The organism is Bradyrhizobium sp. NAS80.1 (genome assembly GCF_001908205.1).
Classification (GTDB): domain Bacteria; phylum Pseudomonadota; class Alphaproteobacteria; order Rhizobiales; family Xanthobacteraceae; genus Bradyrhizobium.
The window spans coordinates 1-45991 of sequence record NZ_LGHL01000113.1 but is presented as its reverse complement, the minus strand read 5'-3'; the positions used below and the strand labels follow the sequence as shown (position 1 = coordinate 45991).

General features: G+C 64.5%; 44 protein-coding genes and 1 pseudogene. 27 read left to right on the top strand and 18 right to left on the bottom strand.

From position 1 onward, the window contains the following. Positions 1-609, bottom strand: a 609-nt coding sequence (locus AC629_RS24530) for a hypothetical protein (RefSeq protein ID WP_143199406.1), incomplete at its 3' end; no start/stop codon positions are given. Between the two features lie 86 nt (positions 610-695). Between AC629_RS24530 and AC629_RS24525 the strand changes: the two genes are divergently transcribed. Further along, on the top strand, positions 696-914 hold the full coding sequence (locus tag AC629_RS24525) for a hypothetical protein (RefSeq protein ID WP_084807516.1): 219 nt from the start codon (positions 696-698) through the stop codon (positions 912-914). A 60-nt stretch (positions 915-974) separates the two neighbouring features. Next, entirely contained in the window at positions 975-1484 is a 510-nt protein-coding gene (locus tag AC629_RS24520) for a hypothetical protein (RefSeq protein ID WP_084807515.1), read from the top strand. 172 nt (positions 1485-1656) lie between these two features. On the opposite strand, the gene AC629_RS24515 is transcribed toward AC629_RS24520, so the two are convergent. Together AC629_RS24515 and mutY are read right to left on the bottom strand one after the other, a co-directional pair. Further along, a complete protein-coding gene (locus AC629_RS24515) occupies positions 1657-2076 on the bottom strand; it encodes a PaaI family thioesterase (protein ID WP_084807514.1) in 420 nt (139 codons plus the stop codon). Positions 2077-2205: 129 nt separating this feature from the next. Next, positions 2206-3303 carry an A/G-specific adenine glycosylase gene (gene mutY / locus AC629_RS24510; protein WP_084807513.1) on the bottom strand — a complete coding sequence of 366 codons (1098 nt, stop codon included), beginning with the start codon at positions 3301-3303 and terminating at the stop codon, positions 2206-2208. Between the two features lie 128 nt (positions 3304-3431). Here mutY and AC629_RS24505 point away from each other — a divergent pair, with 128 nt between their 5' ends. From AC629_RS24505 to AC629_RS24465, 9 genes are all read left to right on the top strand, one after another. Continuing rightward, positions 3432-3911, top strand: a complete 480-nt coding sequence (locus tag AC629_RS24505) for a DUF721 domain-containing protein (RefSeq protein ID WP_084807512.1) — start codon at positions 3432-3434, stop codon at positions 3909-3911. Between the two features lie 140 nt (positions 3912-4051). Further along, on the top strand, positions 4052-4708 hold the full coding sequence (locus AC629_RS24500) for a DsbA family protein (RefSeq protein ID WP_084807511.1): 657 nt from the start codon (positions 4052-4054) through the stop codon (positions 4706-4708). Between the two features lie 219 nt (positions 4709-4927). Beyond that, positions 4928-8395 carry a chromosome segregation protein SMC gene (gene smc, locus AC629_RS24495; RefSeq protein WP_084807510.1) on the top strand — a complete coding sequence of 1156 codons (3468 nt, stop codon included), beginning with the start codon at positions 4928-4930 and terminating at the stop codon, positions 8393-8395. Positions 8396-8547: 152 nt separating this feature from the next. Beyond that, positions 8548-9525: a small ribosomal subunit Rsm22 family protein gene (locus tag AC629_RS24490; protein ID WP_084807509.1), complete on the top strand. Its 978-nt coding sequence runs from the start codon at positions 8548-8550 to the stop codon at positions 9523-9525. A 137-nt stretch (positions 9526-9662) separates the two neighbouring features. After that, positions 9663-10223 carry a LemA family protein gene (locus tag AC629_RS24485; RefSeq protein ID WP_084807508.1) on the top strand — a complete coding sequence of 187 codons (561 nt, stop codon included), beginning with the start codon at positions 9663-9665 and terminating at the stop codon, positions 10221-10223. 32 nt (positions 10224-10255) lie between these two features. Further along, positions 10256-11482: a M48 family metallopeptidase gene (locus AC629_RS24480; RefSeq protein ID WP_084807507.1), complete on the top strand. Its 1227-nt coding sequence runs from the start codon at positions 10256-10258 to the stop codon at positions 11480-11482. Positions 11483-11675: 193 nt separating this feature from the next. Further along, positions 11676-12428, top strand: a complete 753-nt coding sequence (locus AC629_RS24475; RefSeq protein ID WP_084807506.1) for a P-loop NTPase family protein — start codon at positions 11676-11678, stop codon at positions 12426-12428. 59 nt (positions 12429-12487) lie between these two features. Then, positions 12488-13156: a hypothetical protein gene (locus AC629_RS24470; RefSeq protein ID WP_084807505.1), complete on the top strand. Its 669-nt coding sequence runs from the start codon at positions 12488-12490 to the stop codon at positions 13154-13156. Positions 13157-13242: 86 nt separating this feature from the next. Next, the gene (locus tag AC629_RS24465) at positions 13243-13575 is read left to right on the top strand and encodes a GIY-YIG nuclease family protein (protein WP_084807504.1); all 333 of its coding nucleotides are present in this window, start codon (positions 13243-13245) and stop codon (positions 13573-13575) included. 15 nt (positions 13576-13590) lie between these two features. On the opposite strand, the gene AC629_RS24460 is transcribed toward AC629_RS24465, so the two are convergent. The 5 genes from AC629_RS24460 to petA all read right to left on the bottom strand — a co-directional run bounded on the left by AC629_RS24460 (position 13591) and on the right by petA (position 20439). Further along, positions 13591-14130 (bottom strand): adenine phosphoribosyltransferase, encoded by a 540-nt coding sequence (locus AC629_RS24460; RefSeq protein WP_074116509.1) that lies wholly within the window; start codon positions 14128-14130, stop codon positions 13591-13593. A gap of 152 nt (positions 14131-14282) precedes the next feature. Beyond that, on the bottom strand, positions 14283-16448 hold the full coding sequence (locus tag AC629_RS24455) for an anthranilate synthase component I (protein ID WP_084807503.1): 2166 nt from the start codon (positions 16446-16448) through the stop codon (positions 14283-14285). A 324-nt stretch (positions 16449-16772) separates the two neighbouring features. Continuing rightward, complete coding sequence (locus AC629_RS24450; RefSeq protein WP_084807502.1) at positions 16773-17447, bottom strand: dienelactone hydrolase family protein; 675 nt, start codon at positions 17445-17447, stop codon at positions 16773-16775. A 335-nt stretch (positions 17448-17782) separates the two neighbouring features. Next, positions 17783-19846 carry a cytochrome b/c1 gene (fbcH, locus tag AC629_RS24445; RefSeq protein WP_084807501.1) on the bottom strand — a complete coding sequence of 688 codons (2064 nt, stop codon included), beginning with the start codon at positions 19844-19846 and terminating at the stop codon, positions 17783-17785. 62 nt (positions 19847-19908) lie between these two features. After that, the gene (gene petA, locus AC629_RS24440) at positions 19909-20439 is read right to left on the bottom strand and encodes a ubiquinol-cytochrome c reductase iron-sulfur subunit (RefSeq protein WP_084807500.1); all 531 of its coding nucleotides are present in this window, start codon (positions 20437-20439) and stop codon (positions 19909-19911) included. Between the two features lie 277 nt (positions 20440-20716). Between petA and AC629_RS24435 the strand changes: the two genes are divergently transcribed. The 12 genes from AC629_RS24435 (at position 20717) to AC629_RS24385 (ending at position 30664) form a co-directional block, all read left to right on the top strand. After that, positions 20717-21175, top strand: a complete 459-nt coding sequence (locus tag AC629_RS24435; protein ID WP_084807499.1) for a tRNA (cytidine(34)-2'-O)-methyltransferase — start codon at positions 20717-20719, stop codon at positions 21173-21175. A gap of 18 nt (positions 21176-21193) precedes the next feature. After that, on the top strand, positions 21194-21826 hold the full coding sequence (queE, locus tag AC629_RS24430; protein ID WP_074120208.1) for a 7-carboxy-7-deazaguanine synthase: 633 nt from the start codon (positions 21194-21196) through the stop codon (positions 21824-21826). A 17-nt stretch (positions 21827-21843) separates the two neighbouring features. Continuing rightward, the gene (locus AC629_RS24425) at positions 21844-22209 is read left to right on the top strand and encodes a 6-pyruvoyl trahydropterin synthase family protein (RefSeq protein WP_074120215.1); all 366 of its coding nucleotides are present in this window, start codon (positions 21844-21846) and stop codon (positions 22207-22209) included. Between the two features lie 16 nt (positions 22210-22225). Next, a complete protein-coding gene (gene hemF / locus AC629_RS24420; protein WP_210419103.1) occupies positions 22226-23113 on the top strand; it encodes an oxygen-dependent coproporphyrinogen oxidase in 888 nt (295 codons plus the stop codon). After that, a complete protein-coding gene (locus tag AC629_RS24415; protein WP_084807518.1) occupies positions 23110-23862 on the top strand; it encodes an HAD family hydrolase in 753 nt (250 codons plus the stop codon). Before hemF ends, AC629_RS24415 begins: the two co-directional genes overlap by 4 nt. Positions 23863-24153: 291 nt before the next feature. Further along, positions 24154-24372, top strand: a complete 219-nt coding sequence (locus tag AC629_RS24410; RefSeq protein ID WP_084807498.1) for a YodC family protein — start codon at positions 24154-24156, stop codon at positions 24370-24372. A 355-nt stretch (positions 24373-24727) separates the two neighbouring features. Continuing rightward, a complete protein-coding gene (locus AC629_RS24405) occupies positions 24728-26230 on the top strand; it encodes a tetratricopeptide repeat protein (RefSeq protein ID WP_168195578.1) in 1503 nt (500 codons plus the stop codon). A gap of 378 nt (positions 26231-26608) precedes the next feature. Continuing rightward, positions 26609-27913: an ABC transporter substrate-binding protein gene (locus AC629_RS24400; protein WP_168195577.1), complete on the top strand. Its 1305-nt coding sequence runs from the start codon at positions 26609-26611 to the stop codon at positions 27911-27913. 15 nt (positions 27914-27928) lie between these two features. After that, positions 27929-28858, top strand: a complete 930-nt coding sequence (locus tag AC629_RS24395; RefSeq protein WP_084807495.1) for a carbohydrate ABC transporter permease — start codon at positions 27929-27931, stop codon at positions 28856-28858. Then, complete coding sequence (locus AC629_RS24390; RefSeq protein ID WP_084807494.1) at positions 28855-29718, top strand: carbohydrate ABC transporter permease; 864 nt, start codon at positions 28855-28857, stop codon at positions 29716-29718. Before AC629_RS24395 ends, AC629_RS24390 begins: the two co-directional genes overlap by 4 nt. Before the next feature lie 371 nt (positions 29719-30089). Next, positions 30090-30263 carry a hypothetical protein gene (locus tag AC629_RS47070; RefSeq protein WP_168195576.1) on the top strand — a complete coding sequence of 58 codons (174 nt, stop codon included), beginning with the start codon at positions 30090-30092 and terminating at the stop codon, positions 30261-30263. Positions 30264-30271: 8 nt separating this feature from the next. Next, positions 30272-30664: a hypothetical protein gene (locus AC629_RS24385; RefSeq protein ID WP_245331986.1), complete on the top strand. Its 393-nt coding sequence runs from the start codon at positions 30272-30274 to the stop codon at positions 30662-30664. Between the two features lie 65 nt (positions 30665-30729). Here AC629_RS24385 and AC629_RS24380 read toward each other — a convergent pair whose 3' ends face one another. The 10 genes and pseudogenes from AC629_RS24380 to AC629_RS24340 all read right to left on the bottom strand — a co-directional run bounded on the left by AC629_RS24380 (position 30730) and on the right by AC629_RS24340 (position 38809). Beyond that, on the bottom strand, positions 30730-30945 hold the full coding sequence (locus AC629_RS24380; RefSeq protein WP_084807493.1) for a hypothetical protein: 216 nt from the start codon (positions 30943-30945) through the stop codon (positions 30730-30732). 22 nt (positions 30946-30967) lie between these two features. Then, the gene (locus AC629_RS49910; RefSeq protein WP_283847577.1) at positions 30968-31102 is read right to left on the bottom strand and encodes a hypothetical protein; all 135 of its coding nucleotides are present in this window, start codon (positions 31100-31102) and stop codon (positions 30968-30970) included. A 379-nt stretch (positions 31103-31481) separates the two neighbouring features. Continuing rightward, entirely contained in the window at positions 31482-33101 is a 1620-nt protein-coding gene (locus AC629_RS24375; protein ID WP_143199403.1) for an outer membrane protein, read from the bottom strand. 33 nt (positions 33102-33134) lie between these two features. Then, entirely contained in the window at positions 33135-33710 is a 576-nt protein-coding gene (locus AC629_RS24370; RefSeq protein ID WP_084807491.1) for an outer membrane protein, read from the bottom strand. A 314-nt stretch (positions 33711-34024) separates the two neighbouring features. Then, a complete protein-coding gene (locus AC629_RS24365; RefSeq protein ID WP_084807490.1) occupies positions 34025-35008 on the bottom strand; it encodes an ABC transporter substrate-binding protein in 984 nt (327 codons plus the stop codon). A 226-nt stretch (positions 35009-35234) separates the two neighbouring features. Beyond that, positions 35235-36005 (bottom strand): sulfite exporter TauE/SafE family protein, encoded by a 771-nt coding sequence (locus AC629_RS24360; protein ID WP_084807489.1) that lies wholly within the window; start codon positions 36003-36005, stop codon positions 35235-35237. After that, positions 36002-37258, bottom strand: coding sequence for a CCA tRNA nucleotidyltransferase (locus AC629_RS24355; RefSeq protein ID WP_084807488.1), 1257 nt, complete (start codon positions 37256-37258; stop codon positions 36002-36004). The genes AC629_RS24360 and AC629_RS24355 overlap by 4 nt, the downstream gene beginning before the upstream one ends. A 10-nt stretch (positions 37259-37268) precedes the next feature. Next, on the bottom strand, positions 37269-37532 hold the full coding sequence (locus AC629_RS24350) for a DUF6111 family protein (RefSeq protein ID WP_084807487.1): 264 nt from the start codon (positions 37530-37532) through the stop codon (positions 37269-37271). Then, positions 37529-38201, bottom strand: a pseudogene (locus AC629_RS24345) (CoA pyrophosphatase). The gene AC629_RS24350 and the pseudogene AC629_RS24345 overlap by 4 nt, the downstream one beginning before the upstream one ends. After that, complete coding sequence (locus AC629_RS24340; RefSeq protein ID WP_084807486.1) at positions 38198-38809, bottom strand: DUF1285 domain-containing protein; 612 nt, start codon at positions 38807-38809, stop codon at positions 38198-38200. The pseudogene AC629_RS24345 and the gene AC629_RS24340 overlap by 4 nt, the downstream one beginning before the upstream one ends. Positions 38810-39072: 263 nt before the next feature. Here AC629_RS24340 and AC629_RS24335 point away from each other — a divergent pair, with 263 nt between their 5' ends. From AC629_RS24335 to AC629_RS24320, 4 genes are read left to right on the top strand one after another with little or no spacing between them, the layout of a single operon-like run. Continuing rightward, the gene (locus AC629_RS24335; RefSeq protein WP_084807485.1) at positions 39073-40071 is read left to right on the top strand and encodes an AAA family ATPase; all 999 of its coding nucleotides are present in this window, start codon (positions 39073-39075) and stop codon (positions 40069-40071) included. Beyond that, complete coding sequence (locus tag AC629_RS24330) at positions 40071-41015, top strand: DUF58 domain-containing protein (RefSeq protein ID WP_084807484.1); 945 nt, start codon at positions 40071-40073, stop codon at positions 41013-41015. The genes AC629_RS24335 and AC629_RS24330 overlap by 1 nt, the downstream gene beginning before the upstream one ends. Continuing rightward, positions 41012-43825: a DUF4159 domain-containing protein gene (locus AC629_RS24325; protein WP_084807483.1), complete on the top strand. Its 2814-nt coding sequence runs from the start codon at positions 41012-41014 to the stop codon at positions 43823-43825. The genes AC629_RS24330 and AC629_RS24325 overlap by 4 nt, the downstream gene beginning before the upstream one ends. Before the next feature lie 7 nt (positions 43826-43832). Further along, a complete protein-coding gene (locus tag AC629_RS24320) occupies positions 43833-45896 on the top strand; it encodes a hypothetical protein (protein WP_084807482.1) in 2064 nt (687 codons plus the stop codon). Positions 45897-45991: the final 95 nt, after the last annotated feature.

The window sequence follows — 45991 nt, the reverse complement described above, 5'->3', positions numbered from 1 at the left end:
GACCTCCACATCGAACCGAATGTCGGTTGCGTGAATGATCTTGTTGCAGGCCTCGCGCAGGCTGAGCACCTCGACCTTGTCCGGATCGGTCGCCCAGTTTGGAAACAGCTTTCCGCAATCTGATCTCGGCTCGTCTGCTGGTCCCGGCGATTGATCGAACTGGATTCGCACGCCAGCCGCACAAGAGATCAAAATCCGCGTCACCTCGGACTTGAAATAACCTGCCTGCATCATTGCAATGGCGGGCGAGGTGAGGCCATGCCTCGCCACGTCGCGAGATGCCGAGACCATGCAAACGAGCCGGTAGAGGTCGAGCATGAACGCCCCCGGCTCAATCGCGTGGACCTGCTTTTCGGCAAGGTACGGTCGTTCTTCAGCCATCAGGTCACCATAGGCGATTCGTCCGACGGCTCGCTGATTGATCACCGCCAACCTGCTCCCGACGCGACGCGAGCCCGTCAGCGCGCGTCGAAATTTGCCGGTAAAGCGTGGGGAACTATCCCCCAATCCCTTGAAACGGATGACTTTCAGCGCCACCTTGCGCGACCTCGGCGGCTTTGGCCTATTGAGTGAAGTGATCGCCGAATCACACATGGAAAAGCCGAGCACACTTTGCAGGGCGGGCTCGGCTTTCCGTGGCGTCTGTCACAACAGGAGATGCTTACGCATGTCCGTAACCACGAGGAGACCCTAGCGTGACTAGTCCAGTCGTTCAAGACAACCAGCCCCGTAAGACCAAGTTCACATTCGATGAAGCTGTTGACGTCTGGTTGCGCCGCTGGTGCGGGCAGTTTCAGCACGAGATCGCGGCGGCCTACGTGATCAACCCGCGCGCGGTGAACCAAGTTCTCAAGGAAATCGCCCACATCGGCAGCAAAGAGGAAGCCGCTCGGCGCACCGGCCGCACGGCGTAAACCACCGAGCGTCATCGCGAGCGGCTCCGGCCGCTCGCTTTCTCAGAACAAGGAGGGCCGATGATCTCGCTTGAGGAAGGGCAACAAGTGCTGCACTGGCGCGACGGTGCGTGGCACCCCATCGCTTGGCAAAACTGGATGAATTTCCGCGAGCTCAACGGCCCCTTCGCGCCGCCTCCTTGTGTCAAAGCTGGTGAGCATCACTTCGTGGTGTGCATCGTCGAGGACGGTCGCTTCTACAACATCCTTCCGCACCGCTACCTGATCGATCCGGACGGGCGCATCGCCGATGATCGCTACTTCGGTGTACTCTCAGACGGTGAGATCGCACGCTATGAGGCGCTTAATCGGCGGCACTACGAATATCCGCAAGCTCATCCGCTGAGCCGTGAAGAGGAGGGCGAGTTCGAATCGATCAGAGATCGCTTGTGGCGCTCATGGTTGCCGCCAGTCGAGGCTGTCCGCGATTTGACGCGCGCGGCAGTCGCATTGCCTGATGAGAACGACGCCGCTTGGGACGTGCTGGAGGCTTGCGGAATCTCTCGCGGGGTATCGGCGGTGCGGCCCTGATTTGGCGATTGCCGGTCCCGGATTCGGCGCATTCCACAGCCTTTCCGTTCGCCCGGCTGACGGGGACAGAACGGAGGACAGTGGTCCGTCACCCCGTTTATTTCACAACACTATTTAGAGCCGCGCGTCTCCACAAAGGGGACAAGGGAAGTGCAGCGCTTGGCTAGCTCATTCACCGCACCACCCTCGCCGCTTCGAGCAGCCGCTCGCTTGCGCTTGCCGTCGCCAGCACCGTCCCGTCTTCTGCCGTCAGCTTTGCCTCGACGAAGGCGATGGTTTTGCCGAGCTGAGTGACCTTTGCCTCGCCGATGATTGGGCCGGGCTTTGCGGGCGCCAAAAAATTCACGGTCATACTGATGGTGGTGGTGTAGAGTCGGCCCTCGCTCATCACCAGCACCGCCGGTCCCATCGTGTCGTCGAGCATCGCCGAGAGCATGCCGCCCTGGATGAAGCCGGCCGGATTGCAGAACTCCGGCTTGCCCTCGAAGGCAAGCTTGATCCAGCCTTCGTCCGGACGGGCATCGAGCAGCCGCCATCCCAGCAGCTCGGCGCAGGGCGGCTTGGAAAAGTTGTCGAGCGCGGTCTTGACCATACGAATCTCCGTTGCTGCCCGCCAATAGCGTAGGGCTGCTGCCAGCTTGGTGTCAGCAGGCGATACGCCGCAGCGCAGCCCCAGGGGACATCGATCGAGAGCGCGAGACCTGCGCGCCGCCTGAGATTTTCAGTCCAGCGCGTGCGCGATCACCTTGCGCATGACGTTCGGCAACGCTTCATCGGCAAGGGTCGCGATCCGCACCCAGCGCGTGCCTGCGGGTGCGCGGGTGCGCACCTCTGCCTTCGCGGTGTAGACCACCAGCTCCAGCGGAAAATGCGTGAAGACGTGGGTGACCACGCCCAGCTTGCGCTGCCAGCGCGATAGCCCCTTCAGTTCCGGCGCCTGCTTCCTCGCCGTCGCGTCGTCTTGCCCGGCGAGCCAGTCCGAACCGGGCACCTCGGTCATGCCGCCGAGCAGGCCCTTTTCGGGACGGGTGCGGACGAGCAGCTCATCGCCGCGCGTGACGACGAAGGCGGCGCCGCGGCGCAACGTCCCGCTCTTCTTCGCCGCCTTGCGCGGAAAGGTTTCCTGCGTTCCCTGCGCGCGCGCCGTGCAATCCTCGTTCAGCGGACACAGCGAGCAGGCCGGTTTCTTCGGCGTGCAGATCGAGGCGCCCAGGTCCATCAGCGCCTGAGCACTATCACCAGCGCGAGTGTCCGCGAGCAGCGTCGCCGCCAGTTGCTGGATCAGGGGCTTGGCCTGCGGCAATTCCTCCTCGACGGCGAACAGGCGCGACACCACCCGCTCGATATTGCCGTCGACCGGCATGGTGCGGCGATCGAAGGCGATCGCCGCGATCGCCGCCGCCGTATACGGCCCGATGCCCGGCAACGCACGCAGCCCTTCCTGGGTGTCGGGAAAGACGCCGCCATGGTCGCGCGTCACAGCGACCGCGCAAGCGTAGAGGTTGCGCGCACGCGAGTAATAGCCGAGCCCGGCCCACATCCGCAGCACGTCATCGAGCGAAGCCCGTCCGAGCGCCGTCACCTCCGGCCAGCGCGCGACGAACTTTTCGAAATAGGGGCCGACCGCCTTCACGGTGGTCTGCTGGAGCATGATCTCGGACAGCCAGACGCGGTAAGGGTCCGATGCCGCTCCGGGTGCCGCGCGCCAGGGTAGCCGGCGGCGGTGGCGGTCGTACCATTGGAGGAGCGCCAACGGGCGCTCCATGCTCTCCGGCGGACCAGGTTCCGATGTCGCCTTCCGGGCAGATCTGGGGCTCATGCGCGTACTGTAACGAGGTCACGCCAATCTCTCCACGTCATGCCCGCGCTTGTCGCGGGCATCCACGTCTTTCTTCGCCGAGCGCTCGCAAATGGTGAGGCTGGCGGATGGCAGTGCTATAAGGCCCTATGTCCAAACCCGGTCCCATCAGCGCCAAGCCGCTCTCGCTCCTGCTCAACGACGTCTTTGCCGAGGCCTATGCCAAGCAGGGCTTTGCCGCGCGCGAGCTGGTGACGCGCTGGGCGCAGATTGCCGGGCCGGAGATCGCGGCCCATGCCGAGCCGCTCAAGATGCAGTGGCCGCGGCCGGTGGAGGGCCAGCCGCAGGAGTCGGCGACGCTGGTGCTCCGGGTCGAGGGGCCGATGGCGCTGGAGATCCAGCACTCCGCCGACGTGATCCTGGAGCGGGTCAACCGCTTCTTCGGCTGGAGCGCGGTCGGCAAGCTGGCGTTCCGCCAGGCCCCCCTGTCGCGCGCACGCCGGCCGGTCCGACCCGGCCCGCCGGACGCCAAATCGGTGGCCAAGGTGGCGGAGAGCCTGGGCGACATCGAAGATGAACAGTTGAAGACAGCGCTGGCGCGGCTTGGGGCGGCTATCAAGCGAAATTGAGCCTCATTCCGACGCTAATCTGGACCCATCCTTGCCGCTCGCCATTGCCTCAAACGACGTTTCAAGCTAGCGACAGGCCGCCCGGGCGGGAACTCGATAAACCCCTTGGGGCGAAGCCACGCCAATTCCGGGAGCCGACCTTGATCATCACCCGCCGCGCCTTCACCACGATGCTGTCGCTGACCGGGCTTGCCGCGCTCGCCGGACTGTCGCCGCTGCGGTTCATCTCCGAGGCCATGGCACAGGCCGCTGCCGATGTGGCCAAGCCAGTGTCGCTGCCTGACATGGCGCTCGGCCCGAAGGACGCCCCCGTCACCATCACAGAATATGCTTCGATGACCTGCCCGCACTGCGCGGCGTTCAGCGAACAGGTCTTCCCCAAGATCAAGTCCGAATACATCGACACCGGCAAGATCCGTTACGTCTTCCGCGAGTTCCCGCTCGACATCAAGGCCGCCGCCGGCTCGATGTTATCGCGCTGCATCGCCAATGGCGACGCGGCGAAATACTTCGCCGTCACCGACATGCTGTTCCGCCAGCAGAACGACTGGGTGTTGAAGAACACCACCGAGACCTTGACGCGAATCGGCAAGCAGGCCGGCCTCACCCAGCAGCAGGTGGAGGCCTGCCTGAAGGATCAGGCGCTGCTCGACAAGATCGCCGCCGACCAGAAATATGCGAGCGACGTGTTGAAGGTTGATTCGACGCCGACGTTCTTCATCAACGGCGAGAAGATCAAGGGCGAAGCCTCGTTCGAGGAATTCGCCAAGAAGATCAACCCGCTGCTGAAGAGCTGATTCGCAGCGCACCAACGCCTGATTCGCATCTCAAAAGCCGTATCCTTCCCGTCAGAAATCCCTTGGGAAAAGCGGTTTTCGCCGGTTGCCCTCGCGGCGCACGGCGGCCATTGTCCAGCCGCACGAGCCGCCTCGCGCGACTCGCCCGGACAGCGACATTGCCTTTCATGGTAGTGTCCCGGCAGGGGGATTCGCGCCTGCCAACAGAGATGCGTGTTTATGAAGATCACCCGCCTGCGCCTTCACGGCTTCAAGTCCTTCGTTGAGCCCACGGACTTCGTCATCGACCCCGGCCTGACCGGCGTGGTCGGACCCAATGGCTGCGGCAAGTCGAATCTCGTCGAAGCGCTGCGCTGGGCGATGGGTGAGACCTCGTACAAGTCGCTGCGCGCCGCCGACATGGACGCGGTGATCTTCGCCGGCTCCGGCAACCGTCCGGCGCGCAACCACGCCGAAGTGACGATGACGATCGACAACGCCGATCGCACCGCGCCCGCGGCGATGAACGACAGCCAGCTTCTCGAAGTCTCCCGCCGCATCGAACGCGAGGCGGGCTCGGTCTATCGCATCAACGGCCGCGACGTGCGCGCCCGCGACGTGCAGATCCTGTTCGCCGACGCCGCCACCGGCGCGCGTTCGCCGGCCCTCGTTCACCAGGGCAAGATCGGCGAGATCATTCAGGCCAAGCCCGAGCAACGCCGCCGCGTGCTGGAAGACGCCGCCGGCGTCGCCGGTCTGCACGCCCGCCGTCACGAGGCCGAGCTGCGCCTGAAGGCGGCCGAAACCAACCTCCTCCGCGTCGAGGACGTGATCGGCCAGCTCTCCGGCCAGATGGAAGGCCTGAAAAAGCAGGCCCGCCAGGCCGTGCGCTATCGCGAGGTTGCGGCCAAGGTCCGCAAGGCCGAAGCGACTCTGTTCCATCTGCGCTGGATCGGCGCTCACGCCGACGTCAACGAGTCCGGCCAGACCCACGATCTCGCGGTCCGCGAGATGGCCGAGCGCACCCAGCACCAGGCTGAAGCCGCCCGTATCCAGGCCATCCGCGCCGCCGAAATGCCGGCGCTGCGCGATACCGAAGCGCGCGCCGCGGCCGGGCTGCAGCGTCTGACCAATGCCCGCGAGCTGCTCGACCGCGAGGAAGAGCGCGCCAAGGAGCGCGTCGCCGAGCTCGAGCGTCGCCTCGCCCAGTTCGAAGGCGACATCTCGCGCGCCCAGCAACAGACCATGGATGCCGACGTCGCGCTGCAGCGGCTCGACACCGAAGACGCCGAGCTGAAGGAAGAGATCAAGTCGCGCGTCGAGAAGCGCTCCGGCGTCGACGAGCGTGTTGCGGAAGCTGAGGCAACGCTCACCGAAACCGAAAGCCAGTTCGCCGAGCTCACCACCGAGCTCGCCGACCTCACCGCCAAGCGCAACCAGCTCGAAGCCAACGTCCGCACTCACCGCGACAAGCTCGCCCGTCTCGACCAGGAGATCGCGAATGTCGCGGCGGAAGAGCAGAAGCTGGCCAACGAGATCGGCGGCTTCGGCGATCTCGACGAGCTGACCGCGACAGTCGAGACCGCGGAGCAGACGCTGGCGGCCTCGGAAGCCGCAGCACAGGCGAGCGAAGCGGCCCATGTCGCCGCGCGGCAAACGCTGGAATCCTCGCGCTCGCCGCTGAACGAAGCCGACAAGCGCGTGCAGCGGCTCGAGACCGAGGCGCGCACCATCTCCAAGATCGTCAACGGCGAGACCAAGAATCTGTGGCCGCCGATCATCGACGGCATCACCGTCGACAAGGGTTTTGAGAAGGCGATCGGCGCCGCGCTCGGCGACGATCTCGACGCCCCGGTCGATCCGTCCGCGCCGATGCGCTGGACCAATGCCGGCGCCGTCACCGACGGTGATCCGGAGCTGCCCGAGGGCGCCGTCCCGCTCGCCAACCACGTCCAGGCGCCGGCCGAGCTGGCCCGCCGCCTGGCGCAGATCGGCGTGGTGCCGCGCGAGCGCGGTGCCGAGCTCGTCTCGCAGCTCAAGACCGGCCAGCGGCTGGTCTCGCCCGAGGGCGACGTCTGGCGCTGGGACGGTTTTGTCGCGGCAGCTCACGCTCCGACCGGAGCGGCACGGCGCCTTGCCGAGCGCGCCCGCCTCGTCGACATCGAGAACGAGCTCGAGCAGGCCCGCATCGACGCGCAGATCAAGCGTCAGGCGCTTGAGAACGCCGAGTCCGAGCTGCAGATGGCCGCCAGCACGGAAGGCGCCTCTCGCGAAGCCTGGCGCGCCGCGCAGCGCGAGCTCAACACGGCGCGTGAGCGCCATGCCACGGCGGAGCGCGAGATCAGCCGCCACGCCGCGCGCAAGGCGACGCTGTCGGAAGCGCACAGCCGCATCGCCGCCGACCGCGCCGAGGCCGAGGCCGCGTACGAATACGCCGCCGCCGGGATCACCGAGCTGCCGTCGAGCGAAGAGACCGAAACGCGTCTCGCCGCCGTCCGCAGTGACATCGAAGGCCATCGCCGCATGGCCGCCCAGGTCCGCGCCGAGGCGCAGGCGCTGGCGCGCGAAGCCGAGCTTGCCGATCGCCGCGTGCAGGCGATCCTCGCCGAACGCACCGAGTGGCAGAACCGCAAGGAGAGCGCGGCCTCCCATATCGACACCATCCAGACCCGCATCACCGAGGTCTCGATCGAGCGCAGCGATCTCGAAAACGCGCCCGCCGTGTTCGCCGAGAAGCGCAGCGCGCTGATCACCGAGATCGAGTACGCGGAGAACGACCGCCGCTTGGCCGCCGACGCGCTCGCCACCGCGGAAAGCGCGATGGCGGAGACCGATCGCGTCGCGAAATTGACCCTCGAGGCGCTCTCCAGCTCCCGCGAAGCCACCGCCCGCGCCGAGGAGCGCATGGAAGGCGCACGGCGCCGGCTCGAGGACATCGAGCGCGAAATCCGCGACATGCTGGAAGTCGAGCCGCAGGCCGTTGCAGGCCTTGCCGAGATCGAGCCCGGCGCCGAGCTGCCGCCGCTGCACGACATCGAGGAAGACCTCGAAAAGATGCGCCGCGACCGCGAGCGCCTGGGCGCGGTGAACCTGCGCGCCGAGGAAGAGCTGCGCGAGGTCGAGACCCAGCACACCGGTCTCGTCACCGAACGCGACGACCTCGTCGAAGCCATCAAGCGGCTGCGCCAGGGCATCCAGAGCCTCAACAAGGAAGCGCGCGAGCGGCTCCTGACCTCGTTCGAGGTGGTCAACAACCACTTCAAACGCCTGTTCGTCGAGCTGTTCGGCGGCGGCGAAGCGGCGCTGCACCTGATCGAGAGCGACGACCCGCTGGAAGCCGGTCTCGAGATCATCGCCAAGCCGCCGGGCAAGAAGCCGCAGACGCTGTCGCTGCTCTCGGGCGGCGAGCAGGCGCTGACCGCGATGGCGCTGATCTTCGCGGTGTTCCTCACCAACCCCTCGCCGATCTGCGTGCTGGACGAAGTCGACGCGCCGCTCGACGACCACAACGTCGAACGCTACTGCAACCTCCTGCACGAGATGACCGGCTCGACCGACACCCGCTTCATCATCATCACGCACAATCCGATCACGATGGCGCGGATGAACCGGCTGTTCGGCGTCACCATGGCCGAACGCGGCGTCTCGCAGCTGGTGTCGGTGAGCCTGTCAGAGGCGGTGGACATCCTCGACCAGAACGTGGCTTGAGACTGCGGTCGTTCCACAACCATTGACGTCATCATCCGCCTTGTGCGCAATTGCGCACTGGGGCGGATGATCCCGTACGCAGCGGCGTCTCGATCGACCGCACTGTCTCGGAGTACTGGATGCCCCGCCTGCGCGGGGCATGACGATGGAAGATGATCTCACCCACCCTTCCTCCCGAACTGAAAGCGGCCCTCGACGCCAAGCTCCAGGGCTTTTCGCGCACCGACGCCGCCCGGCGGTCGTCGCAGATCTCGAACACCTATCGCGCAGGCGGCGGCTCCGGCTCGATCAAATCCGAGGCCGATGCGCTCGCCTATGCGCTCGCGCGCATGCCGGCGACCTACGCGGCGGTCGCCGCGAGCCTGAATGCACTGACCGGGATTGCACCGGACTTCGCCCCTGAAACGCTGCTCGACGTCGGCGCAGGCCCGGGCACCGCGAGTTGGGCGGCCGCGGAAGCCTTTTCGTCGCTGCAAGACTTCACCCTGCTCGACGCCAACGCCACGTTGAGCCGGCTCGCGCTCGAACTGGCACGCACCAGCTCGCGCTTGGCGGACTGCCGCTACCTGCCCGGTGACGCCAGCGGTAACCTTGCCGAGGTCCCGCAAGCCGATCTCGTCATTGCGAGCTACATCATCGGCGAGCTCGGCGAGAGCGACCAGCGCGCGCTCACCGAAGCGATGTGGGCGAAAGCGCGCCACGGGCTGGTCGTGATCGAGCCCGGCACGCCCGCCGGCTACGCACGCATTCTCGCGCTGCGCCAGCAGCTCATCGCGGCGGGCGCCCATGTCGCCGCGCCCTGCCCGCACGAAAAGACCTGCCCGCTCACAGCGCCCGACTGGTGCCATTTCAGCCAACGCCTGCCACGCTCACAGGCGCACCGCCAGATCAAGGGCGCCGAGGTGCCGTTCGAGGACGAGCGCTTCATCTACGTCGCCCTGACCCGCACGCCGCCCGCAACGCGCGCCTCGCGCGTGCTGGCGCCGCCCGATGTCGGCAAGGCCGAGATCACGGCAAAGCTTTGCACTGAGGACGATGTCGAACTCGCGAAGGTCCCTCGCCGCGACAAGGCCGCCTATGCCAGCGCCCGGCGCTGGCGCTGGGGTGACGCCGTCATATCCGAAAGTTAACCTCGTTCTGCGCTTTGCCTTGAACTTGGATGGTTCCTGATCCGACCAAGTCTTACCTCCCCCCTGCGCCGGGGCTCTTGCCCTGCGTCAATTTGGTTTAGGCTGCGCCCGCCTTCTTCCCCCATCAGGAGTTCTCCATGTCGACCGGCTGGATCGTTCTCGGCGTTATCGTCGTCCTCGTGCTGTTCGCCTTCAGCGCCTACAACCGCCTGGTGGCGCTGAGCCAGCGCGTCGGCCAGGCCTTTGCCGACATCGACGTGCAGCTCAAGCAGCGCCATGACCTGATTCCGAACCTGGTCGAGACGGTGAAGGGCTATGCCTCGCATGAGCGCGGCACGCTCGACGACGTCATCAAGGCGCGCAATTCGGCGATGTCAGCGCAGGGGCCGGCGCAGGTGTCCGCCGCCGAGAACCAGCTCTCCGGCGCCCTTGGCCGGCTGATCGCGCTGTCGGAGGCCTATCCCGACCTCAAGGCCAACGCCAACTTCCAGCAGCTTGCCGGCGAGCTCTCGGACATCGAGAACAAGATCGCGGCCAGCCGTCGCTTCTTCAACAATGCGGTCCAGGAATACAACACCGGTATCCAGCAGATGCCCGCCGCGCTGTTCGCCGGCATGTTCGGCTTCACCAGGAAGGACTTCTTCGATCTCGGCGCCAGCCGCACCGAGGTCGAGGCGACGCCGCAGGTGAAGTTCTGATTTGAGCCGATAGGCCGGCAGGGCATCGCGTCATGGCCGCGTATGGTCTCTACACGCATATCGCCTCGAACAAGTTTCGTTCGATGCTGCTGCTCGCCGGCCTGTTCGTGCTGGTCTATGTGCTGGTCTATGCCGGCGCGCTGGTCGCCGAAGTCGTCATCGACAGCAACCGAACCGTCGCCTTCTACCTGAGCCACGCCTTCCACGATTTGATCGTCGCCGCGCCCGTCGCGACAATCGCGGTGGCCCTCTGGATCGTGATCGCCTATTTCTTCCACCAGTCGATGATCGACGCGGTGACCGGCGGCCACGACGTCACCCGGCAGGAGGAGCCGCGGCTCTACAATCTGCTCGAAAACCTCTGCATCTCGCGCGGCATCACGATGCCGAAGCTGAAGATCATGGAGAGCCCGGCGCTGAACGCGTTCGCGACCGGCCTCAATCCCAGGCAATATTCGATCACTGTCACCACCGGTCTCCTCAATGCGCTGAACGACAAGGAGATCGAGGCGGTGCTGGGCCACGAGCTGACCCACATCAAGAACGGCGACGTGCAGCTCATGGTGGTCGCCGTCATCATCGCCGGCGTGGTCGGCTTCTTCGGCGAGCTGTTCTTCCGCCTGTTCACGAGTTTCAACTGGAGCTCCGGCTCCGGCGGCTCGTGGTCCTCGGGCTCCTCCTCGTCGTCGCGATCGTCATCATCGTCAAGCGACAGCAAGAGTTCCGGCGGCGGTGCGGTGATCGTCATCATCATCGCGGTCGTGCTGATCGTGGTGGCCTGGCTGATGTCGCAGGTGGTGAAGCTCGCGCTGTCGCGGTCGCGCGAATATCTCGCTGACGCAGGCTCGGTCGAGCTGACGAAAGACCCGGACGCGATGATCTCGGCGCTGCGCAAGATCGAGGGCCGCGGCGAGCTGCCGGGCGCGACCTCGGCAGTGATGGAGCTCTGCGTCGACAATCCGCGCGAGGGCTTTGCCGACCTGTTTGCCACCCACCCTTCGGTACAGTCCCGGGTCGACGCGCTGGTCAAATTCGCCGGCGGCCATGATCCCGGCCCGCTGCCATCGCCCACCGAGGACACGGAAGAGCCGGACGCGCAGGCCGACCAGCAGGACACTCTGCCGTTGCCGCCGGGCCCATGGAACGACGCCGGGAAGCCGGCAATTCCGGCCCCCGAACCAAGTCCTGCCCGAACCTCGGCCGGCGACCCGCTGGGCAATCCCATCGGTAATCCTACGGGGCCTTGGGGCCGCCATTGAGGCCTGATTTGCCGCCACGTGCGGCAGGCTTCGCGGCGATTGGGAAAAACTCCGGGAATTGCCGCACGCGGGGGCTGAGGATTTGAATTCTCCCTTGTTTCTGCCATGTTCGCGCCCAACAGCAGACTTGGGACATCGATTTGGGGCCCGGCCGATTGCAACCTGCAGTCGGAGGGCGCGTTAGGGGACAGAAATGGCAAAGCCGGCAGTGGTTGTGGTGGGCGCGGACAAGGGTGGGGTTGGCAAGACCACGGTGTCGCGTACCTTGCTCGATTATTTTTCCGCCAACAACGTGCCGACGCGCGCCTTCGACACGGAGTCGCCGCGCGGAACTCTGAAGCGCTTCCACCCTGACATCACCGAGATCGTCGACATGACGACGACGGCCGATCAGATGAAGATCTTCGACACGCTCAACACGGTGAGCCCGTCGGTGACCGTCATCGACGTTCGCGCCGGCCTGCTCTCGCCTGCGCTCGCCTCGCTCCGCGACATCGGCTTCCTCGACGCCGCCAAGGCCGGCCAGATCACCTTCGCGGTGTTCCACATCCTCGGACCCTCGATCGCCTCGCTGGAGGAGATCGCCGAGACCGCGGGCTTCATGACCGGCGCGAAATATTTCCTGGTGAAGAACTTCATCAACGACACCCAGTTCTTCCAGTGGGACCAGGCGACCTACAATTCCTACTTCCACCGCATCAAGGACGCGACCGAGCTCACCATCCCGAAGCTCAACGAAATGGCCTATGAGCAGGTCGAGGTGTCCTCCGTCCCGTTCCTGAAGTTCGTCGCCAACAAGGGCATCAACGACGACGCCGCGAACTACTCGTTCGTGCTGCGCGGCTATGTCCGGCACTGGCTGGCGAACGTCTGGAGCGAATATGACCGCATCCGCCTGACCGACATCGTCGGCTCCAAGCCTGCGGCCCGTAGCGCCGAAAAATAGTTGCGAGCGACATGCGATACGGCTGGATTGGGCGGCAAGTTCGCCTGATATAGCTGTCGATGCCCGCGACGCCCGTCTACATCATCTGCTCGCCCCGCCCGCAGGTCGGCAAGACCCTGCTGGCGCGGCTTTTGAGCGAGTTCCTGCTGCTCAAGAACGGCAACGTCACGGCCTTCGACGTCAACCTGAAGGAGCCGTCGCTGCTCGATTATCTGCCGAAGATCACGGAGACCGCCGACGTGATCGACACCTACGGCAAGATGCAGCTGATGGACCGCGTCATCGTCGATGATGGGCTTGCGAAGGTCATCGACCTCGGCTTCCACGCCTTCGACGAATTCTTCAAGATGACCGACGAGATCGGCCTGTTGAAGGAGGCCGCGCGCCGCCACGTCGCGCCGATGATCCTGTTCGTTGCCGACACCGACCGTGTCTCGGCCCGCGCCCACGAGATGCTGCGCGGCCAGATCCCGCGAATGAGCCTGATCACCGTGGACAACGAATACGTCGTGCGCGGCGAGCTGCCGCCGGCGATGGAAGGCGGACGGGTGTTCCGCCTGCCGGCGCTGCCCGGCTTCCTCAAGACCTATATCGACCGGCTGAGCTTCTCCTTCACCGGCTATCTGCGCCAGGAGAAGGATTCCTCCACCGAGCTGCACCAGTGGACCCGGCGCAATTACCTCGCGTTCCGCGAGATCGAGCTCAGCCTGATCTTGCAGCAGTCCTGAATATTTTATCCGGGTAATATTGACGCAATGCGTCCCTGCCGCTACTGAGCTTGCGCAACAGCATCCCTCAGCAAGGCCCTTCACCCGTGACCATCGACCGGAAAGCAGCAATCGCCGCCTACAAGGAGCGGAAGACCATTGCGGGCATCTTCGTCGTCCGCTGTGCGGCGTCGGGCGAGGCCTGGGTCGGTCAGGCCGCGAACCTGGAGACGATCCAGAACCGCATCTGGTTCTCGCTGCGCCAGGGCAGCCACACCTGCCGCAGCCTCCAGGCCGCCTGGAACGCGTATGGCGAGGCGGGCCTGACGTTTGGCGAATGCGAGCGTCTGGAGGATGAAGAGACCGCCTATGTCAGAAACGCGCTCCTGAAGGAACGCGTGCTGCATTGGCGGGCTGAGCTGAAGGCTGAGGCGATCTGACGGTCGCTGCGGCCCTTAATGCCCTTCGAACGTCATCAGCGTGCGCACCGGCACGTCCATCGCGCGCAGCTTGGCGGCTCCGCCGAGATCAGGGAGGTCGATGATGAAACAGGCTGCGACCACATTGGCGCCGATCTGCCGTAGCAGCTTCACCGCGCCTTCGGCGGTGCCGCCGGTGGCGATGAGGTCGTCGACCAGGATAACGCGCTCGCCGGGCTGGATCGCATCGACGTGCATCTCCATCTCGTCGATGCCGTATTCCAGCGAATAGGCAATGCGCACGGTGGTGTGCGGCAGCTTGCCCTTCTTGCGGATGGGCACGAAGCCGGCCGAGAGCTGATGCGCCACCGCGCCGCCGATGATGAAGCCGCGCGCCTCCATGCCGGCGACCTTGTCGATCTTGTTGCCGGCCCAGGGATTGACGAGCTCGTCCACCGCGCGGCGGAAGGCGCGCGCATCCGCGAGCAAGGTGGTGATGTCGCGGAACATGATCCCCGGCTTGGGATAGTCGGGGATGGAGCGGACGCTCGCCTTCAGATCGTGGTCAAAGGTCATTTGTGTCTCACTTTGGTTTTATCCGCCGTCATTGCGAGCCACCGGGTCCGCGCAAAGCGCGGCCCGATGACAGGCTCCGCGACGCAATCCAGACCTTCTACGAGGAGACAGCCTGGATTGCTTCGTCGCTTCGCTCCTCGCAATGACGGCACTCAATTCGCTCCAGCATCCAGCCGGAAGGCGTTTTCGACAATCTTCAAGCCTACTTCGTTGCCGAGCGACATCAGCGATTCCGGGTGGAATTGCACGCCGGCGACCGGCAGCGTCTTGTGCTCCAGCGCCATGGCGACGCCGTCCTCGGTGCTCGCGGTGACGGACAGGACCTCCGGCATGCTGTCACGCTCGACATAGAGCGAATGATAGCGGCCGATGACGATCTCGTTCGGCAGGTTGCGCATCAGGCGCCCGCCGCGCACCTGCACCCGCGAGGGCCGGCCATGGGCGGGATGCGTGAGCTGACCGAGCTCGCCGCCAAAATATTCGCCGATCGCCTGCACGCCGAGGCAGACGCCGAACACCGGCAACTTCTTCTCCAGCGCCGCATCGATGGTCTTCTTGATCCCGAAATCCTCAGGCCTTCCGGGACCGGGCGACAGCACCAGCAAATCCCACCTCTTCTGCCTGAGCATGTCGAGCGCATGCACATGGCGGACCACGGTGACGTCGGCGCCGACCTGGCGGAAATAATCGGCGAGCATGTGCACGAAGCTGTCGTCGTGGTCGATCAGCAGCACCTGCTTGCCCGAGCCGGTCGCGTCAGGCGCGAAGGTCGACAGCGGCTTCGGCGGATCGCCGCGCAGCGCCTGGAACAGCGCCGCGGCCTTGACCTGGCATTCGCGGTCCTCCGCGGCCGGATCCGAGTCAAACAGGCAGGTTGCGCCGACGCGCACTTCGGCAAGACCGTCCTTCATGCGGATGGTGCGAATGGTAAGGCCGGTGTTGATGCTGCCGTCGAAATTCACGGCTCCGATCGCGCCGGCGTACCAGCGCCGCGGCGAGCGCTCGTGATCCTCCACGAACTGCATCGCCCAGAGCTTTGGCGCGCCGGTCACCGTTACTGCCCAGGCATGGGTGAGGAACGCGTCGAGCGCGTCGAAGCCGGGGCGAAGCATGCCCTCGACATGGTCGACGGTGTGGAACAGTTTTGAGTAGGTCTCGATCTGTCGTCTGGCCAGCACCTTGATCGTGCCGGGCACGCAGACCCGCGCCTTGTCGTTGCGATCGACGTCGGTGCACATGTTGAGCTCGAACTCGTCCTTCTCCGAGTTGAGGAGCTGGCGGATCTGCTCGGCATCGTCGATCGCATCCGTGCCGCGCGCGATCGTGCCGGAGATCGGGCAGGTCTCGACGCGGCGTCCGTCCGAGCGCACGAACATTTCGGGTGAAGCCGACACCAGGAATTCGCCCTCGCCGAGATTCATCAGCGCGCCGTAGGGCGACGGATTGATGACGCAAAGCCGCTGGAAGACTTCGGCCGGCGAGCGGTCGCAGGGCTCGGCGAAGAGCTGACCCGGCACGGCCTCGAACAAATCGCCACGCGCGAAAGCGGCGCGCGCGGTCTCCACCGTCGCCTGATATTCGCCGGGCGCGTGATCGGCAAAACCCTGGCGCGGCGTCTTCAGATACGGGCTCTCGGCGGTTTCGCGCGGCAGCCCCTCGGTGGATTTTCCCTTCCAGGTGAAATCGTAGCTCAGCACCACGCCGCGGCCGGTGGCGCGGTCATAGGCCAGCAGGCGATCGGGAACATAGAGCACGATGTCGCGCTGGTCGGTTTCGCGCGGACGCTTCTGCACGAGATCCTCGATCTGGAACACGAGATCGTAAGCGAACGCGCCGAACAGGCCGAGCAGCCCGTCGTCATTGGCGGAGAAGGCGGCGACGAGATCGCGGACCAGCGACATCACGCTGGCGCGCCGCGTCCGCTGGTCTTCCTCGACCGGCGCATCGCCGCGGACGATATGGCCGGAAAGGCGCGAAGCGGTCTTCTCGGAGATCACGACGCAGGGCTCGCGCAGCACATCCGTGAGGAAGGCAATCAGCACCTGCCCGCGCTCGTTTAGCGCTTCCAGCTTGAAATTGACGCCAGCGGTCTCGAGCTTGAGCGGCGGATCGGAGAAGCCGAGGTCGAAGCTCTCGTAGCGGCCGGGCACAGTCGTGCCAGAGGACAGCACCACGCCGCGGCGGCGGTCAAGCAGGTTGACGAGATCGTCGAGCCGGTTGGCCCCGCCGGTAAACTGCTCCGCCACGCGCGTGATCGCGAGACCTCCGCGGGTCACGTAATCGCTTCTGGCCGGAAGGGCAAAGACTGTCCTGTTCATGTGATCCTCTTGGTGTTCTCTTACGAGACTTGCCGAGGGAACGCCACACAGGACAAACGATCAGGCCGCCGCACTGCGCTGGCGACCTCAGACGATTTGGGAAAGGAAAATCGCACCGGCCACCTCTTTAGGAGGTGCGCCACCAAAGACGGGCTGGGCGGACGGCGGTGCTCATGGGCGGATACTCACCATGGCGCGGGGGCGGCGTCAAGATGCGGGCCGGCTGAGGTAGCCAGGATGGAGCCAAGCGAAATCCGGGATTGGTCCCATGACGAGACAGTCTCGGATAAACTGCACCCCTTCCCGGCTACGGGCTTCGGGCAATTACCCCAGATGCTTCCGGAAAAACTCCGTCGCGCGGCCCCAGGCGAGCTCGGCGGCTTCGCGGTCGTGCACGGCCTGGCGCTGCTCGTTGACGAAGGCGTGCTCGGCGTCATAGCGGAACAGCTCGAGCGACTTGCCGGCAGCCTTCATGCCGTTTTCGAAGGCAGAGACCAGTTCCGGCGTGCACCAATCGTCCTTGTTGGCGAAGTGGGCCTGGAGCGGGATCTTGACGTCGGCGGGCTTGGCCGCCTGCTCCGGCGGGATGCCGTAGAACACGACGCCGGCCGCGAGCTCGGGGATCTTGGTCGCGCCGATGATGGTCACGGCGCCGCCGAGGCAGAAGCCGGTCAGGCCGACCTTGGCGCCGTTGCGCGACAGATATTGCGTGGCGCCGCGCACCGTCTGCGTGGTGGCATCCATGAAGTCGAGCGAGTTCATCTCTTTGGCGGCCGCGTCCGTGTCGTGATACGGCACCACCTTGCCCTTGTAGAGATCGGGCGCCAGCGCATCGAAACCGGCGAGCGCAAAGCGGTCGCACAGGCCCCTGATCTGATCCGACAGGCCCCACCATTCCTGGATCACGACCACGCCCGGCGCGTTGCCGCGCGCGGCGTTGGCGAGATAGCCCGATGCGTCCTTGCCATCCGGGCGCTTGAAGGTAATGGCGGTTCCCATGGTGTCCTCCGACGAGTTTCTGGGGAGCGGTTGGAGGCATTGTGGCGATTGAGCGAGCGATAGGCAATCGCGCCAAACGACAAACTCTCGTGCCCCGGATGCAATGCAGCCCGCCCCTGGCGATGCGAAGCATCGTCCAGTGCGGCGTGATGCATTGCTGATCCGGGGCCCATTGTGACCGCACGCTGGGTCCCGGCTCAGCGCAGCAGCCATAGCGCGTTGAAGACGCGCGTGAACGCGCTTATGGCACGCTGCAACGCGTCCGGGACACCGACGCGGCCAACAAAAAAAGCCCCCTTGCGGGGGCTTCTTCATCTCGTCTCGCCTCAAGCCGCTCAGTGGGAGTCGGCCCAGACCTTCTTCTTGGTGAAGTACATCAGGAAAGCGAAGATGATCAGGAACACGAACACCTGGAAGCCGAGACGCTTGCGCGCCTCCATGTGCGGTTCGGCGGTCCACATCAGGAACGTGGTGACGTCCTTGGAATACTGCGCGACCGTGGTCGGCGAGCCGTCATCATAGGTCACCTGACCGTCGCTGAGCGGCTTCGGCATCTTGATGGCGTGGCCGGGGAAGTACTTGTTGAAGTAGGAGCCCTCCGGGATGGTCACGCCTTCCGGCACCTTGTCTTCAAACCCTTGGAGCACCGCCGAGACGTAGTCCGGGCCCTGCTCCTGATACTGGGTGAAGAAGTCGAAGATGAACCAGGGGAAGCCGCGGCCGTAGGAGCGAGCCTTGGTGATCAGCGACAGGTCGGGCGGCGCCGCACCGCCGTTCGCCGCACGCGCTGCCTGCTCGTTCGGGAATGGCGAGGGGAAGTAGTCGGCCGGCCGGCCCGGGCGCTCGAACATGTCACCCGCGTCGTTCGGACCGTCCTTGATCTTGTACTCGGAGGCGAACGCTGCCGCCTGCGCCACGGAATAGCCGGGGCCGCCGGCTTCCGCGAGGTTGCGGAAGGCAATGTAGGACAGACCGTGGCAGTTGGCGCAGACTTCCTTGTAGACCTTCAGGCCACGCTGGAGCGCGCCGCGGTCGAACTTGCCGAAGGGACCGGCGAACGACCAGTTGTTGGCCGGCGGCCTGTCGCTGCCTTCGGACGCGCGTGCATCCTGAAGGCTGCCGAGGAACAGCGCACCTGCGGCAACGAGCGCGACCATGACGGAGGCTACCGCCTTGCCGCCCCTGGTCAGGATCGCCTCCGAGATCGAGTTCGGCACCGGCCGCGGCGTCTCGATGCGCGAGAGCAGCGGCAGCACGATCAGGAAGTAGGCGAAGTAGCAGACCGTCAGGACACGGCCGGCGATCACATAGATGCCCTCCGGCGGCTGCGCGCCGAGATAGCCGAGCAGGATGCAGACCACGACGAAGATCCAGAAGAACTGCTTGGCCAGCGGCCGGTACTTCGACGACCTCGTCTTTGCGCTGTCGAGCCAGGGCAGGAAGCACAGGATGAGGATCGCCGAGAACATCGCGATGACGCCCGCGAGCTTGTTCGGGATCGAGCGCAGGATCGCGTAGAACGGCAGGTAATACCACTCGGGCACGATGTGCGGCGGCGTCACGCCCGGGTTCGCCGGGATGTAGTTGTCGGCATCGCCGAGATAGTTCGGCATGTAGAAGATGAACCAGGCGTAGAGCAGCAGGAAGCAAGCGACGCCGAACATGTCCTTGATGGTTGCGTGCGGCGTGAACGGCACCGTGTCCTTTTCCGCCTTCGGCTCGACGCCGTCAGGATTGTTCTGACCGGCAACGTGCAGCGCCCAGACGTGGAGTACCACAACACCTGCGATCAGGAACGGCAGCAGGTAGTGCAGCGAGAAGAAGCGGTTTAGCGTCGGGTTGCCGACCGAGTAGCCGCCCCAAAGCAGCGTCACGATGCTCTCGCCGACATAGGGAATAGCGGAGAACAGGTTGGTGATGACGGTGGCGCCCCAGAAGCTCATCTGGCCCCACGGCAACACGTAGCCCATGAAGCCCGTCGCCATCATCAAGAGATAGATGATGACGCCGAGGATCCACAGCACCTCGCGCGGCTCCTTATAGGAGCCGTAGTAGAGGCCGCGCAGCATGTGGACGTAGACGGCGAAGAAGAACATCGACGCGCCGACCGCATGCATGTTGCGCAAGAGCCAGCCGTAGTTGACGTCGCGTACGATCAGCTCGACCGACTTGAAGGCGAGATCGGCGTGCGGGGTATAGTGCATCGCCAGGATCACGCCGGTCAGGATCTGCATCCCCAGCATGAAGGAGAGGATGGCGCCGAAGGTCCACCAGTAGTTCAGGTTGCGCGGGGTGGGATAGGCGACGAAGGAGGAGTGCATGAGACCAAAGATCGGCAGTCGCCGCTCGATCCACTGCAGTGCCGGATTGCTCGGCTGGTAGTCGGATGGTCCGCTCATGATGCGATCCTGAGGAAATAAAACGACGAGACGGCGCGAAGCTTCGGACGAAGGTCCGAGGCTCAGCCGATCTGGATTTTGGTGTCGGAAACGAACTGGTACGGCGGCACCGCCAGATTCGCGGGCGCCGGCCCCTGGCGGATGCGGCCAGACGTATCGTACTGCGAACCATGGCAGGGGCAGAAGAACCCGTCGTAGTTGCCCTCATGAGCGATCGGGATGCAGCCGAGATGGGTGCAGATGCCGATCACGACCAGCCACTGGTCGTGGCCGGACTTGACCCGGGCCTCGTCGCTCTGCGGATCGGGCAGGCTCGCCACGTTGACGGCGCGCGCTTCGTCGATCTGCTTCTTGGTGCGGTGGCTGATGTAGATCGGCTTGCCGCGCCAGAACACCTTGATGTCCTGCCCCTCGGCGACCGGGCTGAGATCGACCTCGATCGGCGCACCGGCGGCGATGGTCGAAGCATCCGGATTCATTTGGGAGATAAAGGGCCAGAGCGCAGCTGCGCCCCCTACTGCTGCAGCTGCCCCGGTTGCAACGAATAAGAAATCACGGCGTGTCGGATGGTCCGCCGAAGACGCTGTCGTCACGATTCCAACCCTTTCTTCTTGTGCTACCGGTGGAACCGCTCCGAGGGGCGCCCAAACGTCCCCGGAAAGGCTGCCGGCGCCCGCGGCCCCCCGCGGCGGCAGAACTTTGCTCATTCACGCCGAAACGGGTGAAACAGCAGTCCAGAATCGTTCTATTGGCACCCTTGCCGGGCGAGCGCAAGCCCGCTATCGGCGCGGGAGCTTGCAATGCACGAATTCCCGGGCGAGCGATGTTTTATTGAGACATTTTCGGCCCGCAACCAACCCGCGACCGCCCATGCAGATAGCGCTTTTCCAGCCCGACATCGCTCAGAACACCGGCACGATTCTCAGGCTTTGCGCCTGTCTGGGCATGGCCGCCCATATCATCGAACCAGCGGGCTTTCCCGTCTCCGACCGCTTGTTCCGCCGGGCGGGAATGGATTACCTCGACCATGTCAGCCTCACCCGCCACGACTCCTGGTCGAAATTCGAGGAATGGCGCGCAGCACAAGGCTACCGCCTGCTCCTGTTCACCACCAAGGCTGCCACCGACTATCGCGATTTCCGTTACCAGACGGCGGACATCCTGCTATTCGGACGCGAGAGCGCTGGAGTCACCGACGCGGTGGTCGAGGCCGCGGATGCGCGGCTGGTCATCCCGATCATACCGGGCCTGCGGTCGCTCAATGTGGCGATGACCGCGGCGATGGCCGCCGGCGAAGCGCTGCGGCAGCTCCGGGACCCGCAAGTTTGATATGTTGAGGAGAGAAGCTTGAGTTACGCGGTCAAGGAAATCTTCCTGACCCTGCAAGGCGAAGGCGCCCATGCCGGGCGCGCGTCCGTGTTCTGCCGTTTTGCCGGCTGCAACCTCTGGAGCGGCCGGGAGGCCGATCGCGCGGACGCGACGTGCAAATTCTGCGACACCGATTTCGTTGGAACCGACGGCACGCTCGGCGGCCGTTATGCCTCGGCCGCGGAACTCGCCGACACCATCGCCGCTCAATGGACTGCAACGGCCTCCAACCGCTACGTTGTCCTCACCGGCGGCGAGCCGCTGCTCCAGGTTGACGCGGCGCTGATCGACGCGCTCCATGCCCGCGGCTTCGAGATCGGTGTCGAGACCAACGGCACGATCGCCGCACCGGAGGGGCTCGACTGGATCTGCGTCAGCCCCAAGGGTGGCAGCGAGCTGGTCCTGCGCCGCGGGCACGAGCTGAAGCTGGTCTATCCGCAGGCGCTCGCCGCGCCCGAAGCTTTCGAGGATCTCGCCTTCGAGCGCTTCTCGCTCCAACCGATGGACGGCCCCGAAATCGTCCAGAACACCGCGCGCGCGATCGATTATTGCCTGCGCCATCCGCAATGGCGGCTGAGCGTGCAGACGCATAAATCGCTTGGCATCAGATAGGATTGGTTTTCGAACAGATGTGGGAATTGACGAAATCGTTCCGCTTCGAGGCGGCGCATTCACTGTCGGGAACGACGTTCGGTGCGGCGAGCGAAGAGATCCACGGGCACTCCTTCCGCGCCGAGGTGACGTTGCGGGGCACGCCCGATCCCAAGACCGGCATGGTGGTCGATCTCGGCCTCGTCCAGCGCGCGATCGAGGACGTGCGGCTCACGCTGGATCACAAGTTCCTCAACAAGATCGAGGCGCTGGGCACACCGACGCTGGAAAACCTGTCGCGCTTCGTCTGGGAGCGGCTGCAGCACATCGGCAACCTCACCCGCGTCAGCATCCACCGCGACAGCTGCAACGAGAGCTGCACCTATTACGGTCCGCAGGGTTGACGGCATGACTTCCACGATGGACCCGAGCTTGCTCGAAGATCGCAAGACCCGCGCCCGAACTTGGTTCGAGCGCTTGCGCGACGATATCTGCGCGAGCTTCGAGCAGCTCGAAGATGACGCACCCCGAAGCCTCTATCCAGGCGAGGCCGGCCGCTTCAAGCGCACGCCCTGGCAGCGCACTGACCACAGCGGCGCGCCCGGCGGCGGCGGCGTGATGTCGATCATGCACGGACGCCTGTTCGAGAAGGTCGGAGTGCATTGCTCGACCGTGCACGGCGAATTCGCTCCCGAGTTTCGCGCGCAGATTCCCGGCGCGGCAGAAGACCCGAACTTCTGGGCCTCCGGCATCTCGCTGATCGCGCATATGCGCAATCCGCACGTGCCTGCCGTGCACATGAACACGCGTTTCGTGGTCACCACCAAGGCCTGGTTCGGAGGCGGCGCCGATCTCACGCCGGTCCTCGATCGCCGGCGGACGCAGGACGATGCCGATACAATCGCCTTCCACGCCGCAATGAAGGACGCCTGCACGGGGGCGAACGGAGTTGCCGATTACGACAAGTACAAGAAGTGGTGCGACGAGTATTTCTACCTGCCGCACCGGAAAGAGGCGCGCGGCGTCGGCGGCATCTTCTACGACTGGCACGACAGCGGCGACTGGGACGCCGACCTCGACTTCACCCAGGACGTCGGCCGCGCCTTCCTCAAGATTTACCCCGAACTCGTCAGGCGCAATTTCGCGACAAGCTGGACCCCCGCCGACCGCGAGGAGCAACTGGTCCGGCGCGGCCGCTATGTCGAGTTCAACCTGCTCTACGATCGCGGAACCATCTTCGGGCTCAAGACCGGCGGCAATGTGGACTCGATCCTGTCGTCGCTGCCGCCGGAGGTGAAATGGCCATGACAATGATCAAGCCCGCTTCGAGGCCCCTGCCGCGCGCCATGCTGATCGACATGGACGACACCATCCTGTCGGCCTATGGCCGGCCCGAGATCGCCTGGAACACGATCGCGAACGAGTTTGCCGAGGAGTTTGCACCGCTGCCGCCACAGCAGGTCGCGACCGCGGTGCTGGCTTTCGCGCGAAACTTCTGGGCCAACGCGGAGGCCTCGTGGCGCCTCAGGCTCGCCGAGGCCCGGCACCTGACGGTCAAGGGCGGCTTCGCCGCGCTTGCGTCAGCCGGCCACCGCGCCCTGCCCGACGATCTCGCAATTCGTTTCGCCGATCGCTTCACCGCCTATCGCGAGGAGGAGATGTTCGTCTTCCCCGGCGCGCATGAGGCGATCGACAAATTGAACGCGCTCGGCATCAAGCTCGCGCTGGTGACCAACGGCGCCGCCGACACCCAGCGCGCCAAGGTCGAGCGCTTCGAGCTAGCGCACCGCTTCCACCACATCCAGATCGAAGGCGAGCACGGTTTCGGCAAGCCCGAGGAACGCGCCTATCTGCATGCGATGGATGCGCTCGGCGTTGCTGCGAAAGACACCTGGATGATCGGCGACAATCTGGAATGGGAAGTCGTGACGCCGCAGCGCCTCGGCATCTATTCGATCTGGATCGACGTGCATGGCGACGGCCTGCCCGAAGGCTCGACCGTCAGGCCCGATCGCATCATCCGATCGCTGACCGAACTGGTGCCGAACCAGGTCTAAGCAGGGCGTGAACGCAAAATATCGAAAACAACCCCATGCACAGTAGCCGGGTGCTGCAAAATCAATAACTTGCGGATTTCGCGAAATCGCTTGATCCGTCGGGCAAAACAGGGGCATCATGCCACCGTCGCAAAGCCTGCGATGGAAGCGCTTCTGCGTGAGTTGCCTCCTGGCATTTCGAGCTTTCTGCGTATGATCCGCGCAGCCCCTCCTCCCTGCTCGCCTGTTTTCAGCGTGTCATGACCGCTTGTTAGCCTCGCATCCGGGTCGACCAACTCGGAGGACAAATCCATGGAATTGAAAGCCGGCAATGTCGTGATGTTGAAATCCGGCGGCCAGCCGCTGACCGTTGCGGAAGTGAAGCAGGACGAAGTGCTCTGCCTCTGGATGGGCATGGAAGGCGATCTGTTCCGCGAGACGCTGCCGCTGGCTGTGCTGGTGCAGGTGGAAGAAGACCACGACGAGGAGGAGGACGACGAAGACGAGGATGACGACGAGGACGAGGAGTAGGCACGCCTAAGACCGCATCCTGGTTAGATCGGAGCGTTCCGCTCGGGCGCACGCTCACGGACCGGTGAACCGCCACTGCGGCGCCGACGAAATAAGCACGAAGCCGTTTTCCTATTTCGGCGAAGGCGGGCTGATGACGATGTCCGCATACGCCGCGAGACCGGAGTTCCTGTCGTCGCCAGGTAGATCGACGGCGATGGCTTCGTGCCTCGCCGTGCGAATAAGCGGGGCTACGCCGTGCCAATACCAGGCCATGCCGCCTGCCCCGGGGAGAGAACGACGAGTGTTGCTATGCGAGTCCTCCTCCGTTGCTACCAGAATAGTTGCTCAACGAGCTTGCCCGCCTGCGTCCGAATTGACGGTCGAATTTGACGTGGATCAATACGCTAGCTGCGGTTATTATGCCGCCGATGTGATGGGCTATCAGCTCATGACCACGGAAGACCCGAAAGCAGAGATCGAGGTGTCTCGATCGGGCACGCCAGCGCCAATGGCGAACGCTCGGCGGTGGACGTTGAGGAGGATCAGCGGCCCCGTAGCCGGTCTCGCTGCCGTGGGCACTGTACTGGCCGGGCTGACCGGTTATTGGACGACCTATCGCACAGTCACAGGGGAACTGTTCGCACCCGTGAAGCCAGGGCCGACAGCGCCGGCCGAGGCCGCGCGTTTCTCCATCGTGGTGCTGCCTTTCGCCAATCTCTCGGGCGATCCGAGCCAGGATTATTTCGCCGACGCCATTACCGAGAATCTCACCACCGGCATGTCGCGCATTCCCAAATTTCCCGTGATCGCGCGCAACACCGCCTTCACCTACAAGGGCAAGAATATCGACGTCCGGCAGATCGGCAAGGACCTCGGCGTTCGATACGTGCTCGAAGGCTCGGTGCAGCGAGACCAAAACCGGGCGCGGGTCAATGCCCAGCTGATCGATGCCCATAGCGGCGCGCATCTCTGGGCGGATCAGTTTGATACCACTCGGGCCGATCCGCTGCAGATGCAGGACGAAATCGTCGCGCGGATCAACTCAACCCTACGCTATGAGTTGACAAAGGCTGAGGCACAAAAGAGCGCAATTGCCACCAACCCCGACGCCCTAGATTTGGCCACGGAGTGCGTCGTCTCAGTTCTGGATAAAGCCGGACTATTCGGTAAGGAAGCAACGGTCTGCGAGCGGGCGCTCGACGCCGATCCCAACAACGTCACTGCGCTGTCCATGTCATCCATCGGGTACACTTTGGCGATCCTGCTCGGCCGCAGTAACGATCCCCGGGTCGACCTAAAGCGGGCTGACGAACTGGCGTCGCGCGCGATCGCCGTCGATGCGAACAACCCGTCGGGCCATCTGGCTAAAGGCAATGTACTCGTGGTCGTGAGACGATTCGACGATGCGATTGCTGAATTCGAACGTGCGCTCGCCCTCGACCCTAACGTTGCAGAGGCGTATGGGGCTTTAGGCCATTTATACGTTGACATCGGACAATATGAAAAGGCCATCGAATTCTTCGACAAGGCGATAGGGCTCAGTCCGCAAAATCAACAATTGGCAGTTTGGTATATGGGCAAAGGTCACGCTTATTTCGGGCTGCAGCAGTACGATCAGGCGATCGAATGGGCCCGCCGGTCGATCGCGATCAATCCAAGTTTTGGATCAGCGTTCGGCACCCTCGCCGCGGCGCTTGCATTGACCGGCCATGATGCGGAGGCCCGTGACGCTGAACAGCGTCGCGCTGCGCTGTCTAAGGTCAAGAATGTCGCGGCGCTCAAGGCGTTGGTACCTCCCTCTGCCGATCAACGCGTTCGTGCAAGTTTTGACCGGGCTATCGAGGGACTGCGCAAGGCCGGGATGCCGGAAGAATGAACGCGCAGCGATTTTTCCCTTGACGTAACGAGGCGATGCCAGACTTCCGGTTTGGGGTCGCTTACCGACATCGAACACGCGGCGACCAAGGTACGCTTTGGGCGCCGGAGGCTCGCCAGCGAGGGGACACGCCGAACACATTCTAAAAGATACCACACTTGTTGCGACGCGGCAGCGCGTTGAATCCAGGGCCCGACTCACCTCCAAGAGCAAGCGTGTCGGCAAGCATCGCGCTTGGTCAGTTTCTGCCCGGGGTCTCCGGATTGAGTGTGCTGAGTGCGCCAAGCGCTAGCATGTTTGAAACTTTTCCGGCCCGCCATGGTGTGGCATGATGGCTCAAACGAGAGCCGGAAAAGGCTGGCAGAGGGAGGATCCAAGATGGATGAGCGTATCTCGCTGTCTCGGCGCAAGCTCCTGCACGCGCTGACTGGAACGGGCGTCATCGCCGCGGCCGATTTGGCCTGGTGGGATGCTCCGTTCATTGCCCCGCGCAAGGCTTGGGGCGCCGAGCCGGTCCGCTTTCAATGGAGCGTTCCCGAGCCGACGCGCATTGCGCTGATGAACTCGCTGGTCGAGCGCTTCAATCAGTCGCAAAAGGATTTTGCGGTGCAGATCGAGTACGTGCCGCAGGCACAAGCACGTCAAAAGCTCATTAGCGCGATCACTGGCGGAAGCCCGCCAGATCTCTGCCAGGTCTGGGATAACTGGGTCGGCCAGTTCAACGGCATGGGCGCAGTCGAAGACATCACCGCGCGCGCGAAGTCCTGGAAGCACTACGCGGATGTCGCGCCGACAGCTTGGCAAACCGTGACCATTAACAACCAGATCATCTCGCTTCCACTCGCCGTGACGCTCGATGGAATTTACTACCGCACGGATCGTCTCAAAGAACTAGGTTTGAAAGAACCGACGCCGGACTGGACTTGGGACGAATTCCTTGTCGTCGCAAAAGCCTTCACCAGGGCGGACAAGAACCAGTACGGATACGGGATGCGCGGCAGCGGATCTTGGGCGCTGCTTTATCCGAGCGAATTCGCCTATGCCAACGGCGCCGAAGTGCTCAAGGACGGCAAGGTGGCGATCAATTCCAAGGAAGCCATCGACGCATTCGCCTGGTATCTCGATCTCGCGCTGAGGCACAAGGTCACGCCGCCGAGTGCCGCGACCGACGGCTTCGTCGAAATCGTCGAAGCATTCGGGCGCGGCGTCACCAGCATGTACCAGCACAATTCGGGCTCGAGCGGCCAACAGAAGAAGAACGTTGGCGTCGACAAATTCGCCACGCTGCCGTTGCCGATCGGCCCAGCGAACAAGCGCGCTTCGTTCTGGTTCTCCGAGACGCTCACCATGTTCAAGGGCGCGAAGAACAAGGAAGGCGCCTGGCAGTTCATGACCTTCATGCTCGACGAGGAACCTAGCCTTAAATACAACACGGCCCTCGGCCTGTTGCCTGCGCGCAAGTCGATCCTCGACAGGCCCGAATTTTCCAGAGACCCGGCGCTCGCCGGATTCGTGCAGTCCTTCCCGATCGGCATCGTCAGTCCTTACCTTGCCTATCCGGGCTGGGGCGGCAAGATCGACTCGGACGGCGTGCCACTAATTCAGCAGGCGATGCTTGGAAAGATCTCAGCAAGAGAGTGCCTCGACCGCTTCGCCGACATCCTGAAGAAGGAGATGATGTAAGCGTCGGGAACGATCATGACCATGCTCACCCTCGCAAAACCCCGCACCCGTCCGCTGATCGGCTGGCGGGTGCGCAAGCTATTGATCGGCTATTCATACCTTGTTCCGGCCGCGCTGTGCATGCTTGCGACCGTCGTCGTGCCAATCATGCTCGCGATCAAGATGAGCCTGTACGCCGACATCCTGTACAAGCCTCAGGACTACCGCTTCATCGGGCTCGGCAACTACGTCCGCCTTGTTGAGGACCCGGTGTTCTGGCTGACGCTGAGGAATTCAGTTGTCTGGGTATTCGGCTCGGTCTCCCTGCAATTCGTGTTCGGATTTGCCGGTGCACTCCTGTTGCAGCAGGCCTTCACTGGACGCGCTCTGGTGCGCACTCTCACCTTGCTGCCCTGGATCATTCCGGGAGTCGTTGTGGGGCTGATCTGGGAGTGGCTCTATCAACCGAATTACGGCGTCATCAATGACATCTTGATCCGGGTCGGCCTGATGCAGGAGCGCGTCGCCTGGCTCTCGTCGCCGGATCTTGCGATGGCAGCGGTTGTCTTCACCAATGTGTGGCGCGGGATCCCCTTCTTCGTCATCATGCTGCTGGCTGGGCTCCAGGCGGTTCCGGACGAGCTTTACGAGGCGGCCCATGTCGATGGTGCGGGCGTGTTCGCCCGTTTCTGGCACATCACCTTGCCGCTGTTACGGCCCATCATCGTCGTCGCGACGGCCACGCGCATCATCTGGACGTTCAATTATGCCGACCTGATCTTTGTCATGACCGGCGGCGGCCCGGCTAACGCCACGCAGATCACCTCGACCTACACGCTGCTACAGGCCTATTCGAGCCTCGACTTCGGTTACGCCGGCGCGCTCTCGGTCGTCCTGCTGCTCGTGATGCTGGCGTTCACGTGGCTTTACCTGCGCACGACCAAAGGCCTCGAGGATACGGAATGACGCGTCGCGCTGCCCCGAAAGACCTTGCCGAGCGATTGTTGAGCGGTCCGATGGTCTGGATCGGTCTTGCGCTACTAACCGCCTTTGCCCTCGGGCCGTTCATCTGGATGTTCCTCACATCCCTCAAGGATCGGCAGGAGCTTTACGCGACACCGCTGCAGTATCTGCCGGTCCATCCCACCTTCGAGAATTATATCGATGCCTGGACCTCGCCGGTCACCCCGTTCAGCCGCTTCTTTCTCAATAGCCTGTGGGTGTGCTCGGTCACAATGGTCGCGACCACCATGGTATCGGTGCTGGCCGGCTACGCGATTGCCCGCTTTCGCTTCGCAGGACGAGATGCGCTGCTGCTCATCTTTCTAGCCACGCAGATGTTTCCGAGCGTTCTCTTGATCGCGCCGTTACTCACTCAATGGCGCGCGCTCGGCCTGATCGACACCTATCAGGCGCTGATCTATTCGAATTTTTCATTCACCGTGCCGTTCACGGTCTGGATGATGGTCGGCTATTTCAGCTCCATACCACGCGACCTCGAAGAGAGCGCGATGATCGACGGCTGCAACCATTTCGGTGCGCTTTGCCGCATCGTGCTGCCGCTCGCGGCTCCTGGCATCGCCGCCACTGCCATTTTCGCTTTCGTCGTATCCTGGAGCGAGCTCTTGTTCGCGATATCGTTCACGACCGAGACCAGCATGCGCACGCTCTCAGCCGGGTTGCTCTATATGGTCGGCCAGTATGAGGTGCAATGGGGTCAGCTCTCGGCCGGCGTCATTCTGAGCACCGTCCCCGTGGCAGTGCTGTTCAGCTTCTTGCAGCGACACTTGATACATGGGCTGACCGCGGGCGCGGTGAAGGGTTAAATTTTTCAATCGACGCTGTGTCGCAAGCTAGCGTCACGCCCGCTAACCGAAGCGGCCTGGCAGCGAAGGTCTCTGACTAGCACGCCAGCAGCCACTGGCTTGAGCTGGGCCTGTAGGAGAGGTCTGCAACGGGGTCAAAAGCGGCGGTCTGGGCAGTAGCCGAAAAATACTCGGTCATAGCGATCCCTCCGCTTGCAGCTTTTGCGTGGACGTTTGTCCACACTGATCGAGCCCGCGCCGTGCCACTGCCGCCGTGGCAAGCCAGAGCTTGAAACAAAAAGTGAAAAGAATAGCGCGGATGTTCCGCAAAGCTGACTTGATCTCTCCCTTCGCTAGCTCCGCCGGCGCATCTCATCGATGAGTAAGCAGCCATGACCGATCAGCAATTGGCCCTGCAAGCGATTAGCGAAGCGCAACTCTTATTAGAAGAATACCTTCAGCCCTATCCCAAGGACAATGCGCTTGTCCTTGAAAAGTTGGTGGAAGTTCTCGAGCGCCCCGCCTTGATCGTTGCTGTAGGTCGATTGCAGCAACAAAGCAATTGAGCGCGCTCATGGGCAAGCCGCTTCGATCGTTCACTTTCGCCGTTTGCACCGCCGCGCTCTCGTCGCTCGAAATGGCAAGCGGGCACGCTAAACAACGATGCGCCGCGGCAATGCCGGCAAATCCGCAAGGGCAGTGGTGGTCCTATCGTCTCATCGACGGACGAAAATGCTGGTACGCGGGCAAGCCCATGCTTTCGAAATCACTGCTGGAGTGGCCTACAGAGGCGCCTCCCGAACCCGGTTCTCGCGAAGCAGCCACAGGTGTTGTCATCGCCGGCAAGCCCGGCATTGCATTAGATGCACAAGCGTTGGCGCTGAAAGAATTTGACACTTTTGAACAGCTATGGCGTGCCAGGATCTCCAGTCCACAAGGCGCGCGATTGATCGATACTCGTAACTAAGCGATCCCTCATCACGCTCGTCGTCGGCAACGACTTTCGACCGTCTGTTCGCGGCGTACGCTTGGTTACGTCACGCAATCACGCACCGCGAGCTTGTCTAAAACAACGCCCCTCCGCAACTCGTGCGCGGCAGCCGTCAGATGTGAGCCTACGATCAGCCCGCGCCGCTTTAATGTCAGGAGAGCAATGGGGTCACACAGCTCGATAGAAAGCCCGGCTCCCAGTATTCCAATGGCGCGTTGCTCATCCGCGTCGAGATCGGCCCATGAGATGCCTTCCATCGCCCGCCTCAAAGTTGGTATCTCAAAATCCAAACGCGTGCCTGATCTGCCGCAGCATAGCCATGGCCGCGTCGGTATACCGACCGTCGGTTAGGTATAGATCCAGCTGCGCTGTGCTGATCAGCGCCACAACTGCCACTGTGAAGCCCTTCAACATTCGGCCTCTCCTGAAAGAGACTGCCAACCGGGCGTGTCGAAATATTAAGCCGTTCTCAGAATGCGCTGCCGCTTATGGCGACCTAGTATGTAAATGGTGACAGTGACTAGTAACCAGTTCCTTAACGGGCGCGAAGTCTGGAAGCGCGTGCGGTGGGATGGGGCGAAGGCTCTGGAGACCGCTACCGGATGCCCCACCTAAAATCGTGACGCGCGGGACCGGGAAGGAAGAGAAATAGAGCGGCAGCGTGATCGTCCGCTCGGCCCCAAGAAACGGACCAAGCGCAGATAGCTCAGTAAGTAGGCGATGGGATCGTTCGAGGCCTCACTCAACCGAATTTTGCAACAAAATCGGCCAGAAGCGAAAATCCTGGCCCGCCTCAGTTCAGCTGGTAGCTTAAGCCGACGCGCAAGACATCGCTGGTCAGGCGGCCCTCGCTGAAGCTCGATGCGCCCGTGCTCAAGGCAAAGATCTGATCGTGCGTCGTGCCGAAGTCGTAGTGCAGGTATTCGATGCGGCCGAGCCAGTTGCTCTGACCGATCCGCGTCTCGGCGCCAAGCCCTGCGGCCCAGCCCCACCGCCAACCCACCCGCGACGTCGTGGCGGTGGTGACGGTGCCGCCGCTCGCGAATTGTCGGATGGTTTCCTGCGTGACCTGTGCCCAGGCGAGGCCGCCCGTGCCATAGACGAGGAGGTTCGGCAACGACAGCCAGCCGAGGCGCGCGCGGGCCGAGCCGAGGAGATTGAACGTGTCACCGGTGGTCTCCGAATTGAACTGTCCGGGGAACACCTCCAGCGCAGGGCTTGTGCCGGAGCCCTTGATGCCGGTAGCGGAGATGTCGATTTCCATGCCGGCAAGCCAGCGGCCGGTCTGCCAGTTGGCGCCGGCCTGGCCGCCGGCGAGCCAGCCCGCGGAATGGACGTCGGGCCGCAGAAGCTGCAGGGCGCCCGTCTGGCTGAAGGGATCGTTGCCGACGCCACCGCCGCCATGCAGGCCGAGATAGAAGCCGTTCCAACTCGTCGGGACCGGACGCGCCTCGTCGATGCGCGCCGCCGGTGCGCCGTCCGGACTGCCGAACATATAGTTTGCTCCGGCGCGCACGACGTCGACGGTCAGGTGGCCGCTCGTTAGGCCCGGGGCGAACGTGGTCACGCCACCGGTCGTCGAACTGAAAGACGTGCTGATATTCGAGCCGAAATCATAATGCAGATATTCGAGGCGCGCGATCCAGTTCGTGGCTCCGATCCGCTGCTCGGCGCCAAGACCCGCAACCCAGCCGAACCGCCAAAGCGGCATTGTAGAATTGAAGATCGAGACGGTCGTGGTACCCGGCGAGGTCACGTGGTCGACATTGGCCTGGGTGCTATCGACTTCGGTCCAGGCCAGGCCGCCGGTGCCGTAGAGAAGCGTCGTCGGCGAAACGAGATAGCCGAGCCGCGCCCGGGCCGATCCGAGCATTTCGACCTTGTCGCCCCACGTGATGCTTGTGATGTCCGTGAAGGGCGGGAGCACCAAGGCGCCGGTCGCGCTGGTCTGGCCGCGGATGCCGGTCCTCGATAGGTCGATCTCCAGGCCGCCAAGCAGCGCTCCCCTCTGCCAGTTGGCGCCGGCCGGGAAGCCACCGAGGCCGCCCCTGCCGTCGATGTTCTGAAGCAGGCCGCTGCTCCCGGGGCTCCCGACCAACTCGCTGAAGGGGTCGTGCGCCCAGCCATAGCCGGCATGCGCACCGGTCCAGCTCCACAGCGATGTCCGGGCAGCGGCCTTGACCGGCAATGGCGAGGCCCAGGCTGAGGGGCCGGAGTCGACCGGGGCGGATGCGCCGCCAAACTTGTAGCTCACGCCGGCGCGGACGAGGTCAAGCGTGATTGGACCGGACGCGCCAGCCTGGTTGAACGGGACGCCGTTGGTGATGTCGGTCGACGTGTTGGAGTAGGCGCCGACGAAGTCGTAGTGCAGGTATTCGAGGCGCGCGAGCCAGTTGCTGTTTGCAAGGCGCATTTCCGCCCCGGCGCCCGCCACCCAGCCGAACCGCTAGGACGAATCCTCCCAGTGGGTGATCTGTCCTCCACCTCGGAAGAACACCGAATTATCGTCCGCACTCTGCCTGACGGAGCTCCATGCAAGGCCGCCGGTGGCATAGAGCAGCAAATCGGGCCGCGGCAGATAGCCGAGGCGCACGCGGCCCGAGCCGAGCATGTCGAGCTTGTCGATGATCGAGAGGGTCTCCGTACCAGGAGCCTGCCCCACGGCCAGGCCCGTGCCGCTAGCCGTCGACGAGCCACGGATCCCGGTGGAGACGTCGAGCTCGAGACCGGAGAGCCAGCGGCCGTTCTGCCTGTTGAACCCCGCGTAAAAGCCGCCAAGCGCCCCCCGCGAATTGATGTCACCGAAGGTCGGGCTGTCGCTTTGTCCGGAAAACAGTTGGCGCTGCAGCGGATCGTGCGCCCACGCATAGCCCGCGTTGGCGCCGAGGTAGAAGCCATCCCAGGTCCATTCCGGCAGTACCGGTGCCTTGACCGGTGGCAACTGATCCGCCGCCAGCACTGACGCGCTTCCGGCCGAACTCAACGCCGCAACTGCGAACGCAAACAGAAAATGCTTTTGCACACGAGCCCCCAACCCAGCGCGGTCATGATACTGAAGTTGTCGCCGGCGGCTGTTGCGCAAGCGCCACATGTGGAAATAAAGGGAAAAAGTGGAAACGAGTATCATTCGCTCGTCAGCCGCGTCCACCGTTTCGCGTGCCCAGCGTTCGCGTCAGCTTCGCGAAACCTGTCATCGGGCTCGTGCTTCATCATGTCCGCTTCGCTCAGCGGAGCAAATGACGCGAAGGGTCAAAAGCAGTCGTCGATCAAGACCGACTCAATGTCCGCTATGGGCGGCCATAAGCGGCTGTGAGCAATCGCAGCAAAGAGGGTTCTCTAGTCGATCACGCGGTCGGCGCGTGCGAGCAGCGTCGGCGATATCTGGAGGCCGAGCGCTTTGGCCGCCGTTAAATTGATGATCAACTCGAAGTCCGTTGCGTACTCGACCGGAACGTCAGCCGGCGTTGCCCCTTTCAGTATCCTGTCTACTAGCGCCGCGGATTGCCGAAACATGCGCGGAAGATTTGGCCCGTAAGACATCAGACCTCCATCGGTAACGAACCGCACGTGCCAATACATGCCGGGTAGTCGGTTTTTTGCGGCAAGCCCCGCTATCGTGCTGCTGTGGATGGCGGTCAATACGCCAGAGAAGACAAGCAATGCGGTAGCTCGTTCACGAGTCATCTCCTCAAAAGCGGGTTCGATTTCGTTGGCATTCCCTATTCTCACTGTCTTGAGTGTCACGCCGAGAGAGCGTGCAACCTCCTCTGTCTCTTGCATTTGTTTGGCGTGCGTTGGCCCGGTGGCGCTTGAGAGAACGGCGACCGGTGACTTAACGCCGACGGCCTCTATAAGAAGCTCGAGGCGTTTGGCGCTTAGGCCAGGAACGACCTCATCGATACCGGTAATCGTTCCGCCTGGACGCTCCATGCTCGCCGCGAGGCCGTTGCCTACAAAGTCGCCGGCAGCCGCCACTACGATCGGTATGTTAGCTGCTGCATTCATCGTGGCCAGTGCAAAGGGTATGCTGGCGGTAACGATGACATTGACTTTGGCGGCGATGAGCTCACCGACGAGTATCGGGAGTCGCTCCGCATTGCCGTCGGCGTACCTTTGCTCGATCTCGAGATTCCTGTCCTCTTCATAGCCAAGGTCCCGCAATCCCCTTCGGAGCGCGTCAAGATAGATCGCTGCAGTGGTCTTCGTACCGATCCATAAAACGCCTATGCGCGGGACTCTTAGTATTTCCTGAGCACTCCCGCCCACGGAGAACGACACCGACGCACCGCCAACAAGCGCAATGGACTCCCGCCGTCTCATTCGGTCACCTCATACAAGGTCGGGGGGGGCGACGAGGATATCAGTTCTTGTCGCCGCAGGCACTGCCGACGCAACACGTATACGAGGCCCAAGACGGCTTCGGGTCATAAACCGCGGGTGACAGCCAGGCCGGGCGACTTCCGGTTTGTGCTCGGAAGCCGGCGTCTCTGAGCACGAGGTTCGATCCGCGGTCCGGGCGCGAATGCCAACTGGGCCGGGGCCGTGTCTACGCGACGAGCTGCCGCGCCGCCGCCGAGATCATCACCAGCCCGCCCGTGATCACCGCGACGTCGAGGATCGCGGTGTGGATGTGCAGCGGCATCCGCTCGACGAAGGCCTTTGCGAGGAACGCGCCGGGAATGGCGATGGCTCCGATCAGAAGCGCAAAGGCGAGCACCTGCGCGGTGACGGCACCGGCGAGGCCGAACACGGAAATCTTGATCAGACCCGTGCCGAGCGAGATCATCGCATCGGTCGCGATCACCGCGGCGCCTTCGAGCCCCGCAGCCATCAGCAGCGAGAGCAGGATCACGCCGGAGCCGGACGTGCCGCCGACCAGCACGCCGTAACCGACCGAACCTGCCGCCAGGCCGGTGTCCCCGATCTTGACCTGGCGGCGGCGGAGCACGCGGCGCAGCGGCACGCTCAGGATCAGCATGGTGCCGATCACGAGTGCCGCGCCGGCGTTGGTAAGGCGCGTGTAGCCGTAGGCGCCGAGCGCGGTCGTCAGCGCCGCGCAGGCGAGCACGATCAGCGCTCGGCGATGGTCGGCATAGCGCAGATAGGCGATCGCGCGGCTGAGATTGGTGAAGATCGCGGAAATCGCGATGATCGGGACCACGGGCTCGGCGCCGACGAGCGGCACCAGCACCAACGGCATCAACGCGCCGGTGCCGTAGCCGGCGAGACCACCGATGATCGAAGCAAACAACGCCATCAACGCGACCAGCAGGAGCTGAAAGATCGAGATGTCGGCGAAGCCTGAGACGATGGTCACGTTTTCTGATCGCGGCTGACGCGTGCCGCAGCTTGATCGGCGATGGAGGCGAGCGTGGCCTCGTCTAGTGGAAAATCCGCCGCGAGCCAAGCGTCCTCGGCGAGCGTCAACACATGTCCGAGCGCGGGGCCTTCCGCCATCCCGCGCGCAATGAAGTCGGCGGCGCGAAGCGGAAATTTCGGCGCCGTCCAGCGCTGCGGCAGTTCGGCGAGCGTGCGCCATCGCGAAGAGCTGACGTCGCCACCGGCCCGCGCCCAGGACAGCAACACACGATCGTGATAGGGCTCCGCGCCAAGGCGATAGAGGAGCCGCCGCGCATGGGCCTCGTCCGTGGCGGCGAAGCGCCACCAGCGGTGCCCCATCGAATCCAGCGCCTTGGCTTCGGCATTGGAGAGCCTCAAGCGCGCGGCGACGCGCTTGGCATCTTCGGTCACGGCAACCGTCAACGCCGCCAGGCGCCGCGTGCTGCTTGCCGGCAGGCCGAGCTCGCGCTCGATCGCGATCATCGTCGCCAGCGGCCCGGTATAGGCAACGCCGCCGATCAGCGCTTGCAGCAATCCGCCCTCGGTCATGGCGAGCGCGGCTGCGGATGCACCGCCGGCTACCAACAGCTTCAGCATTTCCATGCGAACCCGCTCGGCCGACAGGCTCGCAAGGCCCGCGCGTCCCCGGATGCAGGCGAGATAGCCGTCACGGTCGGGCATCCCGGCACCGAAGGCGGCGTGGATGCGGAAGAAGCGCAGGATTCGCAGATAATCCTCGGCGATGCGCTGGTCGGCGTCGCCGATGAAGCGCACGCGCCGCGCGGCGGCATCCGCGATCCCGCCGACATAATCGTAGACGACCCCCGCCGCATCGACCGACAAGCCGTTCATGGTGAAGTCGCGCCGCTCGGCGTCCTTCACCCAATCGCGGCCGAACGCGACCTTGGCCTTGCGGCCGAAGGTCTCGGTGTCCTCACGCAGTGTCGTGACTTCGTAGGGATGGCCGTCGATGACCAGCGTGACCGTGCCGTGGTCGACGCCGGTCGGCACACTCTTGATGCCGGCGCTCTTGGCGCGCCGCATCACCTCCTCCGGCAGCGCCGTGGTCGCGATGTCGATGTCGCCGGGCACGAGATCGAGAAGTGCATTGCGCACGGCGCCGCCGACCACCCGCGCCTCCTCGCCGTCCGTGTTGAGCAATTGCAGGACGCGCGCGGTCCCGCCTGAGGTCAGCCAGGGCGCATCGGCGAGTAACGGCTCTGCGCTCATCGTCCGTCCCCTATTTTTCCACGCCCGGTACGAGCTTGCCGTTCTCGATATGGGCGGGAACGTAGGTCGAATCCGGCGCAGCTCCGGAGAAATGCGCGAACCCGATCAGGCCCGCGATCACCAGAACAAGCGCAGCCAGAACGAGGCGAGCGACGACGTAGATCGGCCAAGAGGTTCGCGCGAACAGGCCGGAACGGCTGGCGGCCAGGAATAGCGCATAGACGGCAAAGGGGATGAGGAAGATTCCGATCTCGGTCAGAACCGGCCGGATCATGATGAATAGATCCGCTCATAAAGCACGCGCAGCATTCCGGCCGTCGCCCCCCCAGATGTAGCGCTCCGCGAACGGCATCGCATAGTAGAACCGCTCCATGCCGCGGAATTCCTTGCTGTGCAACTGGTGGTTGGCCGGGTTCATCAGGAAGGATAGCGGCACCTCGAAGGCATCATCAACCTCGGAGTGGTTGATCGTGAGCTCGAAGCCGGGCCGAACCTTGGCGAGCGTCGGCAGGATGCGAAAGCCGAAGGCGGTGCCGTAGAGATCGAGATAGCCGATCGGCTCGACGAAGTTGCGCAACAGCCCGACTTCCTCCTCGGCCTCGCGCAGCGCCGCATCCAGCGGCGAGGAGTCGGTCGCCTCGATCTTGCCGCCGGGAAAGGCGATCTGGCCGGCATGGTCGTTGAGATGCGCCGAGCGCTGCGTCAGCAGGATGGTCGGCTCGGGACGGTCGACCACCGCGATCAGGACCGCAGCCGGCCGCACAGGCTGCTCGCGCGCGACGATCTCGAGCATCTTGTCGGTGCCGGGATCGCCCGAGGCCGGTATGATGTTCGGATCAAACAGGCCGGGCGGAACGGCGAAGCCAAGCCTCGCCCTGGAGCGGGCGAAGAAATCGGCCGGGCCGACCGCGACGGGATCGCTTTTCACGATAGGCTTGTTCAAAGCGCGGCCCTCACCTGCTCTGCATCGGCCATGGCGAAGAATTCGCCGGCCGACTCGACGCCGAACATCGGCTGGCCATCGACCATCCGCTCCTCACCCATGTCAACCAGATCGTAGTAGAGCGCGCGGGTGACCTTGGCCCAGAGATCGGCCCGGACATGCAGATACGGCGTCAGTCCGCCGTCCTTTGCCTGCTCGAAACGGAGCCGGTGCGCGGCATCGCAGGTGACCCAGTCGTCGACATTGGTGCGGAAGCGCAGCACGCGATGGTTGTCCTCGCCGTCCTTCAGCATCTCGACCGCCATGAAGGGCGCGTCGTCGACACGAATGCCGACCTTCTCCACAGGCGTGACGAGGAAGTGCTTGTCGCCCTCGCGCTTCAGGATGGTCGAGAACAGGCGGACCAAGGCGTGACGGCCGATTGGCGTGCCCATGTAGAACCAAGTACCGTCGGAGGCGATTCGGATGTCGAGATCTCCGCAAAATGGCGGATTCCACAAATGCACCGGAGGCAGCCCTTTCCTGGCGCCTTCGGCATTGGCTGCACTTTTGGCGGCGGCGGTCAGTCCCTCAAGACCTCGATCGGCGCTCTGCCCTTGGTTCGCCATGGTTTGCCCTGACTTTGTCCTTTGGCACGGTTGGTGCAGGTCTACGTTGTAGTCTGGTGTACGGTTCCACCCCGGAAAAGTCCGGTATGGAGGTCGCCACTTCGTGATGCCGTACATAACCCGAAGCCGATAAGGTGGGGATAGTTTAATTCAACGAATACATGGCCTTCGTGCAAGTCTAGCATAGGGCCTATGTGTTGACTTGGCGACGTGATGGCGTGACGACGCAAGCAAGCCGCGTGGCAGGCTGAAGGAGCTAACGGATGGCGGAGAGTGTCGAGAAACTCGAGGACGGGATCGTCCGTTCGGCCGAGCAGGTGTCGAGCCAGGTTCGCGCGGCGAAGGACGCGATCGCGTCCGTCATCTTCGGCCAGGACCGCGTGATCGAGAACACGCTGGTCACCATCCTCTCCGGCGGCCATGCGCTCCTGATCGGTGTGCCGGGCCTCGCCAAGACCAAGCTGGTCGAGACGCTCGGCGTCACGCTCGGCCTGGATGCCAAGCGCATCCAGTTCACGCCCGACCTGATGCCGTCAGACATTCTCGGCGCCGAAGTGCTCGACGAGAGCACCGCGGGCAGGCGTGCCTTCCGCTTCATCGCCGGTCCTGTGTTCGCGCAGCTGCTGATGGCCGACGAGATCAACCGCGCCAGCCCGCGCACGCAGTCGGCTCTGCTCCAGGCGATGCAGGAGCAGCACATCACCGTTGCCGGCGCGCGCCACGATCTGCCAAAGCCGTTCCACGTGCTCGCGACCCAGAACCCGCTGGAGCAGGAAGGCACCTATCCGCTACCCGAAGCGCAGCTCGACCGCTTCCTGATGGAGATTGACGTCGACTATCCCGATCGCGACGCCGAGCGCCGCATTCTGTTCGAGACCACCGGTGCCGAGGAGACGCTGGCCCAGGGATCGATGTCGGCGGATGCTCTGATCACTGCGCAGCGGCTGGTCCGCCGCCTGCCGGTCGGCGATTCCGTGGTTGAGGCAATCCTGTCGCTGGTGCGTTCGGCCCGTCCGGGCCCGGAGAGCGGCGAAGCCGGCAAGTTCATCGCCTGGGGCCCGGGCCCGCGCGCCAGCCAATCCCTGATGCTCGCGGTGCGCGCACGCGCGCTGATCGACGGACGCCTGGCGCCCTCGATCGACGACGTGCTCGACCTCGCCGAACCAGTGCTGAAGCATCGCATGGCGCTGACCTTCCAGGCACGCGCCGAAGGCCGCACGATTCCGGACGTGATCCGGCAGTTGAAGACACGGATCGGTTGATGGCCGTAGAGAACGGGCACGCAGCAAAGGAGACCATTGCGATACGACGTGCCGATGGCGAAAGCCGTACGCTCGCCGCTTCGTTGCCGCGCCTGGTGCTCGAGGCCCGCCGCATCGCCGCCAACGTCATTCACGGTCTGCATGGCCGGCGCCGCGCCGGCTCCGGCGAAAGTTTCTGGCAGTACCGCCGCTTCGTCTCGGGCGAGCCGTCGCAGAACGTCGACTGGCGCCGCTCGGCGCGCGACGACCATCTCTATGTCCGCGAGCAAGAATGGGAGGCCGCGCACACGGTCTGGATCTGGCCCGACCGATCGCCCTCGATGGCCTTCGCTTCGAAAACCGCGCGCGAATCCAAGCTCGAACGTACGCTGATCGTCGCCTTCGCGCTGGCCGAATTGCTGGTGGCGGGCGGCGAACGCGTCGGCGTCCCCGGACTGATGGCGCCGACCGCGAGCCGCAGCGTCATCGACAAAATGGCGCAGGCGATGCTGCATGACGATGCCGAGCGGCAGAGCCTGCCGCCGTCCTTCGTGCCCTCGGCGCTCGCCGAGACGATCGTGCTGTCGGATTTCTGGTCGCCGATCGCGGAGATCACGGCGACGCTCGCGGGCCTGTCCGGCTCCGGCGCGCATGGCACAATGGTGCAGATCGTCGATCCCGCCGAAGAGACGTTTCCCTATTCCGGCCGCGTCGAGTTCGTCGAGCCGGAAGGGTTCGGCGTGATCACCGCCGGCCGCGCCGAAAGCTGGGCGCAGGATTACACGGCGCGGCTCGCGCTGCACCGTGAGCAGATCCGCGCCGAGACCTCCAGGCTCGACTGGCTGTTCACGACCCATTCGACCGACCGCTCCGCCGCGGAGCTGCTGCTGTTCCTGCATGCCGGCATGCAGGTGAGCAAGTCGGGCGCCCGCACCACGACGATCAAGGCGGGGCCGGCAGCATGATGGGATTGCCGCTCGCCTTCACCGAACCCCTGCTGCTGATTGGCCTCGTCAGCCTCCCCGTGCTGTGGTGGCTGCTCCGCGTGATGCCGCCGCGGCCGCGCCGGATCGAATTTCCGCCGACGCGCCTGCTGTTCGACATCGCACCAAGGGAAGAGACGCCCTCGCGGACGCCGTGGTGGCTGACCGCATTGCGCCTGCTCGCCGCGGCGCTGGTGATCTTCGCCGCCGCCGGCCCGATCTGGAATCCGCAGACGGGGCTTGCCGGCAGCAAGGCGCCACTGATGATCATGTTCGACGACGGCTGGAGCGCCGCATCGAACTGGGACGTCAGGATCAGGGCTGCCGACGAGCTGATCGCCAACGCCGAGAACGACCGCCGCGCGATCGCGCTGGTGCCGCTGTCCGAGCCCAACCGCGACATCACCCTGATGCCGGCGGGCGCCGCGCGCGTGGCGCTGCGGCAGCTCGCACCAAAGCCCTATTCGATCGAGCGCGTCGAAACCCTCGCCGCGGTCGACCGTTTCCTGAAAGCGACCGGCGATTGCGAGATCGCCTGGCTGTCGGACGGCGTCGACACCGGCCGCGGCGAGGAATTCGTGCAGGCCCTCGGCAAGACCATCGGCGACCGGAGCCTGACGGTATTCGAAGGCGGCACCTCCTCTCCGCTGGCACTCGTCGCGGCCGAGAACGCCGCCGCAAAGATGACGGTGAAGGTGCTGCGCACCGACAGCGGCATTGCTGTCGGCACCGTGCGCGCGCTGGACCAGAAGGCGTCGCCGATCGGAGAGGCGCGTTTTTCGTTCGGCCCGCAGGACAAGGAAACCGAAGCATCGTTCGATCTGCCGGTCGAGCTGCGCAACGACATCACGCGGCTCGAGATCAGCGGCGAGCGCTCCGCCGGCGCGGTGCAGCTGCTCGACAAGCGCTGGCGCCGCCGCGCCATCGGCATCGTCTCGGGCTCGACCAGCGAGACCGCGCAGCCGCTGCTGGCGCCGACCTTCTATCTCACCCGCGCGCTTGCGCCGTTCGCCGATGTGCGGCTCGCCGACAAGGGGGCGCCGCAGCAGGGCATCACCCAGTTCCTCGACCAGAAGCTGCCGATGATCATCCTTGCCGATGTCGGCACCATCGCGCCCGAGCTGCGCGAGCGTCTCAACGCCTGGATCGACCAGGGCGGCGTGCTGGTGCGGTTCGCCGGCCCCCGCCTGGCACAGGCCGAAGACGATCTCGTGCCGGTCAAGCTTCGCAAGGGCGGCCGCACGCTCGGCGGCAGCCTGACCTGGGAGAAGCCGCAGCATCTCGCCGCCTTCGCCGCCGACGGTCCGTTTGCCGGCGTCGCTGTCCCCAAGGATGTCACCGTGAGCCGGCAGGTCCTGGCCGAGCCCGACGCGGTGCTCGCCACCAAGAGCTGGGCATCGCTGGAAGACGGCACGCCGCTGGTGACCGGCGAGCATCGCGGCAAGGGCCTGGTCAGCCTGTTCCACGTCAGCGCCGACATGCGCTGGTCGGACTTGCCGATGTCGGGCACCTTCGTCGAAATGCTCCGGCGCGTCGTCGACATGTCCGGCTACACCGCCAAGCCCGGCGCCGGGGTTGCCGGTGAGGCGACCGCCGAGACGGTGGCGCCGCTGCACATCCTCGACGGCTTCGGCGCCTTTGGCCCGCCGCCGGCCACCGCAAAGCCGCTGCCCGCGGATTATCGCGACCGCGCCACCCCCGATCATCCGCCGGGCTTCTATGGCCCGGCTGAAGGACCGCTTGCCGTGAATACGCTCGCCGCCGCTGACCGCATCGCTGCACTGAACACCGCGAGCCTGCGCGCCCGGCATGCGACCTACACCAATGCCGAACCACGCGATCTGCGCGGCTGGCTGCTGTCGACGGCGCTCGCGCTGTTCTTGGTCGACGCCATCATCGTCGCGCTGCTCGGCGGCGGAATCGCCGCGCTGCTGCGCCGTCGCGCCGCGCCCGCAATGATCGTCCTCGCCGTCGTGCTCGCAGGCCTCGCGCCGCTTTCGCCGACGCCCTCGCGCGCCGACAGCGCCGCGGACGATTTCGCGATGAAGGCGACGTCGCAGACCCGCCTCGCCTATGTCATCACCGGCAATGCAGACGTCGATTCCATCGTCAAGGCCGGCATGAGCGGACTGACGCTGTTCCTGGCGCAGCGCACCGCGCTGGAAGCCGGCGATCCCGTCGGCATCGATCCCGCGCGCGACGAGCTCGCCTTCTTCCCGCTGATCTACTGGCCGATCGTGCCCGGCGCGCCCAAGCCACCGCAGGACGCCATCAACAAGATCGACGCCTACATGAAGCAGGGCGGCACCGTGCTATTCGACACCCGCGACGCGGTCGAAGCGCCGCCCGGCGAGAACGGCGCCTCGCAGACGCCGGGCATGCAGGCCTTGCGCGAAATTCTGTCCTCGCTCGACGTTCCCGAGCTCGAGCCGGTGCCGCGCGAACACGTGCTGACAAAGACCTTCTACCTGCTGCGCGACTTTCCCGGCCGCTTCAACACCGGCCAGACCTGGGTCGAGACCTTGCCGCGTGACGAGGACGACGACAGCGCACAGCGGCCGGCGCGCGGCGGCGATGGCGTCTCCCCGATCATCATCAGCTCGAACGATCTTGCCGGCGCCTGGGCCGTGCGACCCGACGGTCAGTACATGCTGCCGGTGACCAGCGGCGACACCCGCCAGCGCGAGTTCGCCTACCGTGCCGGCGCCAACATCGTGATGTACACGCTGACCGGAAACTACAAGGCCGACCAGGTGCACGCACCGGCCCTGATCGAACGTCTCGGCCAATAGGATCGACATGAATTACGGCATTGCGTTCACGCCGCTTGTTCCCGCGATCGTCCTGTGGGTCGCGCTCGCCGCGATCGTCGTCACCGCGATCGTGCTGCTGGTTGCGCGTTCGCGCGGTGCTGCCGTGCGCGTCGCCGCGCTGGCGCTGTTCCTGCTGGCGCTCGCCAATCCCTCCTTCACCCGCGAGGACCGCGAACCCCTCACCTCGGTCGCCGCCGTCGTCGTCGACAAGAGTCCGAGCCAGAATTTCGGCAATCGCACCCGTGAGGCCGCGCAGGCGCAGGAAGCGCTGGTCGACAGCCTGAAGAAGATCAAGGGGCTCGAGGTCCGCGTCGTCGACGCTGGACAGGCCGATGGCGAAACCGACGGCACAAGACTGTTCGGTGCCCTCGCCTCGGCATTGTCGGATGTGCCGGTCGACCGCGTCGCCGGCGCATTCCTGATCACCGACGGCCGCGTCCACGACATCCCGGCCAACGTCGCAGCGCTGGGCTTCCAGGCGCCGGTGCATGCGCTCATCACCGGGCAGAAGGGCGAGCGCGACCGCCGCATCGCGATCACGGCGGCGCCGCGCTTCGGCATCGTCGGGCAGACCCAGACCATCACCTACCGCCTCGACGACCAGGGCGTCTCCGGCGAGCGCGCCAAGGTCACGATCCGCAGGGACGGCGAGGTCATCAACGAACGCACGCTATCGAGCGGCCAGACCGCAAGCGTCGACGTCGACATCAAGCATGCCGGCCCGAACATCGTCGAGATCGAGGCCTCGCCGCTGGAGAAAGAGCTGACGCCGGTGAACAACCGCGCCGTAGTCGCCATCGACGGCGTGCGCGACAAGCTGCGCGTGCTCCTGGTCTCGGGCGAACCGCATTCCGGCGAGCGCACCTGGCGCAACCTCTTGAAGTCCGACGCCAGCGTCGACCTCGTTCACTTCACCATTCTGCGTCCACCGGAGAAGCAGGACGGCACGCCGATCAACGAACTCTCGCTGATCGCGTTTCCGACCCGCGAGCTGTTCCAGCAGCACATCAACGAATTCCAGTTGATCATCTTCGACCGCTACGCCCGCCAGGGCGTGCTGCCGATCGCCTATTTCGACAACATCGCGCGCTATGTGCGCTCGGGCGGTGCGGTGCTGGTCGCGGCCGGTCCCGACTACGCCTCCAACACCAGCATCTGGCGCACGCCGCTGGATTCGGTGCTGCCGGCAGAACCCGTCGGCGTGACCGAGAAGCCGTTCTATGCGCATCTGTCGGATATCGGCAAACGTCACCCGGTCACACGCGGGCTGGAAGGGTCCGCGAGCGAGCCGCCGCACTGGAGCCGGTTCTTCCGCACCGTCGACACCCGCAATGCCGTCAACCCGCCCGTGATGACGGGCGTGGACGGCAAGCCGCTGCTGTTCCTGTCGCGCTTCGGCGAAGGCCGCGTCGCGCTGCTGCTCTCCGACCACATCTGGCTGTGGGCGCGCGGCTACGAGGGCGGCGGCCCGCATCTCGACCTGCTGCGGAGGATGTCGCACTGGCTGATGAAGCAGCCCGACCTCGATGAGGAAGCGCTGCGCCTGCAGGTGCAAGGCAAGGATCTCGTGGTGGTGCGCCAGACCATGTCGGACAGCGTCCAGCCGGTCAGCGTGACCTCGCCGTCGGGCGTGTCGCATGAGCTGACGCTCAGCCCCGGCGACCCCGGCGAGTGGCGCGCCAGCCTGCCGGCGAACGAGCTCGGCCTGTGGCAGGCCACCGACGGCACGCTGAAGGCGTTGATCAATGTCGGCCCGACCAATCCGAAGGAGTTTTCGGAAGTCACCTCGACAACCGACACCCTGAAGCCGCTGACGCAGGCAACCGGCGGCGATGCCGTGCGCGTGGTCAACGGTTCCAGCGTCGAGCTGCCGCGCATCGTGCCGTCGCGCTCGACCAGCGTCTTCCATGGCGACGGCTGGATGGGCGTCAGGATGCGCGACGCCAGCGTCGTGAAGGGCGTCGGCGTGCTGCCGATCTTCGCCGGCCTGATCGGCCTGCTGCTGCTGCTGGGCGCATTCGCCGCGACCTGGGTCCGCGAAGGCCGCTAGAGCCATTTCCGTTCCGATGGAATCGGAACGGGGCTCTAGATTCTTGTTTTGACGCGTTTTCTTTACGCGAACCGGTATCCACTTCGCTCGAAAAC

What these genes read in the sequence shown, in the direction of transcription:
- AC629_RS49910 (WP_283847577.1), bottom strand. Translation starts at nt 31,102, where the DNA reads ATGTTGAAGGGCTTCACAGTGGCAGTTGTGGCGCTGATCAGCACAGCG.
- AC629_RS24365 (WP_084807490.1), bottom strand. Translation starts at nt 35,008, where the DNA reads ATGAGACGGCGGGAGTCCATTGCGCTTGTTGGCGGTGCGTCGGTGTCG.
- AC629_RS24505 (WP_084807512.1), top strand. Translation starts at nt 3,432, where the DNA reads ATGTCCAAACCCGGTCCCATCAGCGCCAAGCCGCTCTCGCTCCTGCTC.
- AC629_RS24480 (WP_084807507.1), top strand. Translation starts at nt 10,256, where the DNA reads ATGGCCGCGTATGGTCTCTACACGCATATCGCCTCGAACAAGTTTCGT.
- AC629_RS24395 (WP_084807495.1), top strand. Translation starts at nt 27,929, where the DNA reads ATGACCATGCTCACCCTCGCAAAACCCCGCACCCGTCCGCTGATCGGC.
- AC629_RS47070 (WP_168195576.1), top strand. Translation starts at nt 30,090, where the DNA reads ATGACCGATCAGCAATTGGCCCTGCAAGCGATTAGCGAAGCGCAACTC.
- AC629_RS24325 (WP_084807483.1), top strand. Translation starts at nt 41,012, where the DNA reads ATGATGGGATTGCCGCTCGCCTTCACCGAACCCCTGCTGCTGATTGGC.
- fbcH (WP_084807501.1), bottom strand. Translation starts at nt 19,846, where the DNA reads ATGAGCGGACCATCCGACTACCAGCCGAGCAATCCGGCACTGCAGTGG.
- AC629_RS24390 (WP_084807494.1), top strand. Translation starts at nt 28,855, where the DNA reads ATGACGCGTCGCGCTGCCCCGAAAGACCTTGCCGAGCGATTGTTGAGC.
- smc (WP_084807510.1), top strand. Translation starts at nt 4,928, where the DNA reads ATGAAGATCACCCGCCTGCGCCTTCACGGCTTCAAGTCCTTCGTTGAG.
- AC629_RS24375 (WP_143199403.1), bottom strand. Translation starts at nt 33,101, where the DNA reads ATGCGCCTTGCAAACAGCAACTGGCTCGCGCGCCTCGAATACCTGCAC.
- AC629_RS24485 (WP_084807508.1), top strand. Translation starts at nt 9,663, where the DNA reads ATGTCGACCGGCTGGATCGTTCTCGGCGTTATCGTCGTCCTCGTGCTG.
- AC629_RS24415 (WP_084807518.1), top strand. Translation starts at nt 23,110, where the DNA reads ATGACAATGATCAAGCCCGCTTCGAGGCCCCTGCCGCGCGCCATGCTG.
- hemF (WP_210419103.1), top strand. Translation starts at nt 22,226, where the DNA reads ATGGACCCGAGCTTGCTCGAAGATCGCAAGACCCGCGCCCGAACTTGG.
- AC629_RS24335 (WP_084807485.1), top strand. Translation starts at nt 39,073, where the DNA reads ATGGCGGAGAGTGTCGAGAAACTCGAGGACGGGATCGTCCGTTCGGCC.
- AC629_RS24330 (WP_084807484.1), top strand. Translation starts at nt 40,071, where the DNA reads ATGGCCGTAGAGAACGGGCACGCAGCAAAGGAGACCATTGCGATACGA.
- mutY (WP_084807513.1), bottom strand. Translation starts at nt 3,303, where the DNA reads ATGAGCCCCAGATCTGCCCGGAAGGCGACATCGGAACCTGGTCCGCCG.
- AC629_RS24460 (WP_074116509.1), bottom strand. Translation starts at nt 14,130, where the DNA reads ATGACCTTTGACCACGATCTGAAGGCGAGCGTCCGCTCCATCCCCGAC.
- AC629_RS24340 (WP_084807486.1), bottom strand. Translation starts at nt 38,809, where the DNA reads ATGGCGAACCAAGGGCAGAGCGCCGATCGAGGTCTTGAGGGACTGACC.
- AC629_RS24520 (WP_084807515.1), top strand. Translation starts at nt 975, where the DNA reads ATGATCTCGCTTGAGGAAGGGCAACAAGTGCTGCACTGGCGCGACGGT.
- AC629_RS24400 (WP_168195577.1), top strand. Translation starts at nt 26,609, where the DNA reads ATGGATGAGCGTATCTCGCTGTCTCGGCGCAAGCTCCTGCACGCGCTG.
- AC629_RS24490 (WP_084807509.1), top strand. Translation starts at nt 8,548, where the DNA reads ATGATCTCACCCACCCTTCCTCCCGAACTGAAAGCGGCCCTCGACGCC.
- AC629_RS24455 (WP_084807503.1), bottom strand. Translation starts at nt 16,448, where the DNA reads ATGAACAGGACAGTCTTTGCCCTTCCGGCCAGAAGCGATTACGTGACC.
- AC629_RS24470 (WP_084807505.1), top strand. Translation starts at nt 12,488, where the DNA reads ATGCCCGCGACGCCCGTCTACATCATCTGCTCGCCCCGCCCGCAGGTC.
- AC629_RS24350 (WP_084807487.1), bottom strand. Translation starts at nt 37,532, where the DNA reads ATGATCCGGCCGGTTCTGACCGAGATCGGAATCTTCCTCATCCCCTTT.
- AC629_RS24355 (WP_084807488.1), bottom strand. Translation starts at nt 37,258, where the DNA reads ATGAGCGCAGAGCCGTTACTCGCCGATGCGCCCTGGCTGACCTCAGGC.
- AC629_RS24435 (WP_084807499.1), top strand. Translation starts at nt 20,717, where the DNA reads ATGCAGATAGCGCTTTTCCAGCCCGACATCGCTCAGAACACCGGCACG.
- AC629_RS24410 (WP_084807498.1), top strand. Translation starts at nt 24,154, where the DNA reads ATGGAATTGAAAGCCGGCAATGTCGTGATGTTGAAATCCGGCGGCCAG.
- AC629_RS24425 (WP_074120215.1), top strand. Translation starts at nt 21,844, where the DNA reads ATGTGGGAATTGACGAAATCGTTCCGCTTCGAGGCGGCGCATTCACTG.
- AC629_RS24320 (WP_084807482.1), top strand. Translation starts at nt 43,833, where the DNA reads ATGAATTACGGCATTGCGTTCACGCCGCTTGTTCCCGCGATCGTCCTG.
- AC629_RS24515 (WP_084807514.1), bottom strand. Translation starts at nt 2,076, where the DNA reads ATGGTCAAGACCGCGCTCGACAACTTTTCCAAGCCGCCCTGCGCCGAG.
- AC629_RS24385 (WP_245331986.1), top strand. Translation starts at nt 30,272, where the DNA reads ATGGGCAAGCCGCTTCGATCGTTCACTTTCGCCGTTTGCACCGCCGCG.
- AC629_RS24450 (WP_084807502.1), bottom strand. Translation starts at nt 17,447, where the DNA reads ATGGGAACCGCCATTACCTTCAAGCGCCCGGATGGCAAGGACGCATCG.
- AC629_RS24475 (WP_084807506.1), top strand. Translation starts at nt 11,676, where the DNA reads ATGGCAAAGCCGGCAGTGGTTGTGGTGGGCGCGGACAAGGGTGGGGTT.
- AC629_RS24380 (WP_084807493.1), bottom strand. Translation starts at nt 30,945, where the DNA reads ATGGAAGGCATCTCATGGGCCGATCTCGACGCGGATGAGCAACGCGCC.